Origin of the sequence: Paenibacillus arenilitoris (assembly GCF_014705655.1) — a bacterium.
GTDB lineage: Bacteria > Bacillota > Bacilli > Paenibacillales > Paenibacillaceae > Pristimantibacillus > Pristimantibacillus arenilitoris.
The window spans coordinates 1-56,575 of the sequence record NZ_JACXIY010000017.1; the positions used below are offsets into that span (position 1 = coordinate 1).

Here is a 56,575-nt window from a genome sequence, read left to right on the forward strand (position 1 = left end):
GCTCTTCAGAAGATCAGAAAGGACTTGGATGACGGCTATCGGTACGTCATTGATGCCGACCTGAAATCGTACTTCGACACGATCCCGCATGAGAAACTCATTGGTATGGTCAAAGAGACGGTAACAGACGGCAGTGTACTGTCCTTAATCGAGAAATTTCTGAAAGCTGGCATTCTGGAAGATGGAAGCTTCCACCTTAACGAACAAGGAACGCCGCAGGGTGGAGTCATCAGTCCTCTTCTAGCCAATATCTATCTCCACCCGCTCGATCAAGCGATGACCGAGAGAGGACATAGGCTGACGCGATACGCGGATGACTTTGTCATCTGTTGTAAAACGCAGAAGGGCGCAGAGCGCGTTCTGAAGTCTGTCGTTAAACTGTTGGAAAGAGAAATGGGACTGAAGGTTCATCCGGAGAAAACGAAAATCGTCAACAGTAAGAAGGAGACATTTGTGTTTTATGCGAAGAAAGGGCTGGGATAACCACGACATGCCGGGCCTCCGCATGACAGCATGGCGGAGTTCGCGGTCCACCTATGCGCAATATGCGATGCCGAATAAATGGTTTGAAGAAATCGGACTTTGTAGTCTCTATTTGATTTGCAAGGATCTTCATCCCCAGCGGGGATAATCATGGAGGAGCCGGATGCGACGACCCGCACGTCCGGATCTGTGAGAGGCCTATGCGCAAGCGCATAGGCCTACTCGATTCTTCTCGAGGCTGTGGTATAATTTGGTTTAATGACGCATCGAATTTCATTAACTAGATTAATCTTTCGCCTAGTTAATGAAATGAAGTTCTCAAGTCGAGAGGAGGAGTGAAATGATCGAATGTCCTTGGTGCGGCAGCCGAATAGTGCCCGTTGACGAGATTTGCCCGGCATGCCGCCATGAAATATTGCCCGAACATCTGTCGCCTTCAAGCGAAAGCGATGTTAACGGATCGTCTGCCTCCGAATACGAACAGGATGAGCGGGACATAGAAGCGATGATCGCGAGCCGTTTCGCCTGCGCGAAATGCGGCCATGACGAATGTGATATTCAGGAGACGGCCATGACGGGCGCGGGGCTGAGCAAGCTGTTCGACATCCAGCATCATCATTATTTATTCGTATCATGCCTGCGATGCGGCTTCGTCGAGATCTATAATCCGAACATTCTGAGGGGGAAGAAGACCGGCGAGCTCGGCACGGTGCTTGATCTGATGTTCGGCGGCTGACGCCGACGCTCATGAGAAATCGCTCATTTGCCGGAATTCGACAGGATTCTCCGTTGTCATTCCGCGAAGAGCGGGCTATAATAAAGCTGTGCAACGGATTATCGATAATCGATAATAACGAAGGAGGACAGTTGACGAATTTTTTTATGGCGTTCTGGGAGCGCTTTCTTTTATAAACGATATTATCGATAATCGATAATGGAAACGGAGACGTGAGTTCGATGCAGGAGAAATCGCCAATCGCGACAATCCATTCGATCAGCGAGCAGGTTTTTACGACGTTGAAAAAAGATATTTTGGCAGGCGAGCTTCAGCCCGGCACCCGGCTGCTCGTGCTCGATATCGCGAAAAAATTTCAAATCAGCCAAGCGCCCGTCCGGGAAGCGTTGGAGCGGCTCAAGCAGACCGGGTTCATTACCGGCATTCCGAACAAAGGCTCGGTCGTCTCCGACATCACGGCCAAAGAGATCAAAGACGTCTTCGTCCTTCGCGAGATCATTGAAGGCTACGCGGTCAGGCAATCGATGCTCGGCATGAAGGCGGAGGACTACGGCTACCTCGAGAGCGTCACGAGGCGTATGCATGAGGCGCATCTGGCGAACGATCTGCTTGCAATTCTGGAGCTGGACATGGAGTTTCACGGCTTTTTTTACAAACGCTGCGACAATCACATGATTCTCGAGCTATGGAACCAGATGAAGCTGAAGGTGATGCGGTTCATGGCCATTTCGAACCGGCATTTTTCGACGGACGGGCTTGCCGACTGGCATATGCGCCTCGTCGACGTGCTGAGAACGGGCAATTCGGATGCGACGGAGGAAGCGTTCATCGAGCATATGCGCTCTTACAAAATGATTCATCTCAATTAGTTCGCATCTCGTCATAATCCTTACAAAAGGGGACATGGAGCATGCTAAACGAGGAATTATTGTTCAAAGAGGATGTTATTCTGACATGGATGAGAGACCGGTTTCTCCGCAATCTGGTCTCGGAGGAACGCCGAAGCGTGAAGACCGACTTGAAGGAGAGCCTCTCGCGCCTGAGGCTGAATCCGTATTATACGTTCCCCGCGCTTGCTTTATTGGAACCGGCCGCAAGGTTCGAAGACGAACACGAGAGAATGCTCGACATGGAACGGATGCGCGATTACCTGCAGCAGCAATTGACGGATGGAAGCATCGTCTTTCTCGACGAGGCGGGCAGGCTCGGCCTGCTGTTCTCCTGGGTTTCGAAGGAGAGGCTGCCCAAAATCCAGGCGATGCTGAGCAACCGTTTCCAGCAGCCGTTCAACATCGGGGTAGGCAAGCCGTGCAGCCATCTGTACGACATTCGCCATTCATACCGGCAAGCCGCTATCGCGCTGCAATATAAATTTTACCGGGGAACGGGAAAAATCATTTACGAAAGCGAGCTAGGCCGTTACGAAACGCTTCCGGGCTATCCGGCGGATAAGGAGAAGGAGCTGTATGACGCGTTCAAAGCGTCGGAGGGAGGGGCCGACATCGAAAACGCGGTGCGGCTCTTCTACGAATTCGTGCTCGCGAAGGGACCCGTCGACATCCAAAGCGTATACGATTTGACGGTTCGTCTGCTGGTAAGCTTGGAGAAGAGGGCGCTTGCCGAAACGGAAAACGTCAGCCCGTACGAACGGTTCGACGTCATGTCGATCGTGAAGCTCGCGACGCTCGAAGAGATCAAGCAATACGTCATCCGCTTCCTGGCGGGTCTGAAGGACGTGCTCTCCCACAACCAGAAGGAAAGCCACCGGAGCATCATCAAGAAGACGATTTTGCACATGGAGCAGGAATGCCGGTACGCGTCGCTGCAGAGCGTCGCGCAGAAGGTGTATATGACGCCGACCTATCTCAGCCTGCTGTTCAAGACGAACACCGGCAAGACGTTCATCGAGCACTTAACCGACATCCGGATCAATAAAGCGAAAGACATGCTGAGAAGCACGCATTACAAAAACTACGAGGTCGCGGAGAAGGTCGGGTACCAGGATCCGCGTTATTTCAGCCAGATCTTCAAGAAGAAGGTCGGCCTGTCCCCGAGCGAGTACCGGGAATCGGTCAGCAAATAAGCCAAAAAAGGACTCCGGCGGCATCGCGCATGCCCGGAGCCCTTTTGATTTTACAGCCGAACGTCGCTTTGCGGTCCGCTTCGCTGGGCGTTGCGCGCGTCTTCCAGCTCCTTCGTCCACGTCAGGTGACGGTATTCCGCGGCCGCCTCGTCGGTCTCGAACCAGTTGATGAAGTCCGTCCATAGGTCGACGTCCCAGGCCGCGTCGATTTGCGCGGTCGAATAGACGCTGTCCCTCAGCCTCACGAAGCCGAACACGTCTCGCACCTGCGCCTTCTCCGCCTGCACGACCGTCAGCTCGGCAAGGTGGGGAGGGATGAAGATGACGCCGGAAGGCGTGCCGAGCACGACGTCGCCGGGCATGCAGATCGCTTTGCCGATTCTCGTCGGCGTGTTCATGCCGACCATCGTGACGTCGGCGATCGCGGTCGGATCGCTGCCGCGGTAGAATACGTTAATATTGTCGATCTCCACGACCTGCTGGTTGTCCCGAATGCCGCCCCAGATGACGGCGCCGCCGCGCTTCGTGCGCGTGGAGATCGCCGTGGACAGATTGCCTCCGACGTACGTGCCCAGATGGACTTTGTCGAACATGTCCACGACGACGACGTCGTCCTCCACCAGCGTATCGATCACCCACTGATTGAAGAAGCCTTTCCGATCTTCCTGCTCGTGGCCGTATTGCAGCAGCGTCTCGTGCAGATCGGGCCGCTTCGGCACCATAACGGCCGTCACCGCCCGGCCGACCATCACCTTGTTCGGGTGGATGATTTTGAAATCGCCTTCGAACTGAAACGTATAGCCTCTGTGCCAGAGCGGTCCCCATGCTTCTTCCAGCGTAATTTTCCGCATGCGGCGAAGGATGTCGCCGTCGACCTTCGGACGCCCGTTCGGAAATCGTTCGCCCTTCCAATGCGGCGTAAGCTGGATTATATCTTCCGGATTATCAAATTTCATCTGAAGCACCTCTTCCGTTAAATGGGGTCTTGGCTAACGCGTTAGCCGTTCTACGTCCTATTGTTAAGGATGGGGGACCGTTTGTCGATGCGACTTTCTTAAGGCATTTTCATCGTTCTGTATGAATTTTTCACACTATATAAAATCAAACCATTTCGTAAAAATGTCTCCTTCAATCGTGAAACCGCTTTCGTTTAAAGTAAGAACACACCATGCTTCAAGCGTGTGGATCCGTTTTGGCGGACGACAACAGCTAACACGCGAAACGAGAAGGAGGAGGAGGCTATTGGAGTGACTGCAGAGAAAGCGGCAGGAACCGGCCCGGCGACAACGCCCTCGAAGCCGAAGCGCGCCAGCGCGAAGGGACATCAGCTGGCGGGCTACATCTTTATTTCGCCTTGGTTGATCGGGTTCATCTTGCTTACGCTTTGGCCGATCGCGCAATCCCTTTATTTGTCCTTTACCGAATATTCGCTGCTGGAAGACCCGGTATGGACCGGTACGAGCAATTACGCCAAAATCTTTACGGACGACGCGACGTTTACGAAATCGCTGTCCGTTACGTTCATGTTCGTTTTGTTCTCGGTGCCGCTCAAGCTGTTTTTCTCCCTGATGGTCGCGCTTGCGCTGAACAAAAACCTAAGAGGAATGAATCTGTACCGGACCGCCATTTACTTCCCGTCCCTTATCGGGGGCAGCATCGCGGTTGCGGCGCTCTGGCGGAATATGTTCGGGCTGGACGGCTATATCAATCAGGTGCTTGCCTGGTTCGGCATCGAGGGCGTTGGCTGGATTTCGAATCCCGACACGTCGCTCGGCACGCTGATTCTGCTCAATACGTGGCAGTTCGGCTCGACGATGGTTATTTTCCTGGCCGGCCTGAAGCAGGTTCCGCAGGAGCTCTACGAATCGGCGTCCGTGGACGGCGCGGGCAAGATCAGGAAATTCATCAGCATTACGCTGCCGATGCTGTCGCCCGTCATGTTCTTCAACCTCGTACTCGGCATTATCGGCTCGTTCCAGACGTTCACGTCCGCGTTCATTATCACGAAGGGCGGACCGATCAATTCAACCTACATGTACGCGATGTTCCTGTACGAGAAGGCGTTCAAGCATTATCAGATGGGCTACGCGTCCGCGCTCGCATGGATTCTGCTCTCCATCGTTGCCTTGCTTACCCTGATTAACTTCGCGGCATCGCGCTACTGGGTATTCTACGAGTCGGACGGAGGGAAAACGAAATGAGCACGCTTCGTTCCAAGCTGACGAACCATTTTCTCCTGACGGCGTTTTCCTTGCTCATGCTGTATCCGGTTATTTGGTGGGCAGGCGCTTCGCTCAAAAAAACGGAGGAGCTTAGCCTCCCGACCCTGTGGCCGTCGACGCCGATGTGGGAGAACTACTCGAAGGGCTGGCACTTCTCGGCCGATTATACGTTCGCCCATTTCTTCGGCAACACGCTGCTCATGGAGCTGGGCAACGTGCTCGGAGGCGTCGCGACGGCCGCGATCGTCGCTTACGGCTTCGGAAGGCTAAGCTTCAAGCTGAGAGGCTTCTGGTTCTCGATATTGCTGCTCACGATGATGCTTCCGGGGCAGGTAACGGTCGTGCCCCAGTACATTTTGTTCAACAAGCTCGGCTTCGTCGACAGCTACGTGCCGCTTGTTCTCCCGCACTTTTTCGGCGGCGGCGCGTTCTTTATCTTCCTGCTCGTGCAATTTATACGCGGCATTCCGCGCGATTTGGACGAAGCGGCGACGATCGACGGCGCAAGCGTGTACGGCATCTTTTGGCGGGTCATCCTGCCGCTGCTCAAACCGGCGCTTGTGACGGTCGCCATCTTCACCTTCATATGGAGCTGGGACGATTTCTTCGCCCAAGTGCTCTACTTAAGCTCCGTCGACAAATTTACGGTGGGCCTGGCGCTTAGGATGTTCATCGATCAATTCGATATCCAGTGGGGGCAATTGCTTGCGATGTCCCTGCTCTCGATATTTCCTTCGGTCATCATCTTTTTCTTTGCGCAGAAGCATTTCGTCGAAGGAATCGCTACAACCGGCTTGAAAGGTTAGCGGCAGCACAATAAAAGGGAGAAGGGGATGTCTATGAAAATGACGGGCTTCACAAAAAGCTTGGGCCTTACGATGCTGGCCGCCATGCTTGTCTTATCGGCTTGCAGCGGCGGAGGCGGAAATGGAGGGAACGGGGAGAACGCGGGCACGGGCAACGGCTCCGGGGAGAGCGACGCGCCGGCCGGCGATACGACGCTCAGCATCATGTGGTGGGGAACGGACGCAAGGCACGAAGCGACGCAGAAGGCGCTTGAAATTTATACGAAGCAAAATCCGGGCGTCACGTTCAAGCCCGAATTCATGGCATGGGACGCCTTCTGGCAGAAGCTGCCGACGCTGGCCGCGTCGAAGACGATTACGGACGTCCTGCAGATGGATGCCGCGTACATTCAGGAATACGTGGCCAGAGGCCAGCTCGAGGACTTGTCCGACATCGACCTGAGCGGCATCGTCGATCCGAGCGTCATCGAGAATCTGTCCATCGACGGCAAGCTGTACGGCATTCCGCTCAGCCAGAACGCGCAGGGGCTTGCATTCAACAAAGTCGAGCTCGACCAATACGGCATCCCGCATCCGCATAAGGACTGGACGTACGACGAGTTCTTCCAGTGGGCGCGCGACGCGCGCGCGAAGCTGCCGGAAGGCAAATATCCGATCGGGGACACCTCGACCTGGGACGGCTTCAACTATTACCAGACCGCGATGGGCAAGCCGCCGATCATGTCCGACGGAGGCAAGACGTTCACGCTCGATAAAGATTTGTTCATGAAGTTTTATCAGACGTACGAGGAGTTCCGCAAAGATCAAATCGTGCCGCCGGCCGAGAAAGCCTCCGCCTTCCTTGAGAACGATCCGCAAGCCGATCCGATGGCTTCCGGCGTCGTCATGACGAGGGGCGCAACGACCGGCTCGGTCGGCGCCCTGGAGCAGCTGATGCCCGGCAAGGTCGGCGTCGTGAACCTTCCGACGGGACCGGCCGGAGGCGGCTGGGCGCAGTCGACGATTTTCCTGAGCGTTAGCGCCAACTCCAAAAACAAAGATGAAGCGAAAAAATTCGTGAAATGGTTCATCGAAGACAAGGAAGCCGGCCAGGCGCTGGGCACGACCCGCGGCATTCCGATCAATCCGGAAATTTATGCGGAGCTTGAGCCTACCTTGGAGGACAAGGATAAGCTCGGCAAGCAAATTTACGATCTGTCGCTCGACAAAGCGTTGCCGTTCTATTCGCCGGCCGCCGGCTTCTCCGAATGGGTCGATACGTACAGGAAGGAAATGGAAGCTGTATCATTCGGCCAGCAATCGATCGAAGAAGCGTTCGAGAAAATCGACAAAATGGGCAAGGAGCTTGCGGCGAAAGCCGGAGGCTGATTAACGAAGGAGAGAGGTGCGTTCGTTCATGAAACTAGCGGAAGTATTCCCGTCCCAGCCGGGCCGGCTCTGGCATCTGGCCAAGCAGCTTGGCGTCGATCATGCCGTCGGAGGGCTCCCTTGGGAGGAGAAGCACGAGAAGCCGTGGGATTTGATGCCGCTCATCCGCATGAAGCAGCGGTTCGCGGACTTCGGCCTCGAGCTCGCCGTCATCGAATCGATGCCGCCGAGCAACGAAATCAAGCTTGGCACGGCGGGACGCGACAAGGAGATCGAGCAGTTCCAGAACTTTATTCTGAACATGGGCGCCGCGGGCATTCCCGTTCTATGCTATAACTTCATGGCCCAGTTCAACTGGTTCCGCACGTCGACGACGACCCGCACGCGCGGCGGCGCGCTCGTATCGAGCTACGATCACAGCCTGATGAAGGACGCGCCGCTCACCGAAGCCGGCATCGTGACGGAAATGCAGCTGTGGGAAAATCTTCATTACTTCATGGAGCAAATCGTTCCCGTGGCGGAGCAGGCGAAAGTGAAGCTCGCGCTCCATCCGGATGATCCGCCGATTACGCCGATCCGCGGCGTATCGCGGATTCTCCGCAGCGCGGCGTTGCTTCAGAAAGCGATCGATCTCGTTCCGAGCCCATGCAACGGCATTACGTTGTGCCAAGGCACGCTGGCGACGGCAGGGGACGACATTCCGGGCACGATCCGCCATTTCGCGAAGCAGGACAAAATGTTTTTCGTCCACTTCCGCGACGTTCGCGGAACGCCCGAGAAGTTCGAGGAAACGTTCCATGACGACGGGAAGACGAATATGCTCGAGGCGATGCAAGCGTACTACGAGGTCGGCTTCGACGGTCCGGCGAGACCGGACCATGTCCCGACGATGGAAGGCGAGGACAACTCGAATCCCGGCTATGAGACGCTTGGCCGTCTATACGGCATCGGCTACATCCGGGGGCTGATGGAAGCAGCCGCGGCAAGCATTGCGGCGCGTAGGGTGGAAGAGGCTTCCAAATCATAACGGGAACAGTGAATGGGATCAACGGAGCAGTCAACGACGAAGCCGCGCGCGAGGGTCAAGAACCTCGCGGGCGGCTTTTCCGCTTGTGATTGGCTGTAGGCGCCATATAATAGAAGAAAGAGTGGTTCGCGCTCTGCTTCGTCTACGATGAAAGACGATGCCGGAGGCAATACCGAACGGGAAGGAGAGTCGCGGATGAGGGAGCTTGTAGGCAGCTGCAAGGCATGCGGACACGATATCTATTGTTTCGACGGATTTCTCGACGGCATCGTGCTGGAGGACAAAAGCTTGATCTGCTTCGGCTGCATGGAGAAGGCGGACGAAGGAAAGCAGAGCGGTTCGCAGCCTGCGTCGTAACATAATAAAAAATAGGAAAGAGCGGAATGCTTAATTCGCATTCCGCTCTTCTTGTATGGACGCTTGCTAGCTCCACAGCCGATCGTTGGAGTAGAACTGGTTCCAGTTGTCGGTCGACTCCCATAGTCCCTTGATATGCGGGTGAACATGCTGGGCGAGAACTTCGTCGTTCAAGTCGTCGATGCCGAGACCCGGCGCGTCCGTCATGTGGATGAATCCGTTCTGGACCAGCTTCTTCGGAAGCTTGCCGCTTACGATGATGTCGTCCCACCACGGCACCTCGCAGGAATGGTACTCGAGCGCCAGGAAGTTTTCGGTCGCCGCCGCCACATGGGCCGCCGCGAGGCAGGCGATCGGGCTCTCCGCCATATGAATCGCCATGGCGACGCCGTAGTCCTGGGCCATGTCGCCGATTTTTTTCGTCTCCAGAATGCCGCCGGTCGTCAGCACGTCGGGATGGATAACCGATACGCCGCCCGCTTCGAGCAGCGGCTTGAAGTTTTCCTTCAAATAAATATCCTCGCCCGTGCAGATCGGCGTCGTGACCGACCGCGCCAGCTTCGCGTACTGCTCGGTATACTGCCACGGCAGCATATCCTCCATCCAGGCCAGGTTGTACTTGTCGACGCGCCGGCCGAGCTTGATGCAGTCCTCAAGCCCGATATGGCCGAAGTGGTCGACGGCGAGCGGCACTTCGTAGCCGATGACCGCGCGGACGTCCGCGACGTACTGCTCCAGCATATCGAGACCTTTCTCCGTTACGTGGATCGCGGTAAACGGATGGGCGATGTTGTAAATGTCGTAGTGCCGGTTCCGGATGTCGCGGATTTCGTCCTCCGTCAAGTTTTCGTTATTCGAGCGGTAGCGCTTCTTGGATAGGCTGCGCATTTCCTCCAGGAAGCCGATCGGCGCGCTTAAGGTGCCGGGCTCGTTAATGATCTGGCCGATGCCGAGATCCATCTTCAGGAACGAGAACCCTTGCTCCATCCGCTTCTGCAGCGCGAGGCCCATCGCCGTGCCCGTGTCCTTGCCGACCACCTCCGTATCGCAGTACATCCGGATTTTGTCGCGGAACTTGCCGCCGAGCATCTGGTAGATCGGGATGCCGTACGCTTTGCCCGCCAAGTCCCACAAAGCGATTTCCAGCCCGCTGACGCCGCCGCCCTGGCGGGCGTGGCCGCCGAACTGCTTGATGCGGCGGAACAGCTTATCGATGTTGCACGGATTTTCGCCGAGCAGCCGGCCCTTCAGCATTTGCGCGTATACTTTGTCCGCGCCGTCCCGCACCTCGCCGAAGCCGACGAGCCCCTGATTCGTATACACCTTGATCAAGCTGCTGTGGAACGGGGCGCCGACGATGTCGGCGAAGCGAATATCGGTAATTCGCAGCTCCGACGGGCGGGAATTCGTATTCACGTGGGCAAGCGTTTCTTCATAGGCTGGATGATTGGTCATGCAAAATCACTCCTTGATCCGTATTGGGAATGCCCTAAGCCATTGTCCGTTATAGCAGCATGCTGCCTCCGTCGAGCCGAATGGAGGAACCTGTCATGAATTCGCTTTCATCCGATGCGATAAAGGCGACGAGATTCGCCACGTCCAGCGGTTTGCCGACCCTTCCGAGAGGGAATTTGTCGAGGATGGAGCTTCTGGCATGCTTTTGTCTCTCGCGTTCCTCCTCGGACAATATCGGCTTCGATTCCCTGACGCTCTGCTTGCCGACATCGACGGCGCCGGGCTCGATCGCGTTGACCGTGATGCCGTATTTCGCCAGCTCGATCGCGCTCTCCCGGGCAAGCATCCGAATGCCGCCCTTCGTCATGGCATAGACGGCGTCGAAATCGGTCGGCCGCTTGCTGTGGACGGAGGAGATAACGATAATCCGGCCGGACCGCTTCGTCTTCATGTAGGGGACGACCGCCTGGATGCACTGCAAGTATCCCTTTAAATTAATGTTCATCATCCGGTCGAAGGAATCCTCGTCATGCTCGAAAAAATCGTAGTTGAGCTGAAGCGCCGCATTGTTGACGAGAACGTCGATGCCGCCGAACCGGTCGGCGACGGCCTCGGCCATTCGGTCGATGTCCTCCTTGCGCGCGACGTCCGCCTGCACGAGACAGCCTTCGCCGCCGATCGATTCGATCCGGCTGAGCGTATTCCGGGCGCCGGCGTCGCTCCGATTGTAATGGACGGCGACCTTGGCGCCGCGTCGCGCGAGCTCGACGGCCACGCCTTGGCCGATCCCCGTTCCCGCTCCGGTTACGAGCGCGATTTTGCCTGCAATACTCATGTCACACCTCCGTGCGGGCGGTTATGGGCGTTTCATCTTGTGATTCATGTAGTGCAGCAGGAAGCCGCCGTCGAGCCGGATATCCGATCCGTTGACGTAGCGGCTGCCGTCCGTGGATAGAAACAGTACGAGCTCGGCCAGATCGTCCGAGGTGCCGAGAGACGCATTCGGCACTTTATACTCGTAATCGCGGTACAAGGTCGAGAAATCGCTCCCGAACAGCTCGCCGTCCTCGCGTCCGTCAAGCGGCCCGAGCTCGATCGTGTTGACGCGGACGCCGCTTCGGCCGAGCACGAGCGCGGCCTCCTTCGCAAGCATCTTGACCGCGCCCTTCGAGACGCTGAAGGCGAAGGACGAGCCCGTCGGCTTCTCGGCATGGATGGAAGACACGTAAATAATGCTGCCGGCCTGCTTCCGCTGCATCTGGCGGCCGACCGCCCGGGTGCAGAAGAACGCCGTCTTGGCGTTGATCTTCAAGCTCTCGAGAAACAGCGCTTCCTCGCAAGTTTCGACGGACGCCTTGCGTACGAGAGCTTGGTTGTGGACGAGCACGTCCACCGAGCCAAGCGCCTCCTCCGCCGCTGCCAGCATGTCGGCGACTTCCTCGCCGCTGCTCAGATCGACGTTCACGACGAGCGCCTGCCGTCCCGCTTCCCGGATATCCGCCAGCTCGCCGGCAAGCGCGCCGCCTCCCGACCCACTGTTCAGGATAAGGCTGGCGCCTTCTTCCGACAAACGCTTCACGACAGATTTGCCGACTTCGTTGTCCGCATCCGTAACGAATACGACTTTATTTTGCAGTTTCATAGATCCCCTCCAAGACGCAGCGATAGGTTAACGACAATAACGCATAGCCTAATCTTAGTAAGAGGGAAGGGACCTTGGCGATGCCGCAAAGTTATGATTTTGTTTGATTTTTTGCAATGTGTGGGCGGAGGGATGGCTATCATCTTCTATTTTTCACCGAATGGCGGATGTGGTACTATGAATTGAACAATTGCAGGATTGGCAATAGCTGTTAATGGAGAGAGGAGCTAATCGTCATGAAGGTGTTATTTATCGGCGGGACGGGCTTGATCAGCGAAGCCGTCTCGAAGCTCACGGTAGAAAAGGGCCACGAGCTGTATTTATTAAATCGGGGCAACAGGGAGTCGTTCGTGCCGGAAGGCACCAAGGTCATTACCGGGGATATCCGGGATCCGCGCTCGGCCTCCGCTGCGCTAGAGGGCCGGCAGTTCGACGTCGTCGTCGATTGGATCGCCTTCACGCAAGAGCATGTACGGGCGGATATCGAACTTTTCCGCGGCCGGACGAAGCAGTATGTCTTCATCAGCTCCGCGTCCGCCTACCAGAAGCCGCCGGAGCATTATATCATTACCGAGGATTCCACGCCGCTTGAGAATCGCTATTGGCAGTATTCCCGCGATAAAATCGCTTGCGAGAGGCTGCTCATGGAAGAGCGGGAGCGCTCGGGCTTCCCGGTAACGATCGTGAGGCCTTCGTTCACTTATGGCGATACGATGATTCCGGCCGCTCTGAACAGCTGGCTGCATCCGTGGTCGATCGTCGCCCGCATGCGCAAGGGACGGCCCGTCATCGTGCACGGCGACGGCTCGTCGCTCTGGACGATGACGCACAATACCGATTTTGCGAAAGGGTTCGTCGGCCTGCTCGGCAGGGAGGAAGCGATCGGCGAGGCGTATCATATTACGTCCGACGAGGTGCTCACTTGGAACCAAATTTACGAAGCGATCGGCGAAGCGGCCGGCGCGAAGCCGAAGCTCGTCCATATTTCGTCGGCGTTTCTGATTTCGCACGATCCGGATCTGGAGGGCGGGCTGCTCGGGGACAAAGCGGTGACGAGCGTCTTCGACAACCGGAAGATCAAGGGGCTCGTGCCCGAGTTCGAAGCGACGGTGCCTTTCCGCGAAGGCATCAAGCGCACGGTCGCCTGGTTCGAAGCCCATCCCGAGTGCTGCACGGAGGACGAGGAATGGAACAATCGGATGGATGCGATCATCGCCGCGCATGCTGCCGGTTTCAAAAACTAATGCAAACGCAGCACGGGATATCATTTCAAAGCCGCGATAGACGCTAGTTGAATAGGAGCTGTCTCGAGGGTCATCATCTGACCTTTGAGGCAGCTTCTTTCTTTGCTTCAAAACTGGGGTCGAAAGCCGCAATCAGGCCGCCGCGGAACATTTGAATTTTCTCATAAACCGCATTTTCGATCGAAAACCGAATAATGACTCGTCTTTTGAAGGAATGTCTTACATATACTCAACACAGACCGTCCACGAAAAAACATGCCTTTATGCTGCCGTCTAACTTAAGTTGTACCGGAATTTTTCATCAACATTAAGGGAGAGGTATAAACATGCGAAAAAAGTGGAATCAACTATTATTCGTTTATTTGCTTATCATTTCGTTAATCGTAACGCTCGGCATGAACGTTCGGCCGCTGCATGAGCCGAAGCAGCTGAGCGTCCCCGTCGCTCACGCGGCGCTTCCGGGCATGCTGCCACTAGCGAATTCGCTTCAACCGGTACCGCAGACGGAACCGGTCGTCGCGCCAACCTCCGAACCGGCCGCCGGCGACGGCATAGCCGATTCCGAACTCAAACCTGCAGCCAGCACGGATGCCGGATCCGAAGCCGAGCCCGATGCGCATACGGTCGTTCAACCCCCCGTGCAAATTCACGAACAAAAAGAAACGGCGAAGGAACCGCCGATCCATACATACGAGGTTACCGCTTATTACTTAAACGTCCGGACGGAGCCGAACCCGGAATCCAAAATTATAAAGGTCGTGGAGATGGGAACGCGCCTTGAGGTCAAGTCGCAGACAGCGGGCGGCTGGCTCGAGCTGCAGGGCGAGGGCTACGTTAACGGCAAGTACGCCGAGAAGAAGGAGAAGGGCGAGGTGCAAACGCTGGCCTATAGCGCCTCGAGGTCGAATCCGGCCGTACAACGGGCGGCCGCGCCAGTGCCGCAGGTCAAGAATATTGTTCCGAAGCCCGAAGTCTCCGCCCCGAGCGAGCCAAGCGAGCCGTCTTCGGTCGTCGCCTCCGATTCCGGCCTGACGGAGGAGCATATCGCCCGGATGTTCGAAGGAACGGAGCTGGCCGGACACGATCTGGAGCAGGCGATTTTGGAAATCGAGGACGAATACGGCATTAACGCCTACTTCACGATTGCGGTCATGAAGCTGGAGAGCGGCAACGGCAAGAGCACGATCGCCAAGAAAAAAAATAACTTGTTCGGCTTGAACGCGATCGACGGCGACAAGTATAATAAGGCGTTCAGCTTCGAGACGAAAGCGGACAGCGTGCGGCGATTCGGGCAGCTTATCGCCAAGCATTACGTCGGCAAAGGGCTGAAGACGATCGAGAAGGTCGCGAAGAAATATTGTCCTGCCAATTCCAAGTGGTCCGGTCTCGTGAAAAATATTATGAAACGCGATTACAATAAGCTATAGCGAGGCACAATAAGGATGACCGACGAGCAAGAGGAGAAACGAAATCCATGAGCGATATCGCGCAAAAAGTTCCGTTCGGCTTCGAGCCCGAGGCGGACATTCGAAAAGGAACGATTATTTTCTACGATTCATTCGAGCATATTTCCGGACGCGAGCTGGATATGGCCGCATCCATTACGAGGGAACGCTCATTCGCCAAGCTCGTTCTGTATCCGCTGCATGAGCAAACGGTTAAGCGGATGTCGAAGGAGCCGGTCAGCGCTTTATATAAACGGGAAGATAAGCTGTTTGAATGGAAGAAGGAACAAGGCGGAGCGGACATCGTCATCGAGCGCCTGGAGGCAAAGCGGAAAAAATATACGCCAATCGATGCCGCGCTTCGGCACTTGACGGAATCGTACCCGTTACCGGCCTTCCTGCTGCTGACGGGAGAGACGGCCAATCAATTCGCATCCTATTCTTCCTTCGAGGAATGGATCGGCAAGATCAGGCTCATTCTGCTCGAGGAGCCGAATCCGCTTCACCCCCGGCTGGAACGCAATCGTCATCGCTGGGAATCGGTTACTTAATTAAAGAGCTGTCGTAGAGGCGTTGTGGCCTCGGCGACAGCTCTTCGTCGTTTCAGCCGGAGGCGGCCGGCTATCCCGTGGAAGGGCTGTTCGGCACGTGGCCTTTCTGATTGCGGTTACGGTCCGTCGTGCCGGCGACGTTGTTCTCCGCTTCGGCGGAGTTTACTTGAAACGAATGGTTTTTGGCTTTGATCGCCTTATGCTTATTATTCGCCATGACAAGTCCTCCCGTATGAACGTAATGTCCTCTGCGACGAGGCAAGTATAGGTTCTCCAACGCCGCCCGAATTAAACGCGAAAATTTTGTTCGCGAGCATGAAGCGGAATTCGATCGTAACCCGTCTATTAGGGTGGAGGTGAATAAAACGGTGAAGCTGGCCGGCCGAATCAATAGCGAAGGCTTCTCCACGGATCCTTCTGAAGCACTCGAGCAAATGATGTCCGCGTACGGGAACATCGTGCTCCGCACCGCTTACTTCTACATGAAAGACCGACATATGGCGGAAGACATCAGCCAGGAGGTATTTATCCGGGCGTACCGGAACTGGTCAAGCTTCCGGGGGGACAGCAGCGTGAAGACGTGGCTGACCCGCATTACCGTCAACCTGTGCCGCGACAAAGCCGGGCTCAAAATGTTCACGGAGCAGCCCACCGATCCGGGCTTGATGGAGAGAAACCAGACCGTCAGCGTGGAAGAAGAGGTTTTGAAGCGGATGAGCAACAGCCTTATATTCAAGCACGTCCTTAAGCTGACGCAACAAAGTCAAGAGGTTCTGTATTTGTACTATTATTTGGACATGAGCACCCGCGAAATCGCGGAAGCGACCGCCGTACCGGAAGGCACGATCCGTGGCAGGCTGCACCGGGCAAGGGCGCAGCTGGAGGATTATTTGCGGAAGGAGGGACTTGGTTCGTGAATCAAGAGGAGCGGAAGCTTAGAGAGAGATTTAAAACGGATGCCGACGAGACGATCTTTGCCGGCATGGAGTTTGACGAACGGCTGAAGGCACGCGTCCGGAGCGGCATTCACGCCGAAGGGACGACGTCCGCGCCGCCGGCCGCTCAGGCAAGGGTTCGCCGAAGCGAACGATGGGCGCTCGGATTCATCACGGCGGCCGCGGCGTTTCTCGTGCTGCTCACTTCGCAGCAATTGACGGATACGACTCCGCAGGATCCGCCGATTATAGTTGATAGACCTCTTAACAGCCCCGACGTGAACACGCCGCTGGCTGCCGTCGATCCAAAAACCGTAGACGAAGCGGAAGAGATGTTCGGAGAGGAGCTGCGGCTGCCGGATTACGTCCCTCAGCCGTACCAGCTGCAACGAATCGGCGCCGGCGGGACCGGTGAAGGTTTGAGCGCCCGGCTTGACTTCACCTATGCGAACGGCGATCGCACTTTCGTTTATTCCATCGACAAAAACGTTCAGGCAGACTTGTTCGCCGGTCTCGAAACCGTCCAAATCGGAAGCCATGACGGCTACATCGATTCATTGAAACCGGATTATACGACGCTTTATTGGATCATGGACGGCAAGCAGTATTCCGTACTCGGACATTTGACCCGAAAGGAAGCTATAGATTTGGCAAGTTCCGCAGCGCAAAACAAATAACGATTCCCGGGAGGAAAACAAAATGATGACAATGAAAAGCAAGGCAAACGTAAACTGGGCAGCAAAAGTCGTGATCGCCGCGAGCATCGCCTTCGTGCCGGTCGTCGCAAGTCCGGCTGTCGGCCATGTGCAGGCCGCTGCCGAACAATCGCTTGACGGCTATGCCAGCAAGGAATTGAAAGAGCTGCATGCGAAGGTCGATGCTTACGTTTTCGTCGACCACGCCGAGGAGCTCGCCGCGGAAGGCATTCAAGTGACGAATACCGGCCCGGTCGGCGATTATATCGAAATCGGCATTTTGGATTATTCCGAAGAGAAGGCCGCCTACCTCGGCGACGCATTCGATTCGCCGCTCGTGAAGGTCGTCGAAGGCATCCAGGCCGTCACGCTCGACAATACGCTGCAAATCGCGACGGACGGCGAGCAGATGAGCACGACGAGCGTCGAAGCTCCGGCGGCAGGCGCCGGGGAAGTCGCGGTTACGACGGCGGCCGATGCCGGAACCGTCGGCGAAACGTCAACGGCTGCGAAAGGGTCGGTCGCGACCTGGGTCATCGTCGTTGCGGCTGCCGCGCTGGCGGCCATCGCGTTCGCTAGCCGCAAGCTGACGCAGGCCAAAAAATAAAAAAAACAAAAAAGGTTGATCTCCGATTCGGAGATCAACCTTTTTTTTAAGCGATGACATGCTCCTCGCATTCCGCGGAGCAGAAGCCGTGATGCGTTTCCTCGCATTCCGGGCATACGAGATGCTGGCGATGGCATGTGTCGTCGGCGCAGTTGACGTACGTTTCCGCCGGGCTGCCGCAATGATGGCATTTGCCCACGATGACGGCTTCGTCCGTACGGTTGATCGTAACGGCCGTCCGCTCATCGAACACGTAGCACTTGCCGTCGAACAGCCGGCCCTTTACGTCCTCGTCCTTGCCGTAGGTGACGATGCCGCCTTCGAGCTGGTACACGTCCTTGAAGCCTTCGTTCAGCATGACGCCGGTCAGCTTCTCGCAGCGGATTCCGCCGGTGCAGTAGGTGATGATCGGCTTGTCCTTCATGTGGCTCATATTGTCGCGAAGCCATTGCGGGAATTCCTTGAACGTTTCGAGATCGGGCCGAATCGCGCCCCGGAAATGGCCAAGATCGAATTCATAGTCGCTTCTTCCGTCGAGCACGATGACATCCTCGCGCTGCAAATATTCATGGAATTCCTTCGGAGAGAGGCGGGTGCCGCTCTGCGTATTCGGGTCAAGCGGCGTCTCGTAGCGAAGCGTAACGAGCTCCTTCTTGTAGCGGACGAATATTTTTTTGAACGCATGCTCGTCGGCTTCGTCGATTTTGAACACGATATCCGAGAACAGCGGGTTCGCCCGCAAGTCTTGCATGTACCGTTCGGTCTGCTCCACGGTCCCCGACAGCGTGCCGTTAATGCCTTCGTCGGCTACGAGGATGCGGCCTTTGACGTTCAGCTCCTTGCAATAAGCGAGATGCTCGGCGGCGAATTGCTCGGCGTCCGGTATGGGGACGAATTTATAAAATAAAAGAACGCGATAAGGTTTATTTTCACTCATGGCTGAATTCCTTTCCGTTAAGCAAATAAAAACACTCTATATTATAGATGACCCGCTGCCTATTTTCAACGCAAAGCCAAAATCGAACCTTATTGCCATTTCGGGCCAATACGTATGGCAAGATATAAAAAAGAGGAGGATTCGGATGGGAAAGGGTGCGATTATCGTGTGGCTGCTGCTCCTGCTGGCGGCATGCGGAACGCCAAAGCAGGAAACGCCGCTGGATTACGCCGGGCAGGTGGGGAGCACGGATTTAAGCGGGGAGCGGGTAATCGGCATCGAGCTCGGCGATTCGGAGGCGTCCGTTATGGACCTGCGGGGCAAGCCAAACCGCACGGTTCAAATGGACTCGTTCGAAGTATGGGAGTATGGCGACGCCAACTATACGATGAGTGACGGCCGCGTCATAAGCTATGTCATATCGTATGCCGCCACGCGTAACGGGATTAAGGTGGGGGATACGATGCAATCGGTCAGAGACAAGTACGGCGATGCGTACTATAATCGGACTTATGACAATATTTCCTATATGGGGTATATCGATAAAGAAAAAAGATGGGTGCTTGAATTCGTTGCGTCGGGAGACGTCGTTACGGGAATCGTTATAGGCGAACTATCGTTGTTCGAGGACGATTAACGCGCGCGGCAGTAGACTGCGATGAGGGGGTTAACTTTTTTTGAATGATTCGGACATTCATCCTTGGATCGCCGAGCTCGCGGCTGGAAACGCGGACGCATTCCATCCTTTTTACGAGAAAACGGCCGACCATGTTTATCGAACGGTTTATTATTTGTTAAGCAATAAAAACGAGGCGGAGGATGTCGTCAGCGAAGTGTACGTCGCGCTGCTCCGCTCGCTTTCGTCCTATGATCCCGATAAGCCGTTCCGCCCATGGCTGAACGGTCTTATTCTCAATCAGGTCAACCATGCCAAGCGCAAAAGCTGGAGGGGATTCCGGCTTTTTAATCGGCTGAACGCATTTCGCGCGCGCGTGCCATGGAAAGGACCGGCCGAACTGGCGCTTGAGGCGGAAGAGAAGAAGGGCTTGCTTGCGCTTGTGAACGGGCTGTCCCCAAAGCTGAGAGAAGTGGTCGTGCTTCGTTATTACCAGGATTGCTCGTTCGAGGAAATCGCGAGCACGCTGCATATTCCGATCGGTACGGCGAAGTCCCGCCATCACGAAGCTTTGCGCAAGCTGCGGCTAAAAACCTTTTCGGAACATGCGGGAAGGGAGGTTTACGTCCATGTCGATTGAACGGGAACTCGGGGAAGCTTATCGCAGGTCGGCTTCCAAGCTAAAGCGACCGCATTATCTCGATCAAAAGATCGAACGACAATACAGGGAAGGCGTGTACCTAAACCGGAAGCTCGCGGGCAAAGCCCGATGGCCGCTTCGGATCGCTCTCGTCTCGGTTTTCCTGCTTATTATGGGCTTCTCGCTTCCTTATGCGGATCCAATTAAAGACGCCATCGTTCATTTCATGCATCATAACGCGCGAGGATCGACATATGATGTGAAGACGGCTCAAACGACGCGGGAATCGCTAGCGCGGATCAAGTCGCAATTGAATACCGGCGAGCGGGCGCTCTATTACTCCAGCGAATTGGAACGTTTGCTGCCGAAAACGACTTTTATCCCGTTCGTCATCGTATCGAACCCGCAAGTTTGGAAAGAAAAGGCGGATTGGGACAAGCAGCTGCGATGCGCCGGCATCCGAAGGGAGCTGCCGCTTACGATTGGCGGCGCCTTCGCATTTCGGGAAGGAATGAACGGGCCGCCGTTCGGAGGAGTGCTGACCGAGGCCGAATCGGACCTGCTGGAAGGGTTGAAGCTGCTGGCCCTGCAGCGGAACGAGCCGGAAGCTTGGGCGAAGCTGCAGCCGGCTCGGGATGGCGGCAACATTTATACTTCCGTCTATGAATCGAAAACGAAAGGAGTTGTTTACGTTGAGATGGAACTGTTCGAGGAGAAGACGGACATGACGCTTTACTCGGACATCAAGGTACACGAGCGGTTGGCGATCGAGGGTGTCAGCGCCGGTTTTATCCGATCGGAGCGCTACTTGCTGCATCCTTCCAACCAATACAAGTCCCTCATCTGGTTGGAATCCGGAGAACGCGGTTCCGTGCTGTTTACGATCGGCAGTGGGGACGAGCGTGCGACCAAAGCGGACTTGATCGGCATCGCCCGCTCGCTTCTGCCACGATCATAAAGGAACATGAGGAGGAACAACGTGAACAAAGCTTCGACAGGCAGTCATTTCGTCACGATTCTGCTCGGAACATGGCTTGTGCTCGGCATCTTCATCGATGGGTACGCCCACAATCACGGCGTGGTCGAAACGTTCTTCTCGCCTTGGCATGCCATTCTTTACAGCGGCTTCCTCGCCTGCGCGGCGTGGATCTCGGCCTTGATCGCGTCGACGAAGAAACGGACGGGCAGCAGCTGGAAAGAGGCGGTACCGGCCGGCTACGGTCTCGGCCTGCTCGGCATCGTTATTTTTTTGGCCGGCGGGGTGTTCGATATGATCTGGCATATTATTTTCGGCATCGAGGTCAGCATCGAGGCGCTGCTAAGCCCGTCACATCTCGCCTTGATGACCGGCGGAATCCTGATCCTGTCTAGCCCGTTCCGGGCCGGTTGGATGCTGGAAGAAGGCGATCGGGCGGCTTGGCGCAGCTTCCTGCCGTATTTGCTGTCGCTTGCTTTGTCAATCGGCGTCGTCTGCTTCTTCCTTATGTATGCCTGGACGTTCCACTACAATCTGGCATCGGCGAACGTCGCAGACTGGTATGCGGCTAACGCCGGCTTCATGCAGGAGGATACGCAGGTGCGCGGAATTACGTTTCTTCTGCTGAATACGGTCGCGCTCATGTACCCGGTGTTTTTGCTGATGAAGCGATGGCAGGTTCCGTTCGGGGCGTTTACATTCTTGTTCACGTTCATCAACGTCCTGATGGGGGTTCTGGACGGCTTCGAGCAAATTCACGGCATAATCGTGGCATTCGTAGCGGGCGCTGCGGCCGACCTGCTGCTTCTGCCATTCCGCGGCGCCGCCGATCGCCGCCGCGCCAGCCGCTTCGTCGCGATCGTCGTTCCGGCCGTCCTGTGGAGCGGTTATTACGGATGGCTCGCGATGAACGGCGGGATCGGATGGGTGCCTGAGCTGTGGGCAGGATCGATCGCGCAGGCTTGCTTGGTGTCGTTCGTCTTGAGCGTGCTCGCGATGTCGCCGGATCGGGTGCGGCCATGAGGATGCCCTTATTTCGCCTTATGAGGCTGGCGCTGGCGGTCATTCCCCTGATCGCCGCGCTTGGCTGCGGATCGGTAGGCACGGTCACAAGCATCGAGGCCGATCCTCCGACCCGCGGCCTGCTGGCCATGCTCCAACGGGAGCAGGCGCCGACGCAGGAAGACCGAGGCTACCGGGTCGAGATCGGCACGCCGGACGGAAGTCCGATTGGCGCAGGGGAGACGGAGCTGGTGCTGCGCGTAACGGACGCGGATGGCGAGCCGGTATCGCAATTTCGCGAGGACATGACGAAGCTGATGCACTTGATCCTTGTCAGCGGCGATTTATCCTCCTTCCAGCATCTGCATCCGGAGCACGAAGGGGACGGCGTTTTCCGCGTGCGGGCTTCTTTTCCGTTCGCGGGCCGGTTTCTGCTCACGACGGAGTTCAAGCCCGATCGGAAGGACGTTACGGTCGTGCGGCAATGGGCGACGGTAGCCGGCGAAGCGCGGGCCGATGCCGTCGTCGAGCCGGACCTCGAATTCGTGAAGCAAACGGACGGCCTCCGCGTGACGTTGTCGGCAAGCCCTGCCGTGACCAATCTGAAAGCGGGGCAGATGGTCATGCTTCTGTTCCGCCTGGCCGACGGGAAGACGGGCGAGCCGGTCAAGGAGCTCGAACCGTTCCTCGGCACGTCCGGCCATTGCGTCATCCTGAACCGCGAAGCGGACCAATACGTGCATGCGCATGCGGCAGAGGGGATGAGCGGAGGCGCGAACGTCATGTTCCATGCCGTTTTTCCGGAGAAAGGCGTTTACAAGCTATGGGGTCAATTTCAACATGAAGGCAGGACGATTACGGTTCCTTTTGTCGTGAATGTCGGCTAGAGATCGGAAGCGCCTTTCCATTATCGATGAACTTTGGTTACAATAGGAAGGAATCAACCAATTACCGTCGTAAGGGGGAGCGGGCTTGACTGCCAACCAACTGGATACGCCATTCGCCATCAAAGGACTGCATCTCAAAAACCGGATCGTCATGGCGCCGATGTGCCAATATTCGGTCGAAGCGAAGGACGGCAAGCCGAACGATTGGCATTTCGTCCATTACGTCTCGCGCGCGGTCGGCGGCACCGGCCTCATCATTATGGAAATGACCGACGTCGATCCGGACGGCCGGATTACGGATTACGATCTCGGCCTATGGTCGGACGAGCATATTCTCGCATTCAAGCGGATCATCGACGAAGCGCACCGGCAGGGGGCGAAAATCGGCATTCAGATTGCCCATGCGGGCCGCAAAGCCGAGGATGCCGAAATGCCGGTCGGGCCTTCAGGCATTCCCGCTGGGCTGCAAGCCAAGACGCCGAGACCGCTTGCCGCGGAGGAGATCGCCGTAATTGTCGAACAGTTCAAGGAAGCGGCTGCGAGAGCGGTGAAAGCCGGAGCCGATACGATCGAAATCCACGGGGCGCACGGTTATTTGATCCATCAATTCCATTCGCCGGGCATTAACGACCGGGAAGACGAGTACGGGCAAAATTACGCCAAATTCGGCGTGGAAGTCATTCGGGCGATGAAGAGCGTCATGCCGGCCGACATGCCGCTGCTCTTCCGGATTTCCGCGACGGAATACATGGACGGCGGCTACGGCGTTGCGCATGCCATCGAGATGAGCAAGCAATACATAGCGGCTGGCGTTGATGTCCTTCACGTATCGAGCGGGGGAGAAGGGCCCGCCGGCAAGCGCAAGCCGGGCAATTATCCCGGTTATCAGGTGCCCTTCGCGAGGGCAATGAAGGAAGCGCTAGGCGTTCCGGTCATCGCGGTCGGCATGCTGGACGATCCGAAGCTCGCAGAAGCGACCGTCGCGAACGGGGATGCCGACTTGGTGGCCGTCGCCCGCGGCATGCTGCGCGATCCGTATTGGGCGCTACATGCGATTAAGGCCGTCAAAGGGGACGCCGAGCCCCCGAAAGCTTACGTAAGAGCCTACTGATCTGGGGAAAGGGAGAGGAGAATGGACATGAAGCCAACCGTATTTATCGACCGAAAAGTGCCGGACGAGGTCAAAGCGTATATTTCGGAGCATTGCGCCGTAGAGGCTTGGGAGGACGAATCCACGATTCCGCGTCCGCTGCTGCTCGAGAAGCTGGCGAAAGCGGACGGGCTTCTCACGTCGGGCCGGCGGATCGACGCCGAACTGCTTGACAGCGCTCCGCGCCTTAAGGTCGTAAGCAGCATCAGCGTCGGGTATAATCACTTCGACCTGCAGGCGATGAGGGAGCGCGGCGTGATCGGCACGCACACGCCGTTCGTGCTCGACGATACGGTAGCCGACCTGGCGCTGGCCCTCATGCTCGGAACGGCGAGAAGGGTAGCCGAGCTGGACCGCTACGTCAAGGAGGGAAGATGGGCTTCCGGCGATGGCGTCAAGCTGTTCGGCCGCGACGTCCATCACGCGACGCTCGGCATCATCGGCATGGGACGGATCGGAGAAGCCGTCGCGCGGCGCGCCAGATTCGGCTTCGAGATGGAAGTGCTGTACACGAACCGAAGCCGCAAGCCGGAGGCCGAGCAGCAGCTTGGCGTCCGGTACGCGGAGCTGAAGGAGCTGCTCGCGCAGTCGGATTTCGTCGTCATGCTCGCGCCGTTAACGGCCGAGACGACGCGGATGATCGGGCGGGAGCAATTCCGCTTGATGAAGAAGACGGCGTTCTTTATTAACGTGTCCCGCGGTCAGACGATCGACGAGGCGGCGTTGATCGAGGCGCTGCAGGACGGCACGATCGCGGGGGCCGGTCTAGACGTGTACGAGAAGGAGCCGGTGGCGGCCGACAATCCGCTGCTCCTAATGGACAACGTACTCGCGCTGCCGCATATTGGGTCGGCTACGGATAAGACGAGGTTCGACATGGCGATGCTCGCCGCGCAAAATCTCGTCGGCGCGTTGACCGGCTCTGCCCAGCCCCATATCGTGGCGGAACTGCGGTAACGAACGCCCAGGCCAGCCGTAAGAACCCCTGACTTCGAGAGAGGTCAGGGGTTTCCTTGTTCACGGTTCAATGGTTGACGGCATTAGCGCAGCTTCAATACTTCTACCCGGTTGGAGAAAAACGTCGCCCCGCCGCCCATATCGGCGAGCCGCTGCGGCGTCAGCGCGTTGACGGCCTGCTTCCCGCCGCCCGCGTCGTCCCACCAAAGCCCTTGCGTCACGAGCACGCCGGGGAGAACGTCCCGGCCCGTACGCAGCGTCAGCCGCGCTTCGCCGCGGTCGTTGCGGACGATTACCTTCTCGCCATCCGTCAGCCCAAGCTTCGCGGCATCGTCGGCATGCATATGGACGAGGGGCTCCTTCTCAAGCTTTCTCAGCTTCTCCTGATTCGCGAACGTCGAGTTGATGAAGCTGTGGTTCGGGCCGGTCGTGAGCAGGAACGGGTACTTCTCGGGCTCGCGGAGCGGCGCATGAACGGGGACCGGCGGCAAGCCGGACCGCCGCATCGCCTCGGAATACAGCTCGATCTTGCCGGAGGGCGTCGGAAGCCTGCCGAAGGACGGTCCCGAGCCTTCGCCGCCGGCCTTCATCCAACCGTATTGCTTCAGCCCTTCTACCGTGATCCCTTTCAGAAGCGGATTATGCTCGCTATCCAGCGCATCCCGGATCATTTGCTCCTCGCTGATATCGAAGACATCCTTCTCGAAACACATCCGAAGCGCCAATTCCTTGAATAGCGTAAAGTTCGATTTGCATTCGCCCATCGGCTCGAGGATCGGCTCATGCAGCTGCAGATAGAGATGCCAATAGGAAGTATATAAGTCCGTATTTTCGAAATGGGACGTCGCCGGCAGCACGATGTCCGCGTACTTGCACGTATCCGTGAGAAACAGGTCGTGAACGACGGTGAACAGATCCTCCCGCAACAGGCCGCTGCGGACGCGGTTCTGGTCGGGCGCCACGATCGCCGGATTGCTGTTATAGACGAACAGCATATGCACCGGCGGGTTCAGCTCGTGCAGCGCGTCGCCGAGCTGATTCATATTGACGGTCCGTACGTCCGGATCTTGCAGCAGGTCGGGCCGCTCGATCTTGTCCGCGTTCAAGCGCGAATACCAGCCGTTGCCCTTCATTGCCCCTCCGCCGCGCTCGCGCCACGCACCGGTAAGCGCGGGTAGACAGGCGATCGTCCGGATCGCCATGCCGCCGTTATCGTGGTGCTGCAGGCCGTTGCCGATCCTTATGAAGGACGGGGAGACGGTGCCGTAGAGCACAGCCAGCTCCTCGATTTCGGCTGCCGGCACGCCGGTGATGTCCTCGACGAGGCGCGGCGAGTAAGCGGCTGCCTGCGCGGCCAGCTCATCGTAACCGACGGTATGATCATGAATAAAGTCGCGATCGATTAAGCCGTCCCGAATGAGAACATGCATCATGCCGAGCGCAAGCGCGGCATCCGTGCCCGGGCGGATGTGAATAAAGCGGTCCGCAAAGGAAGATGTCCGATTGCGATGGACGTCGATGTGGATGATTTTCGCGCCCTTTCTGCGGGCTTCGGCGGCCAGCATCGCCTGATGCATGTTGGTTGATACGAGATTGCAGCCCCAAATAAGGAACAGCTTCGTATGTACCGTATCCTCCGGATCGATGCCGATGGAACCGCCCATCGTATATTTATAACCCTCAGCGCCGGCGGCGTTGCATATCGTCCGGTCCAGCCTGCTTGCGCCGAGCCGGTGAAAGAAGCGGCGATCCATGCCTTCCGCGTTAAGGACGCCCATATTGCCGTAGAAGCTGTAGGGCAGTATCGCTTCCGCGCCTTGCTCCTTCATGATGCGATGCATTCGCGCGACGATTTCGCCGTAAGCTTCCTCCCAGCCGATCCTCTCGAACGCAAGCGTTCCTTTCGGACCGACGCGCTTCATCGGGTAGAGCAGCCGTTCCGGGTGATACACCCTGTCCGTTAGCTGACGGACCTTATTGCATATGGCGCCGCGTGTTACGGGATGCTCCTTGTCTCCGGTAATTTGCGTAATGAGGCCGTCCTCCAGCGTGACGGCAAGCCCGCAAGCGTCCGGGCAGTCGAAGGGGCAGACGGAACGAACCGTCGTCGATGCCGTAGATGTCATTGTGCGCTCACTCCCTTGAATGGCTTGAACTCGGTTTATAATAAGCCCATTTTACACTCGATGAACGGATTCGTATAGTCGACCAGTAATTGACAGACGTTATGCAAGTGCTTACAATTAGATTGGATTTGACGGGATGCAGCGATTTCTACATAAGGCGTGCTTTTTTAATAATCTTTTAATTAGCAGGAGGAGAACGTTCATGACAGTTATCGAAGACAATGCGGTCGTCCTATTCCAGGGCGACAGCATTACCGATGCGGGACGCAACTATTCGGACCCTAACAGCTTAGGCACGGGATATGCCTACTTGGTCGCGGCGGAATTCGGACGCAAATATCCGGGCAAAAACGTAAAATTCCTTAATCGCGGCATCAGCGGCAACCGTGTCGTCGATCTGGAGCGGAGATGGCAGGCGGACTGCCTTGATTTGAAGCCGACCTGGGTATCGATTTATATCGGCATTAACGATACGTGGCGCCGCTACGACAACAACGACCCGACTTCCGCCGAGCAATATTACGAGGGATACCGCCGGTTGATTCTGAGCACGAAGGAATCGCTCGAAGCCTCGATTCTGTTGATCGAGCCGTTCGTCGTGCCGGTGCCGGAGGACCGCAAAACGTGGCGGGTGGATCTGGATCCGAAAATCCAGGCCGTACGCGAGCTCGCCTTTGAATTCAAAACCCCGTATGTGCCGCTCGACGGCTTGTTCGCCGCGCAAAGCGCGCAGACCGGACCGGCTTATTGGGCCCCGGACGGCGTGCATCCTTCGCCGGCGGGGCATGCGCTGATCGCGAACGCTTGGCTGAACGCGGTGCGGGCGTAAGTTGTTTTTCAGTTGACAACAGCTTACTTGTCATGTAACATATTGCCTTGATCGATCTTTCCATATTATATTTTCGTATAACCTCACAACAAGGAAGGAATGCTATAAGGGTGAGGGTCTCTACGGGAAGCCTTAACTTCCTAACTACGAATGACGGATCATGCAGCCATGATTCCGGATTCGCGGTTAGGATTTTTTTTTGCCCGGCAATCGGGCCGCATCGTCATAGAAGGAGGAAATTCGTTCTTTATGAAGTATTTAATATCGGTGTTTATCGGAGCTGCCAGCTACGGCATCTTGTCCACGATCGTCGTGCTCGCGTACGGCAGCGGCTACGAGCTCGGCGAGGTGGTCGGCAGCCAGCTGCTGACGGGCTTCGTCCTGGCTTGGGGGCTGGCGATTTACATGAAGCGCCAGGATAAGCGTAAACGGAAGAACGGGGCGGAGGGCGCGTTCGATCAAGCGCGTCCGCATGCTAAGCTCACATGGAAGAGCAGGCTGCTCCTCATGGCGGCGGGCATGCCGACAGCGGTGACCGGCTTGCTGTATTACGAATCGCTTCGCTACATTCCGGCATCGCTGGCCATTATTTTATTGTTCCAATTCACGTGGATCGGCGTCCTTATTCAGGCCGTAAGCCAGCGCAAGCGACCGGGCGGCGTCATGTTCCTGACTGTCGCCGTCCTGTTCGGGGGGACGCTGCTGGCGGCCGGCATCATGGAGCAGGGGACGGGGCGCTTTAACTGGACGGGCGTGACGCTCGGGCTTCTGTCCGCCGTCAGCTACTCGATGTTCATCCTGTTCAGCGGAAAAGCCGTCCCGGCGGCGCATCCCGCGGCCCGCAGCGCGTGGATGATAACCGGCGGCATGCTGCTTGTATTCGTGCTGTTCCCGCCGGCGTTCCTGCTAAACGGCCTCATCTGGGGCGATCTGCTGCTGTACGGCTTCCTGCTCGGGACGTTCGGCGCGTTCATTCCGCCCGTCCTGTTCTCGATCGGGGTGCCGCATATCGGCGAGGGCATGGCCGGCGTCCTTGGCGCCGCGGAACTTCCGGTCGCGGTGCTGTTGTCGTCCTTCGTACTAAAGGAGCATGTAAGCTTGCTGCAGTGGATCGGCGTCGCCGTCGTGCTGATTGGCATCGCGCTGCCGGAACTGACGAGAAGAAGAAAAGCGCTTCTGCCTTCTTAAATGGCAGAAGCGTCGTAAAAAGGGGCTGTCCCATAAGTTGGTTTGCTCCTTTGATCATCGCCAATCCTGTTTTTTGGTCTATAGCTTTCTTCCCTTTGCGAATTATGGGCAAGCGAAAGCCATTCGACCTCAAGGCTCACTTATTAATTTCAAAAACTGAAACAAAATGCGGAAATAGGAGGCTTCGTGGGCGATTAGTTTCAAATTTTGAAAATAAGGCGGTTATTATTGAAAGGTGAAGCGCGTATAAAGCGTTTAATTTCATAAATTGAAACGAAATAAGGGATGTGTGAAGTAAAGAACAATTTAGTTTCATTTTTTGATATTAGTATCAAAGTCTCTTGGCCGTCGAAGCCAACAGGGCTGACTCTCAGGTCGTTTCACGGGCTTTTGAGACAGCCCTTCTTTCTGTTTCCGTTGCCTTGGTCACGGTGCTTCGTCCGGCTCAATCCGGTTTTATCCGTCTTGGCTTGCGCCGTTCGCCGCATCGGTCAATTCGGCCGCCTGTCCGCGCGGATACGGCGTCGGCAAATAGGGAAACGTTTATATATTAATTAATTCGGGGGCGCGACTATGCATCTCGCTCCGGCGGCGACCGGAAGCATGCCGCAGGAAGGATTGGACCGTGCAGTACGATTGCGTAATTATTGGGGGCGGAATCGCCGGCCTGCAAGCCGCCATTCAGCTTGGCCGGTACCGGCACAAAGTAGCCGTCATCGACGCCTCAGGCGGCAGATCGAACCTATGCCGCTGCTACCACAACATTATCGGCTGGCCGGACGGCGTCAGCGGATCGGAGCTGCTCGCTTCGGGAAGAAAGCAGGCGCAGCGGCTTCAGGTCCGTATGATTGAAGCAAGAGCCGTAGAGGCGGCGCAGGAACGGGAACGGTTCGCTATCGTCATGGAGGACGGCGGGCGAATATACGGCCGAAGGCTCCTTCTGGCGACCGGAGTGAAGGATCGGCTGCCCGATTTCCCCGCGCTCATGCCTTGTCTGGGGGTCACCGTCTACATATGCCCGGATTGCGACGGGTACGAAATATCGGATAGGAAAACGATCGTGATCGGATCGGGCAAGGCCGGCGCGGAGATGGCGCTTGCGCTGACGTTCTGGACCGACGAGCTGATTTACGTCAATCACGAGCTTGCCGCGCTGGACGTCAAGGAGAAGGAAAGACTTGAGGCCAAGAAAATAGCGTACGTCGAGAAAGCCGTTCGTAGCGTCATGACCGAGGATGACCGGTTCCAAGGCGTCGTTTTGGAAGACGGCACCATGATAGCGTGCGACCGGTGCTTTCTCGCGCTGGGCGGAAACGAGGTTCTCTCCGGCATCGCCGGGCAGCTGGGCGCCGAATTGACGGACAACCGCCATATCAAGGTCGATCCCCGTACCAAAATGACGAGCGTCAAGCACGTATGGGCTGCAGGCGACGTGACGCCCCATTCGGAGATGGCGACGATCGCGATGGGGGACGGCAGCCAGGCGGCGATTTGGATCCATAAAAGCCTGCTGGAAGTCGAACAGGCTAAGCCGTCCGTTCCGGACCGCGCTTAGCCTGCCGCCGCCAGCCGAATTACAGCGAAGTGATGACTTTGTCGATAATCCCGTATTCCAGCGCTTCCTGAGGGGACATGAAGTAGTCGCGGTCCATATCCTTCTCGACGACGTCCAGCGGCTGTCCGGTCCTCTCCGCGGCGATTGCGTTTATTTTCGATCGAATGCCGAGGATTCGCTTGGCGCTGATCGCGATATCGCTGGCCTGCCCCTGTGCGCCGCCATGCGGCTGATGAATCATAATTTCGCTGTTCGGCAGCGCGGCGCGATGGCCCTTCTCGCCCGCCAGCAGCAGCACGGCCGCGAACGAAGCGGCGAAGCCCGTGCATATCGTATGAACGGGGGGCTTCACGAATTGCATCGTGTCGTAAATCGCGAAGCCCGCCGAGGTGGAGCCGCCGGGGCTGTTGATGTACATCATAATCTCTTTGTCCGGATCCTCGGCCGCCAGGAATAGGAGCTGCGCGACGATGCTGTTCGCCACGTTATCGTCGATCGCCGCCCCAAGGAAAACGATGCGGTCCTTCAGCAGTCTGGAATAAATATCGTAGGACCGTTCGCCGCGGTTCGATTGCTCGACGACATAAGGAATGAAATTGCTCATAAAGGATCAGCCTCCCAAATAGGTTTTGTCGCTTTCCACCTGTAAACGAACGGGGACCGTCAAAAGATACGGCGAATAATTTGCGCTCCCAACGTATCCTTTCGTAAGCTATAATCGTTTACATAGGAAAGGATCAGAATGAATCGACCGCCATTCGAAGCATTGCGCGCTTCATGGCGCGGACAGGAGGCTATCCATGGTTTCGATCAAGATGGAGAATGGGTTTGAAGCCCGGAACGGACAGGACGACATCGAACGGCTCCAGGCTGCCGTTCATCGGTATTGCCTGTCTCTGACCCGTTCGAGCTGGGATGCCGACGATTTGGCCCAGGAAGCTTGGCTCAAAGGGCTGAAGAGCATGAACGGCAATCGCCATGCGAATGCGGAAGCCCTGCTGCTGCGCATCGCCAAAACGACCTGGATCGACCAGGCCCGACGGCAGAACCGGCTGAAGCGGATTATGGCCGGACTGGGGCCAAGCGAGTCGACCTATAACAAGCCGGCTCCCGAGCTTGAGGAAGCGCTGTACGGCCTATTCAGGCATTTGTCTCCGCTGCAGCGCGCCGTGTTTCTATTGCGCGACGTGCTCGGCTACCCGGCCGCGGATGCCGCCGAGCTGCTTCACGCCTCGGTCGGAGCCGTGAAGGCCGCGCTGCATCGGGCGCGGGAAGCGCTTGGCGGCTTGAAGAGGGAGCTGGAAGTAGGGATGGCCGCATTGCCGGAGGACGACGGCGCGAAGGCTTTTCTTCGCAGCTTTGCCGCGGCGTACGAGAACGGGGATACCGCCATGCTCGTGAAGCTCGCCCTGCAGGACGCGGCGGATGCGGGCGCGGTTGCCGGCATGGTGCGGAACGTTCAGCTGCGGCAAGCGGCGGCTTCCGGCAAACGGCGCTTGGCGAAATCGGACGTACAATCCGTACGGGCGGCAGCGTAAAACGGGCGCTTGGCGCGCTTCGCGGACATGAACCGGCCGTCGGTTGGTAAAGATCGATTATAGCCGTTCTTTCACTATCGTCCGCCGGTCCGAGCGAAGTATACTGATGATGTCGGGCCGACGAAATTCCAGGAAAGGAGTTGATCGATTTTGATTACGCACATGGAGGTGGCTTCCGTTTAATCGGAAGCCGCTGAATAAGACGGAGGCCGCAAGGCCTCCTCTTTTGTTGATAAAGCGATTCAAATCGGAGAAACGCATGTAAAAAATTTCTTGTCAACTGAAAAGGCTTTCTTTATACTTTAGAAGTGACTTTACATAATTTCCGGAGAGGAGGATGCAACATGTTCAACGTAATTAAGGTGATTAAATATTAACCGAATAAACAACTTTCATTCAGGTAGGAATAGCAGTACCCGCATGCCTGTGGAAGATTTCGCGTCCACGGTTTTTTTGTTTTTGCAAACAATCGAGAATCGAAAATAACGAAAGGAGGCAGTGACATGTTGTTTAATGACATGAACGAGAAGAAAGCCCATTTAAGCCTGTATGAGGAGGACTTATACCGTGAACTACAAAAATGGAAGAGACGTGCTTCCCCCTAGTTTGCTGAAGGAACTGCAAAAATATATCCAGGGCGACCTGATTTATATTCCTAAGACAAAGGAGCAGAGGGCGCACTGGGGCGAGGTCAGCGGGACGAGGAAGATGCTGGCCGAGAGGAACAAGGACATTTGCAACCACTATTCGAACGGCTGGTCCGTCGCCGAGCTTGAGCGCAAATTCCATTTGTCCAGCGAAAGCATTCGCAAAATCATAGTTAAAGCGCGTTAGCCGATAACCCGCTGATGGGGGAACCAAATGGCAATCATCGAGAAGCTCCCGGACAAGATTAGGGCTCGCTTCGAGCAAGATCCGCTGTTCAGCGCCAAGACGGATTTGCGGAGCAACGGACATTTCGGCGAGCAATGGATCGCTTTCACCGAACAGGAATTAACGCTTTGGGAGCGGGACGGGCTGCAATTATTGAAGATAGGCATGAACGATTTGAAGGAAGCAAGGGCGGTTAACGGCGTCGGCGGCGGCACGCTGCTTGCCGATACCGCCAAAGGGCCGGTCGTCGTCGCCCGCTATACGGCGGCGTTGTCGCCGCTGTTCGGCTTCGCCGCCAAGCTGCTTACGGCGATCGCGAAGGGCGAAGAGAGGCCGGCCGTCTCCGAGAAGGAATTTCCGCGTTACTGTCCGACCTGCGACAATCCGCTGTCGGAAGGAACGCAAGTATGCCCGGTGTGCAAGAACAACGGCAAAGTCATCGCCCGCATGCTGAAGTACGCGAAGCCTTACAAGTCGCAAATGATCGGGGCGGGCTTTCTGCTTGTATTGACGACGCTGGTCGAGCTTATTCCGCCGTACTTGACCAAGGTCATGATCGACGACGTCCTGCAGCCGAAAAATATGGGTTCCGCGCTGCTTACGATCGTGGCGGGATTAGGCCTGACCGCTTTGCTGTTGTCCGTCATGCAGACGGTGCGCGGGCTGATCGGCGTCTGGGTCGGCTCGAAGCTGATGGGCGATCTGCGCAAAGACATATACAGCGCGCTGATGCGATTGTCGCTGGCCTTCTTCGACCGCCGGCAGACGTCGCAATTTATCGGAAGGGTGAACAGCGATTCCGAAGCGATGAGGCAATTCATGACCGACGGCGTCATCTGGGTCAGCGGGGAGTCGCTGCGGGTTATCGCCATTTTCGTCATCATGTTCAGCCTGGACTGGAAGCTGACGTTGTTCGCCCTGCTTCCGATGCCTTTTATGGTGATCGTATCGATGAAGATGTGGCCGAAGATCGGCCGGCGCTGGTATCAGCAGTGGCGGTCGATCTTCCGGCTCAACGTGCTGGTCGGCGACTCCCTGCAGGGCATTCGCGTCGTGAAGGCGTTCGGCCAAGAATCGACGGAAATGTCCCGTTATTCGGAGGCGAACCGCGAAGTGGTGCGTCATAACATCCGCATCGAAGGCTTGTGGCAGGGCATGTTCCCGTTGTTTTCGTTCATTGCCGGGCTCGGGACGCTGCTCATCTGGTACAACGGCGGCCGATCGGTGCTGCAGGATGAACTGCAGCTCGGCACGCTGATGGCGCTGATCGCTTATTTGACCATGCTGTTCGGTCCGCTCCAATGGGTCAGCCAAATGATCAACTGGGCCAGCAACGCGCTCTCCGCGGCCGACCGCGTGTTCGAAATTATGGATACGCCTTCCGAGGTTCCCGACGTCCGCGATCCGGCGCCGATCGGAACGATCAAAGGCGAGGTCGCCTTCAACCGGGTGACGTACGGCTACGAGAAGCATCACCCCGTGATCAAGGATATCAGCCTGCACGTGAAACCGGGCGAGATGATCGGGCTTGTCGGCCATTCCGGCGCCGGCAAGTCGACCTTCATCAATATGATCTGCCGATTCTACGATACGGATGAAGGCTCGATCACGATCGACGGCGTAGACCTGCGGCGCATTAGCCAATCCGATCTGCGCAAGCAGATCGGCGTCGTGCTCCAGGAGACGTTCCTCTTCGACGGCACGATCGCCGAGAACATCGCTTATTCGAAGCCCGACGCGACGCCGATCGACATTATGAGGGCGGCCAAAATCGCGAACGCCCACGACTTTATCGTCAGGCTTCCCGACGGCTACGATACGCGGGTAGGCGAGAGGGGTCACCGGTTGTCGGGCGGGGAGAAGCAGCGCGTCTCGATCGCCCGCGCCATTATTCACGATCCTCGCATCCTCATCCTGGACGAGGCGACCGCATCCGTCGATACCGAGACCGAGCGGCAGATCCAGGAAGCGATTACCCGGCTGATCGAAGGCCGCACGACGTTTGCGATCGCGCACAGGCTGTCGACGCTGCGCAACGCGGACCGGCTCGTCGTGCTGGAGCGCGGCAAGATCGTCGAGGTCGGCACCCACGAGGAGCTGCTGGATCGCAAAGGGGCGTACCATAAGCTCGTCGAGGCGCAGCAGGAATTGTCCAAGATCAAGGGGGTTGAAGGCTGATGAAGGACCGATACGAAATTGCGATCGCCGATCCGGAAGAAGTCATCTTCAGCCGCGGCCAAGGCGGAGTGTTCCAGGGCGTCGTCGGCGGGAAGCCGTACGAGGAGCTTATCGTATACCGCGCGTTCCCGTTTCTGTATACGACGCAATTTATTTCGATCCGCGACGCCAAGGGCGAGGAGCTGTGCATCATTCGGGACATCGCCGAGCTTGACGACGAGAGCCTGAAGGAAATCGAACGGGAATTGCAATTCCGTTATTTCCTGCCGAGAGTGACCCGGGTCGACAGCGTGAAGCAGAAATCCGATTTGTGGCTGTGGGAGCTGCAGACGAATTTGGGCGCGACGCGCATCGCCATGCGGAATTTGCACGAGCATATGCAATTTCCGGGAGGCAACCGAATCATATTGACGGATATTAACGGGAAGCGCTGCGAGATTACGGACTGGCAAGCGCTCGACGGTCACAGCCGCAAGCAGCTGACCGATGTCGTGTAAGGATTAGATAGGGGCAGGCAGCCTTCGGGCGGCCTGTCCTTTATTTTGAATCGATGGCATGCGAAGAAGACCGCCCCTCAAGGACGGTCTTCTTCGGCGTGTAACCGTTATCACGATTAGTGGACGGAAGAGGCGGGCAGCTTCAGCGTCGTTCTCGGGAATTTGCAGTCGTCGCGATAGCAGTTCGTATCGCTGTCGTAGGTCGATTGCGAAAGCCGGTGCGAAATTTCGAAGATCGAAAGCTCCGGATTGACGTGAAGCGTCGACTCGAAGAACGAGCATCTCTCGAAGTTGAAGTTCAGCGTCGTAATAAGGATGACGCAGTTCGTGAACGTGCAGCCGATAAAGCTGAATCCGTCGAAAGCGATCGTTTCGTTCGTAAAATGTTCGTTGGATATCGTATTCATCATCAGCACTCCTATTCTAGGTTGGACAACCTGTTTCCATACTAACAGATGGCCGTCGTAAAGATTGTCAGAACGCGCTGTCCGAAATAAATAATTAACGACATATTCTTTAACGAGAACGGCGTATTAGGCATTCACCCATTACGGGCCGCATGAGTATCTTATTAGGAATTCAATGCTAAGATACGGAGGAATCGAAATGGGCTACTTTGTTGAGGCCAAGCAAGACGTAAAAATTTTTGTCGAGGACGTTAACCCGGCCGGCGAGCATACGCTGCTCTTCATTCACGGCTGGCCTGCGGATCACCGGCTGTTCGAGTATCAATTCAACGTGCTTCCCGCCATGGGCTTTCGCTGCGTCGCCATTGACCTGAGGGGGTTCGGCCATTCCGATAAGCCTTGGGAAGGCTATTCGTACGACTGCCTCGCGGACGACGTGCGAAGCGTCGTCGACGCTCTTCATCTTCGAAACTTTACGTTGGTGGGCCATTCCGTCGGAGGCGCGATATCCATCCGTTACATGGGCCGGCACGGCGGTCATGGCGTGTCCAAGCTCATTCTGCTTGCCGCCGCGGCTCCGAGCTTCGTCCAGCGCCTTGACTTTCCTTACGGGCTATCGAAGGACGATGTGGATCGGCTTATCGAAGCCACCGAGAACGACCGACCTAAAATGCTGCGGGATTTGAACGGCATGTTCTTCTTCCGGAATATCGGAGAGCCTTTCGCGGATTGGTTTTTCCAGATCAACCTGCTGGCGGCGGGCTATTCGACTACGGCCGTCCTCGTCTCGCTGCGGGAAGAAACCTTGTTCGGGGATGTCGCAAGCATCAGAGTGCCTACGTTGATCCTGCAAGGCGTCCATGACGAAATCGTGAAGCCGCAGCTGGCCGCCGTGCTGCACAAAAGCATTCCCGGCTCGAAGCTGGTCTGGCTCGGCGACAGCGGGCACGGGCTGTTCTGGGAGCAGAAGGAGAAGGTGAACGAGGAGATCATCGGATTTGTTTGCTGAGCGGAAGGGAGCGCGCGAAGGCGATGCGCGGCGCTTCCTTTTTTTGTATCCAACTCCCGATTCGGCTGGTATAATACGGGTGAGGTGACTGCGGCATGCGTTATCGGCTGTACCATTATTTCGAGACGGGCCAAGGCCCGTTCAGAAATTTATCAAGCCTTCCGCTGGAGGAAGCGCGGCAAGTATCCGCTCGCCTGAGAAGCGATGGCGGCGTCTTCGCGAGCCGTCGGTCAGTGGATTACGTCGAAATCCGGAGGGAGCTGGAAGGCAAGGCGCGCGATTCGTTCATCGCGAAAGGAGGCCGTCCGCTGAAACGTTATCCGCATTACATGACGCTAGGCGAATGCGAGTGGCTGCGCGAGTGGTACAAGCATAGCGGGCGGATCGTTATTGAACTAGACAGGTTCAAGGAGGAAGCGGTCAGCTTCACCTACGGCGACTTATTTCCGACCATGCGGTACAAGGACGGCAAGCCGTATCGGGAGCAAGTGTATACGAAGTCCGAAATTATGGAACTTATTCTTACATACGGGCTGCCCCAGCAGTGGAACGGGGACGGCAGCAAAGGACCCGAAAGATATATCGAAGCTCAAATTTGGGATGATGAGATCATTGGTCCATTGATTGGCCAGAAAGATTAGGGAAATGAAACGAATAATCATCGATTATATTGGGGGGAACGAGATGACCGTCAAATCGCTTGGGACCGTGTTTATCCGTGTCAGCCGCCTTGAGCCGGCGCTTGCTTTCTATTCCGAGGCGCTTGGGCTGAAGCTTCGCGACGTGGAGCGGTGGGAGGACGGCAGAGGCGCTAATTATTTGATTTCCGAACAAAGTCCGACGCCGCTGCTAACGCTGATCGAACAACCGGATATGGAGCCGCTCCGGCACCCGGCGTTTAATTTGTATTGCGAAGGCGCGCTGGCATTCTATGACCGGTTAACGGCGCAGGGCGTCAAGGTCGGGCGGGTCAACCGCTGGTCGTCCGAATGGAACGACCATATTGACTTCGACGTTTACGATCCCGACGGCAATCCGATCAATTTGATCGAATGGCGCAGGAGAGACGATCTATAATAGGGCAAAAGCCTCTATGCGCGGGAATCCGGCATAAAGGCTTTTTTCGTATCAGGCGTTGATTTGCGATCCGTCCGCAACGGTCTCCAGACGGGCTTTGCCGCCTTTCTCCATCCATTTGTTGCGCCAGCTGAGCTGCATGACCGTCAGAAGGATAAGCGCGCAAAGCGTGATGCCGCTAAGAATGAGAAAGCCCGGGGCATAGGAGCCCGTCGATTGGTACAGCTGCCCGAGGATAAGCGGCAGCGCGTATCCGCCGAGTCCGCCGGCCGCTCCGATAATGCCGGTCATCAGACCGAGCTCGTTGCCGAAGCGCTGCGGGACAAGCTGGAACACCGAGCCGTTTCCGGCGCCCAGGCACATCATGCCGATGAACAGGATGATCAGGACGACCGGCAGCGCGGGCAGCGTCGCGACGGCGGCCAGCATAAGTCCGGCTCCGCCGTATAGGATGGTCAGCATTTTGGCGCCGCCAAGCTTATCGGACAAGTAACCGCCGACCGGTCGGAAGAAGCTTCCGGCGATGACGCAGAATGTCGTGAAGTCTGCTGCGCGGATCGGGGAGAGGCCGTATTGCGTGTTGAAGAAAATCGTCAAATAGTTGGAGAGACCGACGAAACCGCCGAAAGTAACGCAATAAAAGGCGCAGAAGATCCAGGCGTCGCCCTGCTTCAACACTTGGGCGTATTGGGAAAGCTTCTTCGGCGCGGGACGGTTCGGGCTGTTTTTCGCGAAAATGGTGAAAAGGATGAAGACGACGACGATCGGAATGATCGCAAGGCCGAAGACGATCTCCCAGCTACCGTAATGCTGCGCAAGGCGGTTGGCGAACAAGGTGGAGATGACGGTGCCGCTGTTGCCGGCTCCCGCGATTCCCATCGCAAGTCCCTGATGCTCCTTCGAATACCACTGGCTCGCGAGCGGCAGGGCGGCCGCGAACGAAGCGCCGGCTACGCCGAGAAGCAGCGCCACGACGTACAGCTGGTCGAGCGATTGCACGAACTGCCAGCCGAGAACGAGAGGAATGAGCGTCGTCAGCATGCCGATCTGCGCCGTCCGCTTCGGACCGATATAGTCCGTCATAAAGCCGAGCACGAGCCTCAGAATCGAACCGCCGAGAATCGGAAGGGCGACCAAATTCGCTTTTTGCACGGCATCCATCGGATAATCGGCCGCGATAATGACGGCGAGCGGTCCGATTAATACCCAGAGCATGAAGCTGACGTCAAAATACAAAAACGCGCTGAACAGCGTAGGCTTATGCCCGCTTTGCCAAAATCCTTTTTTCTCCATCTAAATCTCTCCTTTTTGTCTTCTCGATCTTAACCAAAAAAGGCCGCAGTCCATCCTAAGTCAGGAAGGAAATGCGGCCGCGTTGCCATCGGAAGCACGCCATTGTGCAACCATTCAAGTATGAGGGGGTTCGCTGGTTCGCGATCCCAATTCGAATTATAAGTGCACGTGATATGCATGTCAATATATCTGACACCAAATTATTTTTGAAACTTCCGCACAATATTTGTTAGTTATATTGACACAGGCGGCAACATGCACTAATCTTACATTATACATGGAGTTTGCACAGCGGCGTGCCTAGCTCTTACGGCAACGATGCCCTTTTCCCTCAAAGGGGGAGAGGGCTTTTTCTGTTTATTTTCGATGAAAGCTGACGCTAGATGTGAGAGATTAGAAATAGCATGAGTGGATGTGAGAGACGATGAAGAGAAAAAAACTGGTTGTCATCGGTAACGGCATGGCCGGAATCAAATGCGTGGAAGAGATCTGTAAGCTTGAGCCCCAGCTTTATGACATTACGGTGTTCGGCAGCGAGCCGCATCCGAATTATAACCGGATTCTGCTGTCGAAGGTGCTGCAGGGCGACTCCTCGATCGACGATATTACCATTAACGATTGGGCATGGTACAAGGAGAGGAATATCCGTTTATATACGGGTGAAACCGTCGTCCGCATCCATCCGGATTCGAGTACGGTGGAGACGCAGTCCGGCCTTCGCGCAGAATACGATTCCTTAATTATCGCGACCGGATCGTCCGCCTTCATCCCGCCGATCTCGGGCATTCATAAATCCGGCGTCATTTCGTTCCGGAATATCGAGGATTGCCGCAAGATGATGGACTACGCCAAAAAATACCGCAAAGCGGCCGTGATCGGCGGCGGCTTGCTGGGACTCGAAGCGGCGAGGGGGCTGCTCAATCTCGGGATGGAGACGGACGTCATCCACAATGCGCCGTATCTAATGAACCGGCAGCTTGACCGGACCGCGGCCGACATGCTGCGCAAGGAATTGGAAGGACAGGGGATGCGATTTTGGCTGAATAAAGAGACCGAGAGCATAACCGGCTTGAACAGGGCGAAGGGCGTTCGATTCACCGGCGGCTCTTCCTTGGAGGCGGACCTGATCGTCGTCTCGGTCGGCATCCGGCCGAATATCGAGCTTGCCCGCGGCTGCGGTCTCGAGACGAACCGGGCAATCGTCGTCGACGATTACATGCGGACCAGCATCCCCGATATATATGCGGTCGGCGAATGCGCGGAGCACCGCGGAATCGCATACGGTCTCGTTGCCCCGCTCTATGAACAAGGAAAGGTGCTGGCATCGGTCGTTTGCGGCCGCGAGACGCCGCCATACACGGGCTCCATTCCTTATGCGCAGCTGAAAGTGTCGGGCGTCGAGGTGTTCTCGGTCGGCGACATCCGCGAGGACGAAGCCGAAACCGCGATGCAGCTGTACGATGGAATTAAGGGCACTTATAAGAAGGTGACGATGCGTGACGGCATCGTAAGAGGTGCCATCCTCTACGGGAATACGGCCGAGGGGATGAAGCTGCTCGATTTGGTCAAGCGCAAATCGGCGGTAACGGCGCTTGCCGCGTCGCCCGGGGACGGCGAATCCGGCGGTTTCGACGAGGCCGCCGCAAGCATGCAGGATCGCGAAACGGTCTGCGCATGCAATGCCGTCCGGAAATCGGCGATCATGGAAGCGGTAATCGAGGACGGCATGCAGACGGTCGACGAGGTCAGGGATTGCACCAAAGCGTCCAGCTCCTGCGGCGGATGCCGGCCGATGGTGGAAGCGGTCATCCGATTCGCGTTGCGGCAAGGAAGAACGGCGGAGAAGCAGGCCGAGCCAGCGGTATGCGGCTGCACGGAAATTGGCCACGAGCGGTTGAAATCGGCGATCGCCGAAGCCGGCTTCGGTTCGCATAGCGAGGTCATGCGCGCACTCGGCTGGACGAAGCCGGCGGGCTGCGGCATATGCCGGCCGGCCGTATCGTATTATTTGGCGCTTAACGGCCGCCAGGACGCAAACAGCCGATCGGATGTCGATGTCAATATTTTTAACATCGGATTGTCAGTCGGCATCGTGACAGAAGAAGAGCAGGCCGCTCCGGGACCTTTCGATTCGCGGTCTCTCGGGACGGCGCTGTACCGCAGATGGGAAGGCGTTCCGTTCCCTGCGCCGGTAAACGCCGCCGTAACGGCGGGGCTCCATCGTCCGGCCGGCGTGCTCGTCCGCGATATCGGGATAACGGGCGCGCCTTCGGGCTGGGAGATATACGCGGCGGGACACGCGGAGCATCCGGTGAAGCAGGGCCAGCTGGTCGGCATCGCCCGCGACGAAGCCGAAGCGCTTGCGATGTCCGTATCGTGCCTGCAGCTTTACAGGGAAAGCGCGGCGTTCGGGGAACCGATGTGGAAGTGGATGGAGAGATACGGAATTATAGAAATTAGAGAAACGCTGCTCGACGCGGAGTTCCGCTCGGAGCTTCTGGCGAGAGCCGGCGCTCCGGACCGGAACGACAATAAAGAGGAAGGGCTCGGTGAAACGTATGCAGCTTATCTCCAATGAACGAACGACGTTGAACGAACGCGGGCACGTCGATACGCAATGCCCGTTCTGCAGCGTCCAATGCAAAATCCGAATTACGCCGCAAATCCCGGATGCCGGGACGCGTCGCCCCGCCTACGTCGTCGAGGGTATCCCGAATGCCGCTTCGGAAGGCCGCCTATGCGTGAAGGGCATGAACGCGCATCAGCATCTCATGAGCCCGGAGAGGCTGCTTCATCCGCTCGTGAGGAAGGACGGGCAACTCGTGCGGGCTTCCTGGGAGGAAGCGTTAGGCATGATCAGCGATAATTTCCTTGCCGTCCGCCAGCGGCACGGGGCCGACGCCATCGGTTTATACGGCGGCGGCTCGCTGACGAACGAGTCCGCCTATTTGCTGGGGAAATTCGCGCGCGTGGCGCTGGGCACCAAATATATCGATTATAACGGCCGCTTCTGCATGTCGGCCGCCGCATCCGCCGGCAACAAGACATTCGGCGTCGACAGGGGACTTACTTGCCGCCTGTCCGATATCCCGTTAGCCCGTTGCATCATCTTGGCGGGGACGAACATCGCCGAATGCCAGCCGACGCTAATGCCTTATTTCACGAGGGCGAAGGAGAACGGCGCCTTCATCATCGTCATCGACCCCCGGGAGACCGCGACCGCCGCAATCGCCGATCTGCATCTCCAGTTGAAGCCGGGCACGGATGCGGCTTTGGCGAACGGCATGCTGAAGGTGCTGCTCGACGAGAAGCTGACGGACCCGGGCTTCATCGCCGGACGAACGAGGGGTTTCGCCGCTTTGGAAGAGCATATTTCTGCTATCGATCTTGAAGATGTGGCGAAGCTGACCGGCCTGGCCAAGGAGGACATCCATAAGGCTGCCGTCGCGTACGGCAAAGCCGCTACCGGCATCATTTTCACGGCCAGGGGAGTCGAGCAGCAGACGGACGGCCATGTCGCGGTGCGCAATTTCCTCAACATGGTGCTCGCGACCGGCAAGATCGGCAAGCCGGGCTGCGGCTACGGCGCCGTGACCGGGCAAGGCAACGGACAAGGCGGAAGGGAGCACGGCCAGAAGAGCGATCAGCTGCCGGGCTACCGGTCCATCGATAACGAAGAGGACCGCAAGCACGTCGCCGCCGTATGGGGCATCGATCCCGCGGAGCTTCCGGGCAAAGGCGTCTCGGCCTACGAGATGATGGAGCTTGTTCATCGGGAAGAGATCCGGTCGCTGCTTGTCATGGGCTCCAATCCCGTCGTCTCGAATCCGAATGCGGATTTGGTCGAAGAGGGGCTCGCGAAGGTTGAATTTCTCGCGGTCGCGGATATGTTCCTGTCGGAGACGGCAAGAATGGCGGACGTCGTATTGCCCGTAACCGCTTATTTGGAGAACGACGGCACGTTGACGAATCTCGAAGGGCGCGTTCTGCTCAGGGAATCCAGGCTTGCGCCCCCGGGAGAAACGAGGCACGACTGGGAGATCCTAGGCGAGCTTGCGGCGATGCTGGGCAAAGGACGTTATTTTCCGTTCGAGTCGGCGGAGGCTATTTTCAACGAATTGCGAGAGGCGAGCCGCGGCGGGTTGGCCGATTATTACGGCATCACCTATGACCGGCTGCGCAAGGAAGGCGGCGTGTATTGGCCTTGCCCTTCTACGGACAGCGGAGTGCCGAGCGGCATGATGTTCGAGCGAAGCTTCGCCCATGCCGACGGAAGAGCCGTCTTCTTCCCGGTGCCGAGCCGCCTGCCGCAGGAGACGCCGGACGGCGATTACCCGCTGACGCTGACGAACGGTCGGCTGCTGTCCCATTATTTGACCGGCGTACAGACGCGCAGAAGCCCGTCGCTCGCCGCGCGCAACGTCGATAACTATATCGAGCTGCACCCGCGAACGGCCAAAAAATACAAGATCGAGGACGGAGAGTGGGTGGAGATCCGTTCCCGCAGGGGCAGCTTTCAGGTGAAAAGCCGGATTACGGATAAAATTCGGGAGGATACGCTCTTCGTTCCGATGCATTGGGGCGATGCGCAGAACGTGAACAAGGCGACGAGCCCGGAGCTCGATCCGAATTGCAAAATGCCCGGCTTCAAAACGTCGACGGTATCGATCGTTCCGCTTCGGCTGGCCGGGAAGACCTGAATATCGATTTTAAAAATGAGCCGCGCAGCTTGCGGCTCTTTTTTTTGTGCTATATTAGGTTATATCATTTGAATAACTCTCGCAAAAATGGACGATGGAGCTGAACGGCATGACGACAATCTACCAATTAAACACGATTTTTATAAGCATGGTCATGGAGGCTATTCCTTTCGTTCTGATCGGCGTTCTTATTTCGGGCTTGATTCAATCGTTCGTCAAGGACAGCTGGATCGCCCGCATCATGCCCAGAAACCGGGTGTTGTCGACCATAGCCGGCTGCGGCATCGGCATGTTCTTCCCGTCTTGCGAATGCGGCATCGTACCGATTACCAGGCGGTTAATCGGCAAGGGCATGCCGCTGCATGCCGCAATCGCCTTCATGCTGACCGGCCCGATTATCAATCCGATCGTGTTGTTCTCCACCTACATCGCCTTCGGCAATGATTGGGAGATGGCGGCCATTCGAGCCGCTCTGGCCACGGCCGTCGCGATGGCCGTCTCGCTTGCGGTTTCGCTGCTGTTCAAGGAGCTGCCGCTGCGCATCCCCCTGCCGCAGCACGCAGCAGCTCTTGAAGATGGGGTCGTGCCCCCGCCGCCTTCCGTTCCGCTCGGCAGAAAGCTGTACGAAGTCATCGAGCATGCGATCGAGGAGTTTTTCGCCGTCGGCAAATATTTGGTTCTCGGCGCGCTGATCGCCGCTTGCATGCAGACGTTCGTTCCGACCTCGTATTTGCTTCACATCGGCGGCAACCCGGTGACGGCATCGCTCGTCATGATCGCGCTCGCCTTTCTTATTTCTTTATGCTCGGAAGCGGACGCCTTCATCGCCGCCTCGTTCAGGAGCACGTTCACAACGGGCTCGCTCTCGGCGTTTCTCGTATTCGGGCCGATGATCGACATTAAAAATACGCTCATGCTGCTCGGCGTTTTCAAAACGAAATTCGTCGTTGCTCTTATCGGTTTCACGGCCGTATTTACATTGGCCGGATCCTTGATCGTGGGGAGGCTGTTCGGATGATCCGCTATTTCATTTTGTTCGGATTTTCATTTATGTTCTTCATGCTTCACTACACCGGAGAGATCAGGAAGTACATTAACATGAAATACGCCTATTTATCGATTAGCGCCGTCGTCATTTTGGGACTTCTGTGCATTTTTGAATTCATCCGCGCCTCGCGGCGGCAAATCGCGGAGGAGAAGCGTCAGGCCGAAGCGGGCGAAGGGGAGAGCGGGCAATGCGAGCATCACGCCCACGGCAGTGACGGGAATCTGCATCACCACTCCGATCATCACGACCATGGGCATTCGCATGGCCATGAAAGCAGACTGAAACGGTTTATCGGCTACTTCATCTTAGCCGTACCGATCGCAACGGGACTGTTCCTGCCGGCGCACGCGCTGGATTCGAGCTTCGTGAAGGCGAAAGGGTTCTCGTTCCCGGGTTTTGACGCGGCCGCCGCGGATAATCCGGGCGCCCATCAATTTTTGAAGCCGGACTCCAGCGTCTTTTACAAACCCGACGATTATGAGGCCGTGAGAGACAAAGAGCTGGCGGAATTCGTGAATCGGCCGGCCGTGTTATTGACCGATCGCGACTATTTGGCGGGTATGGAAGCGATTTACAATTCGCCCGAAGCTTTTATGGGCAAGGAGATCGGTTTTAACGGTTTCGTGTACAAAGGGCAGCAGGTGGACGACACGCACTATTTCGTGTTCCGCTTCGGGTTCATCCATTGCGTCGCCGATTCCGGCGTGTTCGGGATGCTGGTCGAGTTCCCCAAAAATACGCAATTGAGCGACGATGAGTGGGTGCGCGTCAAAGGGAAGCTGACTTGGGAGCTGTACCAGCCGTTTAAGCAGACGATTCCGGTATTGCGAGCGAGCGAATGGGAACGGTTGGACGAGCCCGAAGATCCATACGTCTATCGGTCGTAAGGCAAAGTCGGGCGGATCCTAATAATAAAAAAAGAAACCAATCCTATTGCAATATGCGGTCAGCGAACAGCAGCCGTATGCAAGAAGGAAAGGTTTCTTTTTTATTTCATGCCGGAAAATTTATTTCGCGGCGTTCGCGAACTGCTTCTCGATCGCGGCGACCGTCGCGTTGATTTTCCTGATCTGGTCCGGATTGAATTTGTGCTCGCGGCAGTAGGTGAGGAGGCCGTTCACTTCCTGCTCGACGTCGTAGAGCTGCGTGTAGCAGAAGGCGCAAATATACGGATTTTCGAGAAGCGTTAGCGTCAGTCCTTCATAGCGCGCAAGAAACTCCTCTTCGGTCTTCGGCCGGTCGCCGTAGCCCCAGCTTTTCTCGTCGGCTTGCCCCGGATTCCACCAGATGCCGCCGTATTCGCTGACGAAGTACGGCTGTCCCTCGTACCGCTGCCGGTCTTTGAAGGTAACGAACCGTTCGCCGCCGGTACGCATCGCTTCGTAATGCTGCGCGAATTTCTCGGGATTTTGCTCGTAATCGTGCACGTCGAAAATATCGGTCACGACATGGAAGTTGCCGCTCGTATCGATGACCGGACGGGTGGCATCGAGCGATTTGGTCACGTGATAGACGATGCGCAGCACTTCGTTGTCCTGACGCGCGCCCTTCGAATTGTCCCACGTTTCGTTAAACGGGCACCACCCGACCAATGCCGGACTGTTGTAATCCCGGCTGACGATCTCGGTCCACTCCGGCAGAAACTGCTGGAGGCCTTGGGCGGTCGTAATGTCGAGCCCCCAGTTGGCATGCTCTCCCCATACGAGGTACCCTAGCCGGTCGGCCCAGTACAGGAAGCGGGCTTCGAATACTTTCTCGTGCAGGCGGGCGCCGTTGAAGCCAAGCTCCATGGACAGCTTGATGTCCCGTTTGAGGTCTTCGTCCGAAGGGGCCGTATAAATGCCGTCCGGATAGAAGCCTTGATCCAGCACGAGGCGCTGGAAGACGGGCTTGCCGTTAATGAGGATCGCGTTATTGTCCCATTTGACGGAACGAAGCCCGAAGTAGCTCTCGACGCGGTCGACCGTGCTCCCGCCGTTCCGAAGCGACAGGTTCAAATCGTAAAGCTTCGGCGAGCCGACCTCCCACAAGTGGCGCTCCGAGAGCTTGACCGTAAGCCGCGCTTGCCTGCCGCTCACGACAGCCGATTCGGTGCCGACGATTTTGCCGTCGAACAAACCTTCCGCCGTCAGGGTAAAGCCGTCGGCATCGATGAATTCGCCGTCAATGTGGAGGGCGCCGTTCTCCATGTCCGGCGTCAGCTTGAAGGAGCGGATATATTGCCGCGGAACGGATTCCAGCCAAACCGTCTGCCAAATGCCCGTCGTACGGGTGTAATCGCAGCCGTGCGAATGATACAAGCCCGACTGCTTGCCGCGGGGCTGCAGACCGGAGCGAAGATCGTCTTCCGCGCAGACGGTCAGCACGTTGGCGCCGGACTCGAGCAGGTCGGTAATATCGAACGAGAAGGAAGAATAGCCGCCGCGATGCGTGCCGGCCGACTTGCCGTTGACCCATACCTCGGTTGCGTAGTCGACCGCGCCGAAGTGAAGAAGAACGCGTCCTCCGCTCCAATCGGACGGAATGTCGATCGTTCTGCGGTACCAGACCGCACGCATGAAGTCTTTGTTCTCGACGCCCGACAGCTTGCTCTCCGGACAGAACGGTACCGTTATTTTGCCTGCCAACGAAGCCGCCTCGAACAAACGGCGCTGCTTGCCGCTGCTGCCGTGGTCGATTTCGAATTCCCATTCGCCGTTCAAATTGATCCACGCCGGGCGCACCATCTGGGGCCTAGGGTACTCCGGGCGCGGAATGGACGGATTTACTGCTGCCATCTTCATCCACCTTTCGAAACTAGTTAATTTTTAAGTTAATAATTAATGTCCAAGCATATCTTTTAAATACAAAAAGAGTATAAAAAACTCGGATACGCTTGTCAATGACTATTCCAGCGTTTCACCAACGAGAAATAATTAACTCTATAGTTACGTATATAAAGCAATACTTTTCGCTCGCGGCTCTTCATATAATTCATTGACGCGGATACCGTCGAACTTTGTCCACATGTTCGGGAGGAGGGAGGCGATGCGGTTTCATTTATCCGAGGAACAGGAAATGACCCGGATAGCCGTTCGGCAATTCGCCGAGAAGGAGGCAGGGCCCGGCGCGGGAATCCGCGACGAGGAGGAGCGGTTCGAGAAAGGGCTGTTCGGCAAGCTGGGCGAGCTCGGACTCGCCGGTATCGTGATTCCCGAGAGCTGCGGCGGCGCGGGAAGCGATTTCGTCACCTACGTCGTCGCGCTCGAGGAGCTCGCCCGGTTATGCGCGTCTACGGCCGCCGTCCTGGCGGCTCATACGGCTTTTGGCGTTTGGCCGATTTTTCGCTTCGGCGGCGATTCGCTGCGGGAGGAAACGCTGGCGGCGGCGGCCGGCGGCAAGAAGCTCGCGGGCTGCGGCCTGCCGGTCGGCCGGCTGTCAAAAGACGGATCGAACGGCGGCGTCTTCGCGGAAGCCGAGGGGGCGACCTACGTCCTGCGCGGCAAGCATCCCTTTGTGTTGAACGCGGGGGCTGCCGACGGCTACGTCGTCTTCGCGGCCGCGCGGCGCCGCGGTGCCGGCACTCGCTTGACCGCGTTCTGGATCGACGGCGACGCGCCGGGCTTCCGAATAACGAATAAAGTACGCAAGCTCGGCCTAAGGTCGTTCATGACCGCCGAGGCGACGTTCGACGACTGCCGGGTTCCGGCGCGGCATATGCTCGGCCGGCCCGGGCAAGGCCGAACGATCGCCGACTCGATCGCCGATCTCGCGCATCTCGGCGCGGCGGCGATGGCGGTCGGCATCGCGCAGGGCGCGCTCGAAGCGGCTGCCGCGCACGCAAGGCAGCGCAAGCAGTTCGGCCAAACGATCGGACGAAGGCAGGGCGTGTCGTTCAAGCTGGCCGACATGTCCGCGAGGATCGAGGCGGCGCGTTTGCTGGCGTACCAGGCGGCTTGGCGTATGGACGAAGGGATTTCCTTCGCGAGGGAAGCGGCGATCGCCAAGGCGTTCGCCGTGCGGACGGCGATTGACGCTTCTCTCGAAGCGATTCAAATATTCGGCGGTTACGGCTATATGAGGGAATACCGAATGGAGAGGTTTCTAAGGGATGCCAAATGCTTGGAGACGGGCATCGGAACCGGAGGCATGGAAACGGACCTCCACTATCGGATGTTGACTTAAGCAGGGGGAGATGCCGCTATGGGCGAATCCGTCATTCTCGGAGGCGCAAGAACGGCGTTCGGCAAATTCGGCGGCATGTTCAAAGACGTGAAGGCGGTAGAGCTCGGCGCGTCTGCGATCAAAGGTGCGCTGCAAAAAACGGGCGTCGACCCGCGCAAGGTGGACGGCGTCGTCATGGGCATGGTGCTGCAGGCCGGGGCGGGACAAATTCCGTCGCGACAGGCGGCGAGGCTTGCCGGCCTCGATTGGAACGTGCCGTCCGAAACGATCAACAAAGTATGCGCTTCGGGTCTTCGAGCGATTACGATGGCCGATCAGATGATCCGCTCCGGCGACTCGGACACCGTCGTTGCCGGAGGCATGGAAAGCATGAGCGGCGCCCCGTACGCGGCGACCGCCGTCCGGTGGGGGGCCAGGCTGGGCGGCGCAGAGCTCGCCGACCTGATGGTGCACGACGGGCTGCTCTGCCCGTTCGCCGGCGTCCATATGGCCGTTCACGGCAGCCGGGCCGCGGCGGAATTCGGCATCGGCAGAGCCGAACAGGACGCGTGGGCTTTGCGCAGCCACATGCGCGCGTTGGCGGCGAGCAGGCAAGGCTTATTCGCCGAAGAAATCGTCACGCTCCAGCACGCCGGAGCGGCGCTCGCGACCGACGAATGCCCGAGGCCCGACACGAACGCGTCGAAGCTGGCCTTGCTGCGGCCGGTCTTCGACCCGGCCGGCACGATTACGGCCGGCAACGCGCCGGGCGTGAACGACGGAGCCGCCGCGATGGTGGTCATGTCGAAGGAGAGGGCGCTGCGGAGCGGCCACAAGCCGCTGGCCGCAATCGTCGGCCATGCTTCCGTCGGCGCGGAGGCGCCGCAATTGGCCGCGGTTCCGGCGCTGGCCATTCGCAAGCTGCTGCAACGAACCGGCGTGGAGCTGAAGGACGTTCACTTGTTCGAGGTGAACGAAGCGTTCGCCGCCGTCGTGCTTACTTGCGGGCAAATGCTCGGCTGGGACCCGGACAAAGTGAACGTGAACGGCGGCGCGATCGCGCTCGGCCATCCGATCGGCGCGAGCGGGGCAAGAATCGTGCTCTCGCTTCTGAACGGGCTGCTCCGCAGGGGCGGCGGCATCGGCGTAGCCGCCATATGCAGCGGCGGGGCGCAGGGCGACGCGATCATGCTTCGGGTGGACGGGTGATAAACGGGAGGGATGGCGATGCAAATCCGAAAAGTAACGGTGCTGGGAGCCGGTCAAATGGGAAGCGGCATTGCTCAAACCTTCGCGCAGCACGGCTTTGAGGTCGTTTTGTACGACATCGGCCAGGAGCAGGCGGCGCGCGGGCTCGGCCATATCCGGGCTTCCTTGGTCCGTCTCGCGAATAAAGGACGCATCAGCGCGGAACAGAGCCAGGCCGCGCTGGATCGCATAACGCTCTCGGCAACGCTTGCGGATGCGGCGGACTCCGGGCTGGTCGTCGAGGCGGCGCCGGAGAACCTCGAGATGAAAAAAACGCTGTTCCGGGAGCTGGATCGACGCTGCGGGCCGGACGCCATCCTGGCAACGAACACTTCCTCTCTTCCGATTACGGAAATCGCGGCCGCGACCGCGCGGCCGGAGAAGGTCATCGGCATGCATTTTATGAACCCGGTACCCGTCATGCCGCTTGTCGAGATTATCGGGGGGCTGCGCACCTCGGACGATACGCTTGCGTCCGTGAAGGCGCTCGCCCAAGCGATCGGGAAGACGGCCGTGGAGGTTCGCGATTATCCGGGATTCGTCTCCAACCGCATTCTCATGCCAATGATCAACGAAGCGGTGTACGCCGTATACGAGGGCGTAGCCTTGCCGGAAGCGGTCGACCTGGTAATGAAGCTCGGGATGAATCATCCGATGGGCCCGCTTGCCTTGGCGGATTTCATCGGGCTCGACACTTGCCTCGCGATCATGGAGACGCTCCGGGACGGCTTCGGCGATTCGAAATACAGGGCGTGTCCGCTGCTGCGGCAGTACGTGCAGGCCGGCTGGCTCGGGCGGAAGACGGGGCGGGGGTTTTACGATTACGGGGATGAGCAGCGGGGGTAGGTGATCCGGAAAGGAGGCCGGCCTATGGAGTTCCGGTTTACGAAGGAACAGGAAGAGCTGCGGGAAGCGGTTCGGCAGTTCGCGGAGACGGAAGCGGCGCAGGCCGTGCCCGACATGGAGCGGCTGGACGAATTTCCTTCGGCTTTGGTGAAGCGGATAGGTCGGCTAGGCTGGATGGGCATTCCGGTACCCGAGCGATGGGGCGGCGCCGGCCGCGATTTTGTCTCCTATATCATCGCGATCAACGAGCTGTCGAAGATCAGCGCCGCGGTCGGGGTTATCCTGTCGGTCCATACGTCGGTCGGCACGCTGCCGATCCTTCATTACGGAACGGATGAACAGCGGGACGGCTGCGTCAGGAAGCTGGCGTCGGGACAATGGCTTGGCGCGTTCGCGTTGACGGAGCCTCATGCGGGGTCGGACGCCGCGGCGATCCGAACGACGGCTCAGCGGCAGGGCGACCATTACTTGCTGAACGGAACGAAGGTATTCATTACGAACGCAGGCGCCGCGAACTGCTACTTGACGTTCGCCGTTACCGATCCGGCGGCGGGCTCCCGCGGCATGACGGCGTTTATCGTCGAAAGCGGAACACAAGGGCTGCAAGTCGGGAAGAAGGAGAAGAAAATGGGCCTTCACGGATCGAATACCTGCGAATTGATCTTCGAGGGGGTGAAGGTGCCGGCGTCGCAGCGGCTCGGCAAGGAGGGGGAGGGCTTCTCTATTGCGATGGGCTCGCTCGACGGCGGCCGGATCGGCATCGGCGCGCAGGCGCTCGGAATCGCGCAGGCGTCGCTTGCGCTGCTCGAGCGGCGATTCGCGAGCGGGCGGGGCGCCGTCGTCAGAGGCAATCTTCGGCCTCATCACGTGCAGCTGGCCGAATTGACGGCGAAGACGGAAGCGGCGAGACTGCTCGTCTACCGCGCGGCCGGCTTGCGTCAGGAAGGGCGGCCGTGCACGAAGGAAGCGTCGATGGCGAAGCTGTTCGCCTCGGATGCGGCCGTCGAAGCGGCGGGGGCGGCCGTGAAGCTGCTTGGCGAGCAAGGGTGGACGAAGGAGCAGCCGGCGGAGCGGCTGTTCCGCGACGCGAAGGTCACGCAAATCTATGAAGGAACGAACGAAATCCATCGGATCGTCATTAGCGGACAGCTGTTGAAATAAGGAAAGGCGGTGACAGGCAGCCATGGAGCATACACCCGGCAAACGGCTGCGCGAGGCGGTACTTCTTGAACGTCCCCTGCAGGTGGCGGGGACGATCAACGCTTACTCGGCGCTGATGGCGCAGCGCGAAGGCTTCCGCGCCCTCTACGTGTCCGGCGCGGGCGTCGCGAACGCTTCGTTCGGGCTTCCCGATCTAGGCATCACGACGCTTGCGGACGTGCTCGAGGACGTCCGCCGCATCGGGAGCGTTACCGATCTTCCGCTGCTTGTCGATGCGGACACCGGCTTCGGCGGCGCCTTCCAGATCGCTCGCATGATGAAGGAAATGGGACGCGCCGGGGCGGCCGGCGTCCATATCGAGGATCAGGTCGCGGCCAAGCGCTGCGGCCACCGGCCGAACAAAGCGATCGTCGGCAAGGCCGAGATGACGGATCGGATCAAAGCGGCGGCGGATGCGAGGGTAGATTCTCATTTCGTCATCATGGCCCGGACCGACGCCATCGCCGTCGAAGGGCTGGAGGCGGCGATCGAGCGGGCATGCGCGTGCGTCGAGGCGGGCGCGGACATGATTTTTCCCGAGGCGGTCACGAAGCTTGAAGATTACGCGCGATTCGCCGAGGCGGTGAAGGTGCCGATTCTCGCCAATATAACGGAATTCGGCAAGACGCCGCTCTTCACGGCGGAGGAGCTGCGAGGCGCGGGGGTCGGGCTCGCGCTGTACCCGCTCTCCGCGTTCCGGGCGATGAGCGCGGCCGCGCAGCGGGCGTACCGGTCGATCCGTCAAGAAGGGACGCAGCAAAGCGCCGTCGGACTCATGCAAACTCGCGCCGAGCTGTATGATTTGCTGCATTATCACGACTATGAGCGCAAGCTGGATGAGCTGTTCGGAACGGAAGGGGGAGAGGGCTGATGGCGGACAAAAAAGCGGGCGGGCTCGCCGACGTCATTGCCGGCCGAACGGCCATCGCTACCGTGGGGAAGGAAGGCAAGGGACTAACGTACCGGGGGTACTCGATTCACGATCTGGCGGCGCACGCTACGTTCGAGGAGACCGCGCATCTGCTCATTTACGGGAATTTGCCGACCGATTCGGAGCTGCGCCGGTATAAAGAGCGGCTTGCAGGCCTGCGCGGGCTGCCGGAAGGCGTCCGCGCCATCCTCGAGCAGCTGCCCCGGAACGCGCATCCGATGGACGTCGTGCGAACGGGCGTGTCCGCGCTGGCTTCCTTCGAGCCGGAATCGGACGTACGGAGTCAAAGGGACATCGCCGACAGGCTGATCGCCTGCTGCGCGTCGCTGCTCCTCTATTGGCATCATTATGCGGCGAGCGGGCGAAGGATCGATACGGAGACGGACGACGGCACCGTCGCCGGCCATTTCCTCCGCCTGCTGCACGGGAAGCCGCCGGGCGAGCTGCATGAGCGCGCACTGGACGTCTCGCTCATTCTGTACGCCGAGCACGAGTACAACGCATCGACTTTCGCGGCGCGCGTCACGGCATCCACCTTGTCGGACCTGTATTCGGCGGTGACGACCGGCATCGGCACGCTGCGCGGCCCGCTGCACGGCGGGGCGAACGAAGCGGCCATGGAGCTGATCGACGGCTTCGGCGACGAAGACGAGGCCGAGGCGGGTATTATGCGGATGCTGGCGGACAGGAAGCTTGTGATGGGCTTCGGACACCGCGTCTATTCGGTGTCGGATCCGAGATCGGATTTGATCAAGGCGTGGTCGAAGACGCTTGCCGGGCATGGCGGGAACGAGAAGTTATACCGCATCTCCGAGCGGATCGAGCGGGTGATGCGTCGGGAGAATAACCTGTTCCCGAACCTGGATTTCTACAGCGCGTCGGCCTACCGATGCCTGGGCATCCCGACCTCCTTCTTCACGCCGATATTCGTCATATCGCGGCTGAGCGGCTGGATCGCCCATATTATCGAGCAGCGCGCCGGCAACCGGATCATCCGGCCGAGCGCCGATTACGACGGTCCGGACCCGCTGCCTTGGTTGCCGATCGGCGAACGCGTTTAAACGAAAGCGATAGAGGGGGGACGTCATGACTAACCTGATCAGCAGCGCCCGGCCGGAGCCGGATCGCGTGCTTGCCGATATCGCCGATTACGTTCTTCATTACGAGATCGGGAGCGACGAGGCGTATGCGACTGCCAGGCTATGCTTGATGGATACGCTAGGCTGCGGCCTGCTTGCGCTGAAATATCCCGAATGCGCCAAGCTGCTCGGACCGATCGTGCCCGGCACGATCGTGCCGAACGGCTCGCGCGTGCCCGGCACGTCCATCCAGGCCGATCCGGTTACCGCGGCTTTCAATATCGGCTGCATGATTCGCTGGCTCGATTACAACGACACTTGGCTGGCGGCGGAATGGGGCCATCCGTCCGACAATCTGGGCGGCATTCTGGCCGTCGCCGATTACGCAAGCCGAGCGCGGCTCGCCGAAGGCAAGCCGCCGTATACGATGAAGGACGTGCTGGCCGCGATGATTATGGCGCATGAAATTCAAGGCGTCATCGCGCTCGAGAACAGCTTCAACCGGGTCGGGCTCGATCATGTCATACTCGTCAAGGTCGCCACGACGGCGGTTGCCGCGAAGCTGCTCGGCGGGACGAGGGACGATATTGCGGCGGCGCTGTCCAATGCATGGCTCGACGGGCACCCGCTGCGCGCTTACCGCCACTGGCCGAACACGGGCACCCGCAAATCATGGGCGGCGGGCGATGCGACGAGCCGGGGCGTGCGGCTCGCGCTGATGGCCGTTATGGGAGAAATGGGCTATCCTTCGGCTCTGACGGCGACGAACTGGGGATTTTACGACGTCTTGTTCAAAGGAAAGCCGTTCACGCTCCCGAAGCCTTACGGCACCTACGTCATGGAAAACGTTTTGTTCAAAATTTCGTATCCCGCCGAGTTCCACGGACAGACGGCCGTCGAATGCGCCGTCCGGCTTCATCCGGCCGTAAAGGAACGAATCGAGGATATCGATAAAATCGAGATTGCGACGCATGAGTCCGCCATTCGCATTATCGATAAGCGCGGACCGCTTCACAACCCGGCCGACCGGGATCATTGCCTGCAGTACATGACGGCGATCGGGCTTCTGCACGGCTCGCTGACGGCCGATCATTACGAGGACGAAGCGGCGGCCGATCCCCGCATCGACCGGTTAAGGCAGTTGATGACGGTCTCCGAAGACAAGCGGTATTCCCGCGATTATATGGATGAGTCCAAACGCTCGATCGCGAATGCGGTTCAAGTTTTCTTCAAGGACGGCTCCGCGACGGAGAGAATCGAAATCGAATATCCGATCGGCCACCGCCGCAGGCGCGCGGAGGCGATTCCGCTGCTCGAGCGAAAGTTCGAAGCGAACGTCAGGAGCCGATTTTCCGCCAAGCCGGCCAAAGCCATCCTGGAATCGTGCAGCGACCAAACCGCGCTGGAGCGGATGCCGGTGCAGCGGTTCGTCGATCTGTTCGTCATTTGAGCTCAGGCGCGCGGAAGCGGCGAAACTTTTTTGTAGCCGGTTTGTAACCTATAGGGCATCGCGGACGTTATATTCTGTATAGAGAGCGAATAAGAATATAGTCCATATAAAGAAGGGGCGTCAGCGCGATGAAAAAATATGCCGCGATTGCCGTTATCGCATTAGCTAGTCTTACGGCGTTCACCTTTGCGTCCGCGGGCGTGAAGGAGTATATTCCCGTCAAGGCGACGCCGGATCTGCAATCCGTCTACATCGACCAAGTCGAATCGAAGGACGGACGCTACGTCGTTACGTTCGACCGGATGGAATGGTACGAGGGAGAGCAAGCCGCGCAAAAGTTCAAGGAACGCGAAGAGGACGCGGAAATGGATGGACCTCCGGACGGTTACTATATCGTCAATGACGATGTCGAGCTTCGCGAGCTGCCGATCGCGGAAGATGCCGTCGTGCTCATGCAAATATACAACCGGACCGGCAAGATCGAAGAGGCCGACATCGTATGGGATGAGCAGATTACGGTCGGGAAGTTCGCCGGACTG

General features: G+C 57.8%; 55 protein-coding genes and 1 riboswitch (1 of these 56 cut by a window edge). Of the genes, 44 read left to right on the forward strand and 11 right to left on the reverse strand.

The features are described 5' to 3' along the window. From IDH41_RS15020 to IDH41_RS15035, 4 genes are all read left to right on the forward strand, one after another. The coding region (locus tag IDH41_RS15020; protein ID WP_263364583.1) for a reverse transcriptase domain-containing protein at positions 1–483 on the forward strand (483 nt) is incomplete at its 5' end. 340 nt (positions 484–823) lie between these two features. Then, entirely contained in the window at positions 824–1,219 is a 396-nt protein-coding gene (locus IDH41_RS15025; RefSeq protein WP_190862391.1) for a zinc ribbon domain-containing protein, read from the forward strand. 221 nt (positions 1,220–1,440) lie between these two features. Next, positions 1,441–2,088, forward strand: a complete 648-nt coding sequence (locus tag IDH41_RS15030) for a GntR family transcriptional regulator (RefSeq protein WP_190862393.1) — start codon at positions 1,441–1,443, stop codon at positions 2,086–2,088. Positions 2,089–2,129: 41 nt separating this feature from the next. Continuing rightward, positions 2,130–3,302 (forward strand): helix-turn-helix domain-containing protein, encoded by a 1,173-nt coding sequence (locus IDH41_RS15035; RefSeq protein ID WP_190862395.1) that lies wholly within the window; start codon positions 2,130–2,132, stop codon positions 3,300–3,302. Positions 3,303–3,352: 50 nt separating this feature from the next. Here the strand turns inward: IDH41_RS15035 and IDH41_RS15040 are convergent, their stop codons facing one another. Further along, positions 3,353–4,258, reverse strand: coding sequence for an RraA family protein (locus IDH41_RS15040; RefSeq protein ID WP_190862397.1), 906 nt, complete (start codon positions 4,256–4,258; stop codon positions 3,353–3,355). 372 nt (positions 4,259–4,630) lie between these two features. Here IDH41_RS15040 and IDH41_RS15045 point away from each other — a divergent pair, with 372 nt between their 5' ends. From IDH41_RS15045 to IDH41_RS15065, 5 genes are all read left to right on the forward strand, one after another. Beyond that, positions 4,631–5,503 (forward strand): carbohydrate ABC transporter permease, encoded by an 873-nt coding sequence (locus IDH41_RS15045; protein WP_223829764.1) that lies wholly within the window; start codon positions 4,631–4,633, stop codon positions 5,501–5,503. Then, positions 5,500–6,330 carry a carbohydrate ABC transporter permease gene (locus IDH41_RS15050; protein ID WP_190862401.1) on the forward strand — a complete coding sequence of 277 codons (831 nt, stop codon included), beginning with the start codon at positions 5,500–5,502 and terminating at the stop codon, positions 6,328–6,330. The genes IDH41_RS15045 and IDH41_RS15050 overlap by 4 nt, the downstream gene beginning before the upstream one ends. A gap of 27 nt (positions 6,331–6,357) precedes the next feature. Further along, complete coding sequence (locus IDH41_RS15055) at positions 6,358–7,698, forward strand: ABC transporter substrate-binding protein (protein ID WP_223829754.1); 1,341 nt, start codon at positions 6,358–6,360, stop codon at positions 7,696–7,698. Positions 7,699–7,726: 28 nt separating this feature from the next. Further along, positions 7,727–8,725, forward strand: coding sequence for a mannonate dehydratase (locus IDH41_RS15060; protein ID WP_190862402.1), 999 nt, complete (start codon positions 7,727–7,729; stop codon positions 8,723–8,725). 195 nt (positions 8,726–8,920) lie between these two features. Continuing rightward, a complete protein-coding gene (locus tag IDH41_RS15065) occupies positions 8,921–9,082 on the forward strand; it encodes a hypothetical protein (protein ID WP_190862404.1) in 162 nt (53 codons plus the stop codon). A 66-nt stretch (positions 9,083–9,148) separates the two neighbouring features. Here IDH41_RS15065 and IDH41_RS15070 read toward each other — a convergent pair whose 3' ends face one another. From IDH41_RS15070 to IDH41_RS15080, 3 genes are read right to left on the reverse strand one after another with little or no spacing between them, the layout of a single operon-like run. Next, positions 9,149–10,537 carry a mandelate racemase/muconate lactonizing enzyme family protein gene (locus IDH41_RS15070; RefSeq protein ID WP_190862406.1) on the reverse strand — a complete coding sequence of 463 codons (1,389 nt, stop codon included), beginning with the start codon at positions 10,535–10,537 and terminating at the stop codon, positions 9,149–9,151. Between the two features lie 49 nt (positions 10,538–10,586). Further along, on the reverse strand, positions 10,587–11,372 hold the full coding sequence (locus IDH41_RS15075; RefSeq protein WP_190862408.1) for an SDR family NAD(P)-dependent oxidoreductase: 786 nt from the start codon (positions 11,370–11,372) through the stop codon (positions 10,587–10,589). Between the two features lie 21 nt (positions 11,373–11,393). After that, positions 11,394–12,179 carry an SDR family NAD(P)-dependent oxidoreductase gene (locus IDH41_RS15080; protein WP_190862410.1) on the reverse strand — a complete coding sequence of 262 codons (786 nt, stop codon included), beginning with the start codon at positions 12,177–12,179 and terminating at the stop codon, positions 11,394–11,396. Between the two features lie 236 nt (positions 12,180–12,415). Here IDH41_RS15080 and IDH41_RS15085 point away from each other — a divergent pair, with 236 nt between their 5' ends. From IDH41_RS15085 to IDH41_RS15095, 3 genes are all read left to right on the forward strand, one after another. Next, positions 12,416–13,423 carry an SDR family oxidoreductase gene (locus IDH41_RS15085; protein ID WP_190862411.1) on the forward strand — a complete coding sequence of 336 codons (1,008 nt, stop codon included), beginning with the start codon at positions 12,416–12,418 and terminating at the stop codon, positions 13,421–13,423. A 326-nt stretch (positions 13,424–13,749) separates the two neighbouring features. Beyond that, complete coding sequence (locus tag IDH41_RS15090) at positions 13,750–14,850, forward strand: glucosaminidase domain-containing protein (protein WP_190862413.1); 1,101 nt, start codon at positions 13,750–13,752, stop codon at positions 14,848–14,850. A 47-nt stretch (positions 14,851–14,897) separates the two neighbouring features. Next, a complete protein-coding gene (locus IDH41_RS15095) occupies positions 14,898–15,419 on the forward strand; it encodes a hypothetical protein (RefSeq protein WP_190862415.1) in 522 nt (173 codons plus the stop codon). 70 nt (positions 15,420–15,489) lie between these two features. Here the strand turns inward: IDH41_RS15095 and IDH41_RS15100 are convergent, their stop codons facing one another. Beyond that, positions 15,490–15,636 (reverse strand): hypothetical protein, encoded by a 147-nt coding sequence (locus IDH41_RS15100; RefSeq protein WP_190862417.1) that lies wholly within the window; start codon positions 15,634–15,636, stop codon positions 15,490–15,492. Positions 15,637–15,787: 151 nt separating this feature from the next. Between IDH41_RS15100 and IDH41_RS15105 the strand changes: the two genes are divergently transcribed. From IDH41_RS15105 to IDH41_RS15115, 3 genes are read left to right on the forward strand one after another with little or no spacing between them, the layout of a single operon-like run. Continuing rightward, positions 15,788–16,336, forward strand: a complete 549-nt coding sequence (locus tag IDH41_RS15105; protein ID WP_317890754.1) for a sigma-70 family RNA polymerase sigma factor — start codon at positions 15,788–15,790, stop codon at positions 16,334–16,336. Then, positions 16,333–17,031, forward strand: coding sequence for a hypothetical protein (locus IDH41_RS15110; protein WP_190862419.1), 699 nt, complete (start codon positions 16,333–16,335; stop codon positions 17,029–17,031). Before IDH41_RS15105 ends, IDH41_RS15110 begins: the two co-directional genes overlap by 4 nt. A gap of 22 nt (positions 17,032–17,053) precedes the next feature. Continuing rightward, positions 17,054–17,656 (forward strand): hypothetical protein, encoded by a 603-nt coding sequence (locus tag IDH41_RS15115; protein ID WP_190862421.1) that lies wholly within the window; start codon positions 17,054–17,056, stop codon positions 17,654–17,656. A gap of 46 nt (positions 17,657–17,702) precedes the next feature. Here the strand turns inward: IDH41_RS15115 and trhO are convergent, their stop codons facing one another. After that, entirely contained in the window at positions 17,703–18,593 is an 891-nt protein-coding gene (trhO, locus tag IDH41_RS15120) for an oxygen-dependent tRNA uridine(34) hydroxylase TrhO (protein ID WP_190862423.1), read from the reverse strand. A 145-nt stretch (positions 18,594–18,738) separates the two neighbouring features. Between trhO and IDH41_RS15125 the strand changes: the two genes are divergently transcribed. From IDH41_RS15125 to IDH41_RS15155, 7 genes are all read left to right on the forward strand, one after another. After that, positions 18,739–19,230 carry a hypothetical protein gene (locus IDH41_RS15125; protein ID WP_190862426.1) on the forward strand — a complete coding sequence of 164 codons (492 nt, stop codon included), beginning with the start codon at positions 18,739–18,741 and terminating at the stop codon, positions 19,228–19,230. 40 nt (positions 19,231–19,270) lie between these two features. Beyond that, positions 19,271–19,849, forward strand: coding sequence for a sigma-70 family RNA polymerase sigma factor (locus IDH41_RS15130; protein WP_190862428.1), 579 nt, complete (start codon positions 19,271–19,273; stop codon positions 19,847–19,849). After that, a complete protein-coding gene (locus IDH41_RS15135; protein ID WP_190862430.1) occupies positions 19,839–20,807 on the forward strand; it encodes a hypothetical protein in 969 nt (322 codons plus the stop codon). The genes IDH41_RS15130 and IDH41_RS15135 overlap by 11 nt, the downstream gene beginning before the upstream one ends. A gap of 21 nt (positions 20,808–20,828) precedes the next feature. Beyond that, positions 20,829–21,848, forward strand: coding sequence for a hypothetical protein (locus IDH41_RS15140; RefSeq protein WP_190862432.1), 1,020 nt, complete (start codon positions 20,829–20,831; stop codon positions 21,846–21,848). 2 nt (positions 21,849–21,850) lie between these two features. Beyond that, positions 21,851–22,714 carry a FixH family protein gene (locus IDH41_RS15145; protein WP_190862434.1) on the forward strand — a complete coding sequence of 288 codons (864 nt, stop codon included), beginning with the start codon at positions 21,851–21,853 and terminating at the stop codon, positions 22,712–22,714. A gap of 85 nt (positions 22,715–22,799) precedes the next feature. Beyond that, positions 22,800–23,825 (forward strand): NADH:flavin oxidoreductase/NADH oxidase, encoded by a 1,026-nt coding sequence (locus tag IDH41_RS15150; RefSeq protein WP_223829755.1) that lies wholly within the window; start codon positions 22,800–22,802, stop codon positions 23,823–23,825. A 27-nt stretch (positions 23,826–23,852) separates the two neighbouring features. After that, positions 23,853–24,821, forward strand: coding sequence for a 2-hydroxyacid dehydrogenase (locus IDH41_RS15155; RefSeq protein WP_190862436.1), 969 nt, complete (start codon positions 23,853–23,855; stop codon positions 24,819–24,821). A gap of 83 nt (positions 24,822–24,904) precedes the next feature. Here IDH41_RS15155 and IDH41_RS15160 read toward each other — a convergent pair whose 3' ends face one another. Beyond that, complete coding sequence (locus tag IDH41_RS15160; protein ID WP_190862438.1) at positions 24,905–26,947, reverse strand: molybdopterin-containing oxidoreductase family protein; 2,043 nt, start codon at positions 26,945–26,947, stop codon at positions 24,905–24,907. 202 nt (positions 26,948–27,149) lie between these two features. On the opposite strand from IDH41_RS15160, the gene IDH41_RS15165 reads away from it, so the two are divergent. The 3 genes from IDH41_RS15165 (at position 27,150) to IDH41_RS15175 (ending at position 30,519) form a co-directional block, all read left to right on the forward strand. Then, positions 27,150–27,776, forward strand: a complete 627-nt coding sequence (locus IDH41_RS15165; RefSeq protein WP_190862440.1) for an SGNH/GDSL hydrolase family protein — start codon at positions 27,150–27,152, stop codon at positions 27,774–27,776. A 53-nt stretch (positions 27,777–27,829) separates the two neighbouring features. Next, a riboswitch (purine riboswitch) is annotated at positions 27,830–27,943 on the forward strand. An 82-nt stretch (positions 27,944–28,025) separates the two neighbouring features. Beyond that, complete coding sequence (locus IDH41_RS15170; protein ID WP_190862442.1) at positions 28,026–28,964, forward strand: EamA family transporter; 939 nt, start codon at positions 28,026–28,028, stop codon at positions 28,962–28,964. A 625-nt stretch (positions 28,965–29,589) separates the two neighbouring features. Beyond that, positions 29,590–30,519 carry an NAD(P)/FAD-dependent oxidoreductase gene (locus tag IDH41_RS15175; RefSeq protein ID WP_190862444.1) on the forward strand — a complete coding sequence of 310 codons (930 nt, stop codon included), beginning with the start codon at positions 29,590–29,592 and terminating at the stop codon, positions 30,517–30,519. A gap of 19 nt (positions 30,520–30,538) precedes the next feature. Here the strand turns inward: IDH41_RS15175 and clpP are convergent, their stop codons facing one another. After that, positions 30,539–31,123, reverse strand: a complete 585-nt coding sequence (gene clpP, locus IDH41_RS15180) for an ATP-dependent Clp endopeptidase proteolytic subunit ClpP (protein ID WP_190862446.1) — start codon at positions 31,121–31,123, stop codon at positions 30,539–30,541. 196 nt (positions 31,124–31,319) lie between these two features. Between clpP and IDH41_RS15185 the strand changes: the two genes are divergently transcribed. The 4 genes from IDH41_RS15185 to IDH41_RS15200 all read left to right on the forward strand — a co-directional run bounded on the left by IDH41_RS15185 (position 31,320) and on the right by IDH41_RS15200 (position 35,605). After that, positions 31,320–32,057 carry an RNA polymerase sigma factor gene (locus tag IDH41_RS15185; RefSeq protein WP_190862448.1) on the forward strand — a complete coding sequence of 246 codons (738 nt, stop codon included), beginning with the start codon at positions 31,320–31,322 and terminating at the stop codon, positions 32,055–32,057. A gap of 567 nt (positions 32,058–32,624) precedes the next feature. After that, on the forward strand, positions 32,625–32,891 hold the full coding sequence (locus IDH41_RS15190) for a CD3324 family protein (protein ID WP_190862450.1): 267 nt from the start codon (positions 32,625–32,627) through the stop codon (positions 32,889–32,891). 27 nt (positions 32,892–32,918) lie between these two features. Next, positions 32,919–35,108 carry an ABC transporter ATP-binding protein gene (locus IDH41_RS15195; protein ID WP_190862451.1) on the forward strand — a complete coding sequence of 730 codons (2,190 nt, stop codon included), beginning with the start codon at positions 32,919–32,921 and terminating at the stop codon, positions 35,106–35,108. Continuing rightward, entirely contained in the window at positions 35,108–35,605 is a 498-nt protein-coding gene (locus IDH41_RS15200) for a DUF1854 domain-containing protein (protein ID WP_190862453.1), read from the forward strand. The genes IDH41_RS15195 and IDH41_RS15200 overlap by 1 nt, the downstream gene beginning before the upstream one ends. Positions 35,606–35,721: 116 nt before the next feature. Here the strand turns inward: IDH41_RS15200 and IDH41_RS15205 are convergent, their stop codons facing one another. Next, positions 35,722–36,012 carry a hypothetical protein gene (locus tag IDH41_RS15205; protein WP_190862454.1) on the reverse strand — a complete coding sequence of 97 codons (291 nt, stop codon included), beginning with the start codon at positions 36,010–36,012 and terminating at the stop codon, positions 35,722–35,724. A gap of 199 nt (positions 36,013–36,211) precedes the next feature. Between IDH41_RS15205 and IDH41_RS15210 the strand changes: the two genes are divergently transcribed. The 3 genes from IDH41_RS15210 (at position 36,212) to IDH41_RS15220 (ending at position 38,098) form a co-directional block, all read left to right on the forward strand. Next, positions 36,212–37,021, forward strand: coding sequence for an alpha/beta fold hydrolase (locus IDH41_RS15210; protein ID WP_190862456.1), 810 nt, complete (start codon positions 36,212–36,214; stop codon positions 37,019–37,021). Positions 37,022–37,116: 95 nt separating this feature from the next. After that, a complete protein-coding gene (locus tag IDH41_RS15215; RefSeq protein WP_190862458.1) occupies positions 37,117–37,662 on the forward strand; it encodes a hypothetical protein in 546 nt (181 codons plus the stop codon). A gap of 4 nt (positions 37,663–37,666) precedes the next feature. Further along, positions 37,667–38,098: a VOC family protein gene (locus tag IDH41_RS15220; protein WP_190862460.1), complete on the forward strand. Its 432-nt coding sequence runs from the start codon at positions 37,667–37,669 to the stop codon at positions 38,096–38,098. Between the two features lie 51 nt (positions 38,099–38,149). On the opposite strand, the gene IDH41_RS15225 is transcribed toward IDH41_RS15220, so the two are convergent. Next, the gene (locus IDH41_RS15225) at positions 38,150–39,391 is read right to left on the reverse strand and encodes a nitrate/nitrite transporter (RefSeq protein ID WP_190862462.1); all 1,242 of its coding nucleotides are present in this window, start codon (positions 39,389–39,391) and stop codon (positions 38,150–38,152) included. A gap of 424 nt (positions 39,392–39,815) precedes the next feature. Between IDH41_RS15225 and nirB the strand changes: the two genes are divergently transcribed. From nirB to IDH41_RS15245, 4 genes are all read left to right on the forward strand, one after another. After that, a complete protein-coding gene (gene nirB, locus IDH41_RS15230) occupies positions 39,816–41,969 on the forward strand; it encodes a nitrite reductase large subunit NirB (protein ID WP_190862464.1) in 2,154 nt (717 codons plus the stop codon). Then, complete coding sequence (gene nasC, locus IDH41_RS15235) at positions 41,950–44,091, forward strand: assimilatory nitrate reductase catalytic subunit NasC (protein ID WP_190862672.1); 2,142 nt, start codon at positions 41,950–41,952, stop codon at positions 44,089–44,091. Before nirB ends, nasC begins: the two co-directional genes overlap by 20 nt. A 109-nt stretch (positions 44,092–44,200) precedes the next feature. Next, entirely contained in the window at positions 44,201–45,109 is a 909-nt protein-coding gene (locus tag IDH41_RS15240; RefSeq protein WP_190862465.1) for a permease, read from the forward strand. Beyond that, positions 45,106–46,026, forward strand: a complete 921-nt coding sequence (locus tag IDH41_RS15245) for a TIGR03943 family putative permease subunit (RefSeq protein WP_190862467.1) — start codon at positions 45,106–45,108, stop codon at positions 46,024–46,026. Before IDH41_RS15240 ends, IDH41_RS15245 begins: the two co-directional genes overlap by 4 nt. A gap of 120 nt (positions 46,027–46,146) precedes the next feature. On the opposite strand, the gene IDH41_RS15250 is transcribed toward IDH41_RS15245, so the two are convergent. Continuing rightward, positions 46,147–47,916, reverse strand: coding sequence for a glycoside hydrolase family 2 protein (locus IDH41_RS15250; protein ID WP_190862469.1), 1,770 nt, complete (start codon positions 47,914–47,916; stop codon positions 46,147–46,149). Between the two features lie 250 nt (positions 47,917–48,166). Between IDH41_RS15250 and IDH41_RS15255 the strand changes: the two genes are divergently transcribed. From IDH41_RS15255 to IDH41_RS15290, 8 genes are all read left to right on the forward strand, one after another. Further along, the gene (locus tag IDH41_RS15255; protein WP_190862471.1) at positions 48,167–49,303 is read left to right on the forward strand and encodes an acyl-CoA dehydrogenase family protein; all 1,137 of its coding nucleotides are present in this window, start codon (positions 48,167–48,169) and stop codon (positions 49,301–49,303) included. A gap of 18 nt (positions 49,304–49,321) precedes the next feature. Then, the gene (locus IDH41_RS15260; RefSeq protein ID WP_190862473.1) at positions 49,322–50,491 is read left to right on the forward strand and encodes an acetyl-CoA C-acetyltransferase; all 1,170 of its coding nucleotides are present in this window, start codon (positions 49,322–49,324) and stop codon (positions 50,489–50,491) included. An 18-nt stretch (positions 50,492–50,509) separates the two neighbouring features. Next, positions 50,510–51,376, forward strand: a complete 867-nt coding sequence (locus tag IDH41_RS15265) for a 3-hydroxybutyryl-CoA dehydrogenase (RefSeq protein ID WP_190862475.1) — start codon at positions 50,510–50,512, stop codon at positions 51,374–51,376. Between the two features lie 24 nt (positions 51,377–51,400). Then, on the forward strand, positions 51,401–52,537 hold the full coding sequence (locus IDH41_RS15270) for an acyl-CoA dehydrogenase family protein (RefSeq protein ID WP_190862477.1): 1,137 nt from the start codon (positions 51,401–51,403) through the stop codon (positions 52,535–52,537). 22 nt (positions 52,538–52,559) lie between these two features. Further along, on the forward strand, positions 52,560–53,447 hold the full coding sequence (gene prpB / locus IDH41_RS15275; RefSeq protein WP_190862478.1) for a methylisocitrate lyase: 888 nt from the start codon (positions 52,560–52,562) through the stop codon (positions 53,445–53,447). Next, positions 53,447–54,568: a bifunctional 2-methylcitrate synthase/citrate synthase gene (prpC, locus tag IDH41_RS15280; RefSeq protein WP_190862480.1), complete on the forward strand. Its 1,122-nt coding sequence runs from the start codon at positions 53,447–53,449 to the stop codon at positions 54,566–54,568. The genes prpB and prpC overlap by 1 nt, the downstream gene beginning before the upstream one ends. A gap of 25 nt (positions 54,569–54,593) precedes the next feature. Continuing rightward, on the forward strand, positions 54,594–56,036 hold the full coding sequence (locus tag IDH41_RS15285) for a bifunctional 2-methylcitrate dehydratase/aconitate hydratase (RefSeq protein ID WP_190862482.1): 1,443 nt from the start codon (positions 54,594–54,596) through the stop codon (positions 56,034–56,036). 128 nt (positions 56,037–56,164) lie between these two features. After that, positions 56,165–56,575: the 5' portion of a hypothetical protein gene (locus tag IDH41_RS15290; RefSeq protein WP_190862484.1), read on the forward strand. The gene runs 99 nt beyond the window's last position; 411 of the gene's 510 nt are visible here — the first part of the coding sequence; it begins with the start codon at positions 56,165–56,167; the stop codon falls past the right edge of the window.

Coding starts and splice junctions, on each gene's coding strand:
- IDH41_RS15025 (WP_190862391.1), top strand. CDS start 824: ATGATCGAATGTCCTTGGTGCGGCAGCCGAATAGTGCCCGTTGACGAG.
- IDH41_RS15030 (WP_190862393.1), top strand. CDS start 1,441: ATGCAGGAGAAATCGCCAATCGCGACAATCCATTCGATCAGCGAGCAG.
- IDH41_RS15035 (WP_190862395.1), top strand. CDS start 2,130: ATGCTAAACGAGGAATTATTGTTCAAAGAGGATGTTATTCTGACATGG.
- IDH41_RS15040 (WP_190862397.1), bottom strand. CDS start 4,258: ATGAAATTTGATAATCCGGAAGATATAATCCAGCTTACGCCGCATTGG.
- IDH41_RS15050 (WP_190862401.1), top strand. CDS start 5,500: ATGAGCACGCTTCGTTCCAAGCTGACGAACCATTTTCTCCTGACGGCG.
- IDH41_RS15055 (WP_223829754.1), top strand. CDS start 6,358: ATGTCTATGAAAATGACGGGCTTCACAAAAAGCTTGGGCCTTACGATG.
- IDH41_RS15060 (WP_190862402.1), top strand. CDS start 7,727: ATGAAACTAGCGGAAGTATTCCCGTCCCAGCCGGGCCGGCTCTGGCAT.
- IDH41_RS15065 (WP_190862404.1), top strand. CDS start 8,921: ATGAGGGAGCTTGTAGGCAGCTGCAAGGCATGCGGACACGATATCTAT.
- IDH41_RS15070 (WP_190862406.1), bottom strand. CDS start 10,537: ATGACCAATCATCCAGCCTATGAAGAAACGCTTGCCCACGTGAATACG.
- IDH41_RS15075 (WP_190862408.1), bottom strand. CDS start 11,372: ATGAGTATTGCAGGCAAAATCGCGCTCGTAACCGGAGCGGGAACGGGG.
- IDH41_RS15080 (WP_190862410.1), bottom strand. CDS start 12,179: ATGAAACTGCAAAATAAAGTCGTATTCGTTACGGATGCGGACAACGAA.
- IDH41_RS15085 (WP_190862411.1), top strand. CDS start 12,416: ATGAAGGTGTTATTTATCGGCGGGACGGGCTTGATCAGCGAAGCCGTC.
- IDH41_RS15090 (WP_190862413.1), top strand. CDS start 13,750: ATGCGAAAAAAGTGGAATCAACTATTATTCGTTTATTTGCTTATCATT.
- IDH41_RS15095 (WP_190862415.1), top strand. CDS start 14,898: ATGAGCGATATCGCGCAAAAAGTTCCGTTCGGCTTCGAGCCCGAGGCG.
- IDH41_RS15100 (WP_190862417.1), bottom strand. CDS start 15,636: ATGGCGAATAATAAGCATAAGGCGATCAAAGCCAAAAACCATTCGTTT.
- IDH41_RS15115 (WP_190862421.1), top strand. CDS start 17,054: ATGATGACAATGAAAAGCAAGGCAAACGTAAACTGGGCAGCAAAAGTC.
- trhO (WP_190862423.1), bottom strand. CDS start 18,593: ATGAGTGAAAATAAACCTTATCGCGTTCTTTTATTTTATAAATTCGTC.
- IDH41_RS15125 (WP_190862426.1), top strand. CDS start 18,739: ATGGGAAAGGGTGCGATTATCGTGTGGCTGCTGCTCCTGCTGGCGGCA.
- IDH41_RS15135 (WP_190862430.1), top strand. CDS start 19,839: ATGTCGATTGAACGGGAACTCGGGGAAGCTTATCGCAGGTCGGCTTCC.
- IDH41_RS15145 (WP_190862434.1), top strand. CDS start 21,851: ATGCCCTTATTTCGCCTTATGAGGCTGGCGCTGGCGGTCATTCCCCTG.
- IDH41_RS15155 (WP_190862436.1), top strand. CDS start 23,853: ATGAAGCCAACCGTATTTATCGACCGAAAAGTGCCGGACGAGGTCAAA.
- IDH41_RS15160 (WP_190862438.1), bottom strand. CDS start 26,947: ATGACATCTACGGCATCGACGACGGTTCGTTCCGTCTGCCCCTTCGAC.
- IDH41_RS15165 (WP_190862440.1), top strand. CDS start 27,150: ATGACAGTTATCGAAGACAATGCGGTCGTCCTATTCCAGGGCGACAGC.
- IDH41_RS15170 (WP_190862442.1), top strand. CDS start 28,026: ATGAAGTATTTAATATCGGTGTTTATCGGAGCTGCCAGCTACGGCATC.
- clpP (WP_190862446.1), bottom strand. CDS start 31,123: ATGAGCAATTTCATTCCTTATGTCGTCGAGCAATCGAACCGCGGCGAA.
- IDH41_RS15185 (WP_190862448.1), top strand. CDS start 31,320: ATGGTTTCGATCAAGATGGAGAATGGGTTTGAAGCCCGGAACGGACAG.
- IDH41_RS15195 (WP_190862451.1), top strand. CDS start 32,919: ATGGCAATCATCGAGAAGCTCCCGGACAAGATTAGGGCTCGCTTCGAG.
- IDH41_RS15200 (WP_190862453.1), top strand. CDS start 35,108: ATGAAGGACCGATACGAAATTGCGATCGCCGATCCGGAAGAAGTCATC.
- IDH41_RS15205 (WP_190862454.1), bottom strand. CDS start 36,012: ATGAATACGATATCCAACGAACATTTTACGAACGAAACGATCGCTTTC.
- IDH41_RS15210 (WP_190862456.1), top strand. CDS start 36,212: ATGGGCTACTTTGTTGAGGCCAAGCAAGACGTAAAAATTTTTGTCGAG.
- IDH41_RS15215 (WP_190862458.1), top strand. CDS start 37,117: ATGCGTTATCGGCTGTACCATTATTTCGAGACGGGCCAAGGCCCGTTC.
- IDH41_RS15220 (WP_190862460.1), top strand. CDS start 37,667: ATGAAACGAATAATCATCGATTATATTGGGGGGAACGAGATGACCGTC.
- IDH41_RS15225 (WP_190862462.1), bottom strand. CDS start 39,391: ATGGAGAAAAAAGGATTTTGGCAAAGCGGGCATAAGCCTACGCTGTTC.
- nirB (WP_190862464.1), top strand. CDS start 39,816: ATGAAGAGAAAAAAACTGGTTGTCATCGGTAACGGCATGGCCGGAATC.
- nasC (WP_190862672.1), top strand. CDS start 41,950: ATGCAGCTTATCTCCAATGAACGAACGACGTTGAACGAACGCGGGCAC.
- IDH41_RS15240 (WP_190862465.1), top strand. CDS start 44,201: ATGACGACAATCTACCAATTAAACACGATTTTTATAAGCATGGTCATG.
- IDH41_RS15245 (WP_190862467.1), top strand. CDS start 45,106: ATGATCCGCTATTTCATTTTGTTCGGATTTTCATTTATGTTCTTCATG.
- IDH41_RS15250 (WP_190862469.1), bottom strand. CDS start 47,916: ATGGCAGCAGTAAATCCGTCCATTCCGCGCCCGGAGTACCCTAGGCCC.
- IDH41_RS15255 (WP_190862471.1), top strand. CDS start 48,167: ATGCGGTTTCATTTATCCGAGGAACAGGAAATGACCCGGATAGCCGTT.
- IDH41_RS15260 (WP_190862473.1), top strand. CDS start 49,322: ATGGGCGAATCCGTCATTCTCGGAGGCGCAAGAACGGCGTTCGGCAAA.
- IDH41_RS15265 (WP_190862475.1), top strand. CDS start 50,510: ATGCAAATCCGAAAAGTAACGGTGCTGGGAGCCGGTCAAATGGGAAGC.
- IDH41_RS15270 (WP_190862477.1), top strand. CDS start 51,401: ATGGAGTTCCGGTTTACGAAGGAACAGGAAGAGCTGCGGGAAGCGGTT.
- prpB (WP_190862478.1), top strand. CDS start 52,560: ATGGAGCATACACCCGGCAAACGGCTGCGCGAGGCGGTACTTCTTGAA.
- prpC (WP_190862480.1), top strand. CDS start 53,447: ATGGCGGACAAAAAAGCGGGCGGGCTCGCCGACGTCATTGCCGGCCGA.
- IDH41_RS15285 (WP_190862482.1), top strand. CDS start 54,594: ATGACTAACCTGATCAGCAGCGCCCGGCCGGAGCCGGATCGCGTGCTT.